This window comes from Streptomyces sp. NPDC001904 (assembly GCF_040297005.1).
In the GTDB taxonomy this organism is placed as follows: Bacteria; Actinomycetota; Actinomycetes; order Streptomycetales; family Streptomycetaceae; genus Streptomyces.
In genome coordinates this window covers 227,716-283,679 of record NZ_JBEOYI010000008.1, presented here as the reverse complement: position 1 = coordinate 283,679, position 55,964 = coordinate 227,716, and the positions used below count along the sequence as shown (strand labels likewise).

The window sequence follows — 55,964 nt, the reverse complement described above, 5'->3', positions numbered from 1 at the left end:
CCCACTTCGACTCCTGGTGGAAGCACAAGCAGAAGGAGGAGCCCGAGCTCCTCGACTTCGAGCGCTCCATGCTGATCCGCGAGTCCGCGGAGGCGGTCACCAAGGCCGACTATCCGGACAGCTGGCGGCAGGGCGCCCTCAAGTTCCGGGTGACGTACCAGTTCGAGCCCGGCGCGGACGCCGACGGTGTCACCGTCCACATCCCGCTCCAGGTGCTCAACCAGGTCACGGACGCGGGCTTCGACTGGCAGATCCCGGGCCTGCGCGAGGACGTGGTCGTGGAGCTGATCCGCTCCCTGCCCAAGCCGATCCGGCGCAACTACGTCCCGGCCCCGAATTTCGCGAAGGCGTTCCTGGACCGGGCCGTGCCGTTGCAGGAGCCGCTGCCGACCACGCTGGCGCGCGAGTTGCAGCGGATGGTCGGCGTCCCGGTGAAGGCCGACGACTTCGACCTCACCCGCGTACCCGACCACCTGAAGATCACGTTCCGGATCGTCGACGAGCGGCGCCGCAAGCTGGCCGAGGACAAGGACCTGGAGGCGCTCAAGCTCCAGCTGCGTCCGAAGGCCCGGCAGGCCATCTCCCAGGCCGCGGCCGCCACCGCCGAGCGCGCGGGCGGCCCGTCGGTCGAGCGGACGGGTCTGACGGACTGGACGATCGGCACCCTGTCGAAGGTCTTCGAGACCCGGCGGGCCGGCCAGCCGGTCAAGGCGTACCCGGCGCTGGTCGACGACGGACCGACGGCGAACACGGTGTCCGTACGGCTCTTCGACAGCGAGGCCGAGCAGGCGCGGGCCATGTGGCAGGGCACCCGCCGGCTGATCCTGCGCAGCATCCCGGTGAACCCGGCGAAGTTCGCCTCGGACAAGCTGAACAACGCGGCGAAGCTGGCCCTGTCCGCGAACCCGCACGGCTCCGTCCAGGCCCTCTTCGAGGACTGCGCGACGGCCGCGGCGGACAAGCTCGTCGCGGACTTCGGCGGCCCGGCCTGGGACGAGGAGTCGTACCGCGCGCTCTACGAGAAGGTGCGCGCGGAGATCGTCGACACGACCGTGCACACCGTCGACCAGGTACGGCAGGTGCTCGCCGCCTGGCAGGCCTGCGAGCGCCGCCTGAAGTCCATGCGGAGCCCGACGCTGCTGGCCAACCTCCAGGACGTGCGCGCCCAGCTGGACGCCCTGGTGAAGCCCGGCTTCGTCACGGCCACCGGACTGCGCCGGCTCGGCGATCTGATGCGCTATCTGGTCGCGGCCGACCGGCGGTTGCAGCAGATGCCGACGGGCGCCCAGCGGGACACCTCCCGCATGGAGAAGGTCCACGAGATGCAGGACGAGTACGCGTGGCTGCTGGAGCAGATGCCGCAGGGCCGGCCGGTGCCCCAGGCGGTCCTGGACATCCGCTGGATGATCGAGGAGCTGCGGGTCAGCTATTTCGCGCACGCCCTGGGCACCGCGTACCCGGTGTCGGACAAGCGGATCGTGAAGGCGATCGACGCCCAAGTGCCGTGACGGAGCAGGCACGCTCGGTGAGTTCGACCGGCGGGCCTGCACTGCTGTAGAGTCCTACTCGCAGCGCAGGGAAGAACGAAGCGCCGCAAATCCTGGTCCTGTGGAGCAGTTTGGAGTGCTCGCCACCCTGTCAAGGTGGAGGCCGCGGGTTCAAATCCCGTCAGGACCGCAGTAGAGGAAGCCCCGCACCGATGGTGCGGGGCTTCTTGCGTTCCCCGCACCGCCCTTGACGCCGCCGCCCGCCGACCGGTAGTCCGGAAACCACTGCCCGGCCGGGGCCAGGAGGTGGCGCATGGCAGCAGCCAGACACGAGACGCGGGCCCTGCTGCGCGCCCACCTCGCCGCCGCGTCCGGCCATCGCCACCTCACCCGCCACTGCCCGGTCTGCCACCGCCTCCTGCGGCTCGCCATGGACCCGGCCGCGGACGCGGCGACGGACCCGGCGGATCCGGCCACACGTGCCGTCGCAGAGGCCCTGGAGGGCCGCGAGAGCGCCCCGGAGGGCGACGGGGACGAAAGTCCCCCGAAGGCATGACCAAAGCCGACCCACGAACCCCTCAACTGGTGGGAGCCTGAAGAGAGTCGGAGGACCCGAGGCCGGCCCGAAACCGCCGGCATCTCCTCTAGCGCACCAGTGTCATCCGCAACAAGCTGCAGGGCGTGTGACGGGTGTCACCGAACTAGTTTTGGAAACACCGTTTCTTACACCCCTCCTACAACTCCTCAATTTAATATGTGCAATTGCACCACCTTCACAGGCGTCCGCCGGCGACCGATCAGGGTCCGACAAGAGCACGCACAGATCCCCGCCGCAGAGCGGCCCGCGCGCACAAAAAAGATCGCGCTGGACCCGGCGGAGTCCAGCGCGATCGACGACGCGCCCGTGCCGCTGTGGAGATGACGCTTCAGCGGGCTCTTCGGAAGAAGGGGGTCCGTTGGGGCGGACCCGCGTCGAGTGGAGCTATGGGGTGGGCGCGGTACGGGTTGGGGGGCCCGAAACGCCCGGTGTTACAGCGATATGCGGTGCCTCAGGCCTCGCTGCGCTGCTGGGGGATGCCCGCCAGCAGTGCGCGGACCTCGGCCTCGCGGTAGCGGCGGTGTCCGCCGAGCGTGCGGATCGACGTGAGCTTGCCAGCCTTCGCCCAGCGCGTGACCGTCTTCGGGTCGACGCGGAACATCGTGGCGACCTCAGCCGGGGTCAGCAGCGGCTCGGCATCAGGGGTGCGAGCGGTCATGAGCGGCCTCCTCGGGAGAACCGAACCTTCTCGGTTCTTTCCTTTAAATTCTGCACCTTGACCCGCGTTGCCCGATATGGCGGACACGGGTCGAGTCGGTTATAGGACGAACGGCTTGTCCTCGGCACTACAACTACACCATCCGTCCAGCCACGTCGGCCAAACCGATGGAATTGCCCTCCCAGGTGTTCATCAGCGACGGAAGCCGATGGACCATGCCATAGCGGACAGTCACGCCACAGTGACGATCAGTCACAGAGCGATCAGGAGCCATCAGACCCCCCACAGACAGTGCAATGCTGAGGTATCCGTCCATGGTTGGACTTAGATGGACGGATGGAGCCCTCCCCGGACTCCTTGTCCTATTTTGGCACGAGGAGGGGTGATGGACGCAAGGGCCCCGTAAGTGCGGTCCGTCACGCTTGAGGCATACGCCCGGATCAGGACGTAGGTCCTAAGACCGCCGCACAGGACGTCAGTTGGCGAACTGCCGGTCCCGCACCGCGCGCCAGCGCTCCACGAGCCGCAGGTACACCTCGCCCGCCCCGTCACCGTCACCGGAGCGCAGCGCCGCGATGCCCTCGGCCACGTCCGCCGCCGAGTGGTCCTCGTCGAGCAGCCCGGCCGGCAGCGCGTGCACCAGTCCGCCGTAGTCCAGTTCGACGTACGAACGCGGGTGGAACTCCTCCAGCCAGCGCCCCACATCTACCAGGCCGTCGATGAGCGGCCCCTCGTCCATTGCGTCCCGCAGCGCCCGCAGTCCGCGCGCCACCCGCCGCCGGGCCTGCACCATCGGGGTCCGGTAGCGCAGGTACGGGTCCTCCGGGCAGCCTTCGCCGCCCTCGCCGCCCTCGCCGCTCCCGCCGCCCTTCGGCGCGTACTCCCGCTCCTCGTCCGCGACGAGCACGAACCAGTTCAGCGGCACCTGCCAGATCGACGTCCGGATCCAGGGCCGGGCGTCGGGGTTGCGCTCCAGCCAGCGTTCGTAGTCGGCCGCCGCCTGCCGGCGCACCACCGGCGGCAGCACCGCGTCCAGGACCGGGTCCGGCAGCTGCTCCGCCAGCCCGCCGAGCGCCTGCCAGCCACGCAGCCGGGTCCGCCACGGGCACACGCACAGCACGCCCTCGACCTCGATCACGAACGCGTCGTCGCTCTCGTGCACCGGCACCGCGACGGGCGGCGTGGGCACCAAGTCGGCCAGGGAGCGCCGGAGTTCGTCCTGGTAGGACGGGCGGCGGTCACGGCGCGCATAGCGCTCCCAGTGGCCGCGCTCCGGCTGCGGGAAGGCCGCGAGCGGCTCGTAGACGCGCAGGTACGCCGCGTACGGGACGGTCACCGAGGACACCTTGGGCACGGCTGCTCCCTCCCCCCGCCCGAAGGCCGGAAACCCTGAAAGCACTGCATATCGTCCCACTGGGCCCCGGGTCGGGACGCGGCGGGATTCGACGGTACGTCGCGGGGCCCGCGACGCGAGAGAGTGATCCTCGGCACTGCGCCCGTGGCGGGCCCACGCAGGTTCTAGTCTCTTGCCCACGCACCACCACGGACGCCCGCCACCCGTACGGGTATCCGCTCAACCGCCGCTATGTACTTGGGAGTCACCACAGTGACCGATGTGACCGGCGCGCCCGCTGACGTCCTGCACACCCTCTTCCACTCGGATCAAGGGGGGCATGAGCAGGTCGTCCTCTGCCAGGACCGCACCAGCGGCCTCAAGGCCGTCATCGCCATCCACTCGACCGCCCTGGGCCCGGCCCTCGGCGGCACGCGCTTCTACCCCTACGCCTCCGAGGCGGAGGCCGTCGCCGACGCGCTCAACCTCGCCCGCGGCATGTCGTACAAGAACGCCATGGCCGGACTCGACCACGGCGGCGGCAAGGCCGTGATCATCGGCGACCCGGACACCGTGAAGAGCGAGGAGCTGCTGCTCGCCTACGGCCGTTTCGTGGCCTCCCTCGGCGGGCGCTACGTGACCGCGTGCGACGTCGGCACCTATGTGGCCGACATGGATGTCGTCGCACGCGAGTGCGACTGGACGACGGGGCGCTCCCCGCAGAACGGCGGGGCCGGCGACTCCTCCGTCCTCACCGCCTTCGGCGTCTTCCAGGGGATGCGGGCCAGCGCCCAGCACCTGTGGGGCGACCCGGCGCTGCGCGGGCGCACGGTCGGCATCGCGGGCGTGGGCAAGGTGGGGCACCACCTGGTCGAGCACCTCCTGGCCGACGGCGCCGAGGTCGTGATCACCGATGTGCGCCCGGAGTCGGTGCGGCGGATCACCGACCAGCACCCCGAGGTGCGGGTCGCGGCCGACACGGACGCGCTGATCCGGGAGCCCGGCCTCGACGTCTACGCGCCGTGCGCGCTCGGCGCCGCGCTGAACGACGACACCGTGCCCGTCCTGACCGCGAAGGTGGTGTGCGGCGCGGCCAACAACCAGCTCGCGCACCCGGGCGTCGAGAAGGACCTCGCCGACCGCGGGATCCTCTACGCGCCGGACTACGTGGTCAACGCGGGCGGCGTCATCCAGGTCGCCGACGAGCTGCACGGCTTCGATTTCGACCGCTGCAGGGCGAAGGCCGCGAAGATCTTCGACACCACCCTCGGGATCTTCGCTCGCGCAAAGTCTGACGGGATTCCGCCGGCCGCCGCGGCCGACCGGATCGCCGAACAGCGCATGGCGGAGGCGCGCGGGCGGGTGTGATCCGCCGGTGATCGGGCTCCGCGGGTAAGAAGAGTCACGCCGATCGGCGGGTCGCCCGCCGAGAAGAGGTTAAAATCGCAGCTGACCAGCGAGGACAGGGCTCCTTGCTGGTCCTGTGCACAGGCGCGTCCTGCGGGCGACGTACCGTATGGCCGTGGGCTCAGGTACCGTGGAAGCCCTACGGACCGGTCTCTCTGCGGAGAGCCCGTTCCAGATCATGAACGCGTGTCAAGACTCTGGGGCCGTGAAGCCCCATCACCGAGGGGGTCGAGCCATGGGGCGCGGCCGGGCAAAGGCCAAGCAGACGAAGGTCGCCCGCCAGCTGAAGTACAGCAGCGGCGGGACTGACCTGTCGCGTCTGGCCAATGAGCTGGGCGCATCGACGTCGAATCCAGTATCGAATCAGCCGCCGAACGGTGAGCCTTTCGAGGACGACGACGAGGAAGACGACCCGTACGCCCGCTATGCGGATATGTACGACGACGACGAGGAAGACGACTCCGACGAGTCGGGCCCTTCGTCGCAGCGCCGCGGCGCTTGACCTCGTAATACATCGAGCACGAGCACACTGAGTACATCGAGCACATCGGGCATTTTCAGCGCGTAACCCGCTTCTGATCATTGCTGCACTCACCCGGTCCGGGTGGTATTCACGCCGGACCGGGTTTTGTGCTGCTCCGCGCGCGCCGCGCGGCGGCGCCCCTACTTCCCGTACGTGCCGGTCAGCTCGGCGCCCGTCGCGTGGTCGCCGCGCTCGGTGATCTCGCCGGCCACCCACGAGTCGACCCCGCGGTCGGCGAGGGTCGCGAGGGCGACGTCCACCGAGTCCTGCGGGACGATCGCCATCATGCCGACGCCCATGTTCAGCGTCTTCTCCAGCTCCAGAAGCTCGACCTGGCCCGCCGTGCCGACGAGGCCGAAGATCGGGTCCGGGGTCCAGGTGGCGCGGTCGACCGTGGCGTGCAGGCCGTCCGGGATCACCCGGGCCAGGTTGGCCGCGAGGCCGCCGCCCGTGATGTGGCTGTAGGCGTGGACCTGGGTGGTGTTCGTGAGCGCCAGGCAGTCCAGGGAGTAGATCTTCGTCGGCTCCAGGAGCTCCTCGCCGAGCGTGCGGCCCAGCTCGTCCATATGCCGGTCGAGCGTCAGGCCCGCGCGGTCGAAGAGGACGTGGCGGACCAGCGAGTACCCGTTCGAGTGAAGACCGGAGGACGCCATGGCGATCACGGCGTCACCCGTGCGGATGCGGTCCGGGCCCAGCAGGTTGTCGTGCTCCACGACGCCCGTACCGGCGCCCGCGACGTCGAAGTCGTCCGGGCCGAGCAGGCCCGGGTGCTCGGCCGTCTCGCCACCGACCAGGGCGCAGCCCGCGAGGACGCAGCCCTCGGCGATGCCCTTCACGATGGCGGCGACACGCTCCGGGTGGACCTTGCCGACGCAGATGTAGTCCGTCATGAAGAGCGGCTCGGCGCCGCAGACGACGATGTCGTCCATGACCATCGCGACGAGGTCGTGCCCGATGGTGTCGAAGACGCCCATCTGGCGCGCGATGTCGACCTTCGTGCCGACACCGTCGGTGGCGGAGGCCAGGAGCGGGCGCTCGTACTTCTTCAGGGCGGAGGCGTCGAAGAGGCCGGCGAAGCCGCCGAGGCCGCCGAGGACCTCGGGGCGCTGCGTCTTCTTCACCCACTCCTTCATCAGCTCTACGGCGCGGTCGCCGGCTTCGATGTCGACGCCCGCGGACGCGTAGCTGGCACCAGTGGTCTCAGACATGGCCTGGGATCTTTCGGGTTGGAGAAAACGAAGACTCGAAGGACTACGGGCGACGGATCGCGTCGGCCGCGGCCGTGGCGGCGGGTCCCGCGGCCAGTTCCGTCTCCAGGAGCTGCTTGCCGAGCAGTTCCGGGTCGGGGAGATCCATCGGGTACTCGCCGTCGAAGCAGGCGCGGCAGAGGTTCGGCTTGTCGATGGTCGTGGCCTCGATCATGCCGTCGATGGAGATGTAGGAGAGGGAGTCCGCCCCGAGGGAGGTACCGATCTCGTCGACCGACATGCCGTTGGCGATCAGCTCGGCGCGGGTCGCGAAGTCGATGCCGAAGAAGCAGGGCCACTTCACCGGCGGCGACGAGATCCGGATGTGGACCTCCGCCGCGCCGGCCTCGCGGAGCATGCGGACCAGGGCGCGCTGGGTGTTGCCGCGCACGATCGAGTCGTCGACGACGACCAGACGCTTGCCCTTGATGACTTCCTTGAGGGGGTTCAGCTTCAGCCGGATGCCGAGCTGGCGGATCGTCTGGGAGGGCTGGATGAAGGTACGGCCCACATAGGCGTTCTTCACCAGGCCCGCGCCGAACGGGATGCCGGAGGCCTCCGCGTAGCCGATCGCGGCGGGGGTGCCGGATTCCGGAGTCGCTATGACCAGATCGGCCTCGACCGGAGCTTCCTTCGCCAGCTTGCGGCCCATCTCCACCCGGGAGAGGTAGACGTTCCGGCCCGCGATGTCGGTGTCGGGGCGGGCGAGGTACACGTACTCGAAGACACAGCCCTTGGGCTTTGCTTCGGCGAAGCGGGAGGTTCGCAGGCCGTTCTCGTCGATGGCGACGAACTCGCCCGGCTCGATCTCCCGGACGTACGCGGCACCGCAGATGTCCAGCGCCGCGGACTCGGAGGCGACCACCCAGCCGCGCTCCAGGCGGCCGAGGACCAGCGGGCGGATGCCCTGCGGGTCGCGGGCGGCGTACAGCGTGTGCTCGTCCATGAAGACGAGCGAGAAGGCGCCCTGGACCTGGGGCAGCACCTTGCCGGCCGCCTCCTCGATCGTCAGGGGCTTGCCGTCCTCGTCGACCTGTCCGGCGAGCAGCGCCGTGACCAGGTCGGTGTCGTTGGTGGCCGCCACCTGCGTGGCGCGGCCGTTCTCCTTGGGGAGCTCGGCGACCATCTCGGCGAGCTGCGCCGTGTTGACCAGGTTGCCGTTGTGACCGAGCGCGATCGAACCGTGCGCGGTGGCGCGGAACGTCGGCTGGGCGTTCTCCCACACGGAGGCTCCGGTGGTCGAGTAGCGGGCGTGACCGACCGCGATATGACCTTGGAGGGAACCGAGGGAAGTCTCGTCGAAGACCTGGGAAACGAGCCCCATGTCCTTGAAGACGAGGATCTGGGAGCCGTTGCTGACCGCGATTCCCGCGGATTCCTGACCCCGATGCTGGAGGGCGTAGAGCCCGAAGTACGTGAGCTTTGCGACCTCTTCGCCCGGAGCCCAGACACCGAAGACGCCGCAAGCGTCCTGGGGGCCCTTCTCGCCGGGGAGCAGATCATGACTGAGTCGACCGTCACCACGTGGCACGGCACCGAGTGTAGACGTGATCGACCACTGGTCCGAATTGGGGACATGGGGTTGGGGCGTTGACGGGGCGTGGGAGGCCGTCGCCGAAGCCGCCCGCGGTGGCCCCGGCCGTGCCCCTGGCCGCTGGACAAAGATCCAAGGGCACCCTTCTGACCTGCACAGACGCAGTGAGTACGGAGGTCTTCGGGGGCGCGGCGCCGAATGTGACCCATGTCGCTGCCGTGCCGGGGCGCCGGTCCGGAGTGCGGACGCCCCGTTGACACTGGCACGTCACGCTCGGCAAGGTGCTGGATCATGCAGCCCCTCAGTGACCGCACGGTCACCCTTGTGGAGCGCCGCCACGTCGACCTGGTCCGTGTCGCGAGCGCCATCTGTCGCTGCGTCTGAGCTCCGCTCGTCGCCTGATCCTTCCTCGGCCGTGATCTCCGGTTGAGGTCTTTTCGGGGCGGTTCCGTCTGCCCTGTCCTCTTTGTTTGCGGGCTGTCGGCCGTCCTCGGTTGCTCGCGCCGTTCCCCGCGCCCCTGAAGGGGCGCCACCTCACCGGAGTCCTTCCTATGACCCCGCATGCCTCCAACCTGTCCCGTCGTGCCGCTCTCGGTGGGGCCGCCGTCGCCGCGCTCGGTGTCACGGCCGCGCCCGCGGCCGCCGAAGCACCCCGCGAGACCGCGTTCCGTGCCGCCCCCGGCAGACGCTCGAAGCGGCCCAACATCCTGTTCATCCTGGGTGACGACCTGGGCTGGGCCGATCTCTCCTCGTACGGCGCGCCCCACATCAGGACGCCGAACCTGGACCGGCTGGCCCGGCAGGGCGTCCGCTTCACCGACGCGTACAGCGGCTCGGCGACCTGCTCACCGACCCGCTTCAGCCTCTACACGGGCCGCTACCCGGGGCGGACGAAGGGCGGGCTCGCGGAGCCGATAGCCGACCGGTCCGTCGGGCTCGACCCCAACCACCCCACGCTCGCCTCGCTGCTGCGCGGCGCGGGCTACTCGACCGCGCTGATCGGCAAGTGGCACTGCGGGTATCTGCCGGACTACTCGCCCACCAAGTCCGGCTGGGACGAGTTCTTCGGCAACTTCGGCGGGGCCCTGGAGTACTACTCGAAGCTGGGGCTCGGCGGCGAGTACGACCTGTTCGCGGGCGATGTGAAGGAGGGCGACGCCGAGTACAAGGACCTGCGGTACTACACGCGGATCCTCACCGAGCGGGCGAGCGAGTACGTGCGCCGGGACCACGGGGACCAGCCGTGGCTGCTCAATCTGAACTTCACCACCCCGCACTGGCCGTGGATCGCCGACGGGGACGAGAAGGAGAGCGCCGAGGTCGTCCGGAAGATCAGGGCCGGGGACGGGCGGGCGCTGTTCCACACCGACGGCGGGTCCGTGGAGAAGTACGCGGAGATGGTCGAGGACCTGGACCGGTCGGTGGGCAAGGTCCTCGCCGCCCTGAAGGAGTCGGGCCGGGAGAAGGACACCCTCGTCTTCTTCGCCTCCGACAACGGCGGTGAGCGCTTCTCGTACAACTGGCCGCTGTCCGGCAACAAGGCGTCCCTCCAGGAGGGCGGCATCCGGGTGCCGACCATCGTGCGCTGGCCGGCCAGGATCGACGGCGGGCAGGTCAGCCACGAGCCGGTCTTCACCCCGGACTGGACGGCGACCCTGCTGGAGATCGGCGGTGCCCGGCCCGACCCGGCCCACCCGCTCGACGGCACCAGCCTCGCCGGGTATCTGCTGCGCGGTGCGGAGCTGAAGGAGCGCGATCTGTTCTGGCGGGTGCGCGGGGAGCGGGCCGTGCGCCGGGGCGACTGGAAGTACTACCGGGGCAAGGGCGGCGCGGACCAGCTGTTCGACCTCTCCGCCGACCGGCGCGAGCAGGCCGACCGGGCCGCCGACGAGCCCGCGCTGCTGGCCGAGCTGAAGGCGGTGTGGGAGAAGACGGACAAGACCCTGCTGCCGTACCCCTCCTGACGGCCCGCCGGCGCCGGAGTCGGGCCGCGGAGTCGGGCCGCGGAGTCGGGCCGCGGAGTCAGGCGCCGGCGGTCAGGGTGATCGCGGTGCCGTCGGCCGCCCGCACGGTCAGGGTGTCGCCCTGGATGTCGTAACTCGTCCGCCCCTTGAGGACGGTCCGCATCGTCTGCTCCACGTCGGACGCCTCGCCGACGCACCCCATCTTGGTGGAGGTCAGCGGGCCGAAGGTGATGTGGCCGTCGCGGGCGGTGGCCTTGGCCCCGCCGCTGTTGCAGCCGAGGCGGGCGCTGACCGTGCCGTCCTTGGCGAAGACGAGGCGGGCCCGGCCCTCGGCGGCCTTCGGCAGCGACTCGGTGTTGTCGTCCGCGCCGAGACCCGTGACGGTCCACTTGGTGCCGACGAGCGGGGCGTCGCGCTGCTCGACCAGGGAGATCGTGGCGCCGTCGGGTCCGGTGAGGGTCAGCCGCGCGGGGTCGTCGCCGGAGGCCTTGACGGCGTTCTCGGCGGCGAGGGCGCGGGCGAGGTCCTTCTCGAAGGCGCGCTGCTTCTTGTCCTCGCAGTACATCTTCGTGGTGGCGGACCGGTCCAGGGCGACACCGGCGTCGGTGACGGTGGCCCGGGCGTCGAAGCGGTTGCAGCCGTAGTTGCCGCGGACCCGCCGGTCCGAGACGAACTCCAGGTAGGTGCCGCGCGGCGCCCTGGTCGTCGTCCCGTCCACGGTCATGCTCCGCACGGTCCAGTGGACGCCGGCGACCGGGGCTCCGCCGACCTTCACCGAGCCGGGGGCGTTCTCGTTTCCGCAGGCCGTGACCGTGGCGAGGGTGGCCACGGGCAGGGCCGCGAGGAGCAGGAAGCGTGGGGCGCGGGGCTTGCGTTGCGTGAACATGCCGATTCGACGGGACCGCCCCGCCGATCGGTTCCGTCCGGCAGCCGGATCAGGCCATGATCGGCAGCAGGGCCGCCAGATCCGCCCGCTCGCCACTGGCGCTGACGAGCGCGTCGTCGAGCGCCGCCTTCCACGACGTACGCCCCGTGGCCAGGCGGATCCAGGTGAGCGGGTCGGTCTCCACCACGTTCGGCGGGGTGCCGCGGGTGTGCCGGGGGCCCTCGACGCACTGGACGACCGCGAACGGCGGGATCCGGACCTCGGTGGAGCCGCCGGGCGCCCTGGCGGCGAGCGCGTCGGCGAGGAACCGGGTCGCCGCGGCCAGCAGCTGCCGCTCGACGGGCAGGGCGAGCGCGGGCAGCGCGTCGTTCAGGTCGTCGGTGTGGACGGCGAGTTCGACGGCGCGGGTGACGAGGACGTCGGTCAGGGTCATCGTGCCGACCCGGTGCGCCACGGGCCGTGCGCCGTCGACGCCCGGCGGCAGATACGCGTCGAGCCCGGCGGCGACGCGTGCGTACAGCTCGTCCGGCGGCGCGCTGTCCGCCAGCTCCCGGACGCCGGACGCGATGGCGGGGGCGGCGGGCGCGGTCAGGAACGGATAGTCGAGCAGCGCAAGATCGGCCCGGGCCGGGGCGGGCTCGGCGAGCCCGCGCGGCAGCATGCCCACGGCCATGGTGATGTGCGCGGCCAGCTCCCGCACCGTCCAGTCGCCGAGCCGGGTGGGCGCCGCGAGCTGCTCGGGCGTGAGCGCCCCGACGGCCTCGCGCACCGCGGCGAACTGGGCCAGCACGGCGGTCCTGAGCTTCTCGGAGTCGTAGGAGCGCGCGCGCTTCCTGGGGGTCTTGGGCGGGGCCATGCCCGTGACCCTACGCCCGCACCGCGAAGCCGTTGAGGCCCTTTGCGAGCAGGGCGCTCGTCAACGCGCCGACCACGCCGGACAGCCGGGCCGCGGCGGCGGAGAGCCGAAGCGTCGGCGGAAGGCCCCGCCCGGAGGAATCCGGGGCGGGGCCTTCGCACACGTACGACCGTCAGCCGAAGATGCCCGGGAGCGTCTCCTCGTGTGCCACCCGCAGCTCGGCGAGCGACAGGGCGAACTCGCCCTGCACGTCCACCGCGTCGCCGTCCACGACACCGATGCGGGTGACGGGCAGACCGCGCGCCCCGCACATGTCGTTGAAGCGGAGCTCCTCGCTGCGCGGGACCGACACGACCGCGCGGCCCGCCGACTCCGAGAAGAGGAACGTGAACGCGTCCAGACCGTCCGGGACGATCAGGCGCGCGCCCTTCCCGCCGAGCAGCGCCGACTCGACCACGGCCTGGATCAGACCGCCGTCGGACAGGTCGTGCGCGGCGTCGATCATGCCGTCGCGCGAGGCGGAGATCAGGATCTCGCCGAGCAGCCGCTCGCGCTCCAGGTCGACCTTCGGCGGCAGACCGCCGAGGTGGTCGTGGACCACCTGCGACCAGGCCGAACCGCCGAACTCCTCGCGGGTGTCGCCGAGCAGGTAGAGGAGCTGGCCCTCTTCCTGGAAGGCGACCGGGGTGCGCCGGGCCACGTCGTCGATGACGCCCAGGACCGCGACGACCGGCGTCGGGTGGATCGCCGCCTCGCCCGTCTGGTTGTAGAGCGAGACGTTGCCACCGGTCACCGGGGTGCCGAGCTGGAGGCAGCCGTCGGCGAGACCGCGGATGGCCTCGGCGAACTGCCACATGACGGCCGGGTCCTCGGGCGAACCGAAGTTCAGGCAGTCGGAGACCGCGAGCGGCTTGGCACCGGTGGTGGCGACGTTGCGGTACGCCTCCGCCAGCGCGAGCTGCGCGCCCGCGTACGGGTCGAGCTTCGCGAACCGGCCGTTGCCGTCCGTCGCGAGGGCGACACCGAGGCCGGACTCCTCGTCGATGCGGATCATGCCCGAGTCCTCGGGCTGCGCGAGGACGGTGTTGCCCTGCACGAAGTGGTCGTACTGCTGGGTGATCCACTTCTTCGACGCCTGGTTCGGCGACGCGACCAGCGCGAGCACCTGCTGCTTCAGCTCGTCCGCGGTCGTCGGCCGGGGCAGCTTGTTCGCGTCGTCGGCCTGGAGCGCGTCCTGCCACGCGGGGCGGGCGTAGGGGCGCTCGTAGACCGGGCCGTCGTGCGCGACCGTGCGCGGGTCGACGTCGACGATCTTCTCGCCGTGCCAGAAGATCTCCAGGCGGTCGCCGTCGGTCACCTCACCGATGACGGTGGCGATGACGTCCCACTTCTCGCAGATCTCCAGGAAGCGGTCGACCTTCGAAGGCTCCACGACGGCGCACATGCGCTCCTGCGACTCGCTCATGAGGATCTCCTCGGGCGAGAGCGTGGAGTCGCGCAGCGGTACGTCGTCCAGCTCGACGCGCATGCCGCCCGAGCCGTTGGACGCCAGCTCGCTGGTGGCGCAGGAGATGCCCGCGGCACCGAGGTCCTGGATGCCGACGACGAGCTTCTCGGCGAACGCCTCCAGGGTGCACTCGATGAGCAGCTTCTCCTGGAAGGGGTCACCGACCTGCACCGCCGGGCGCTTCGACGGCTTGGCGTCGTCGAAGGTCTCGGAGGCCAGGATGGAGGCGCCGCCGATGCCGTCGCCACCCGTGCGGGCGCCGTACATGATGACCTTGTTGCCCGCGCCGGACGCCTTCGCGAGGTGGATGTCCTCGTGCCGCATGACGCCGATGGCACCGGCGTTGACCAGCGGGTTGCCCTGGTAGCAGGAGTCGAAGACGACCTCGCCGCCGATGTTCGGCAGGCCCAGGCAGTTGCCGTAGCCGCCGATGCCGGCGACGACGCCGGGCAGCACGCGCTTGGTGTCGGGGTGGTCGGCCGCGCCGAAGCGCAGCGGGTCCACGACGGCGACCGGGCGGGCGCCCATGGCGATGATGTCGCGCACGATGCCGCCGACGCCGGTGGCCGCGCCCTGGTAGGGCTCGACGTACGACGGGTGGTTGTGCGACTCGACCTTGAAGGTGACGGCGTAGCCCTGGCCGACGTCCACGACACCGGCGTTCTCGCCGATGCCGACGAGCATCGCGTCGGACTGCGGGGCCTTCTCGCCGAACTGGCGCAGGTGCACCTTGGACGACTTGTACGAGCAGTGCTCGGACCACATGACCGAGTACATGGCGAGCTCGGCGCCGGTCGGGCGGCGGCCGAGGATCTCCACGACCCGCTCGTACTCGTCCTTCTTCAGGCCGAGTTCGGCCCAGGGGAGCTCGACGTCGGGGGTCTTGCTCGCGTTCTCTACGGTGTCGAGGCTCATGAGGCGGCGACCAGCTTCTTGAGGATCGAGGTGAAGAAGGGGAGGCCGTCGGTGCGGCCGGACCCGATCAGCGGTTCCACGGCGTGCTCCGGGTGCGGCATCAGGCCGACGACGTTGCCCGCCTCGTTGGTGATGCCGGCGATGTCACGGAGCGAGCCGTTGGGGTTCACGTCCAGGTACCGGAAGACGACGCGGCCCTCCGCCTCCAGCATGTCGAGGGTGCGCTCGTCGGCGACGTAGCGGCCGTCCATGTTCTTCAGCGGGATGTGGATCTCCTGGCCCGCCTCGTAGTCGGACGTCCAGGCCGTGCCCGCGTTCTCCACCCGCAGCTTCTGGTCGCGGCAGATGAAGTGCAGGTGGTCGTTGCCCAGCATCGCGCCGGGGAGCAGGTGGGCCTCGGTGAGGACCTGGAACCCGTTGCAGATGCCCAGGACGGGGAGGCCCGCCCTCGCCTGGTCGATCAGGGTCTCCATGACCGGCGAGAACCGCGAAATGGCGCCCGCGCGCAGGTAATCGCCGTAACTGAAACCGCCCGGCAGGACCACCGCGTCGACCTGCTTCAGGTCCTTGTCCTTGTGCCAGAGAGCGACCGGCTCCGCGCCCGCGAGGCGGATCGCGCGCTGGGTGTCCCTGTCGTCGAGGGATCCCGGAAAGGTGACGACGCCAATACGAGCGGTCACTTTTCGGCTCCCGCGACAAGCTCCTCGACCTTGACGGTGAAGTTCTCGATCACGGTGTTGGCGAGGAAGGTTTCCGCCAGCTCGTGGATACGGGCGAGCGCGGCGTCGTCCACCGGCCCGTCCACTTCGAGCTCGAAACGCTTTCCCTGGCGGACGTCGGAGATGCCGTCGAAACCGAGGCGCGGCAGCGCACGCTGCACCGCCTGGCCCTGGGGGTCGAGGATCTCCGGCTTGAGCATGACGTCGACTACGACGCGTGCCACTGGCACTCCCGGTGTGTGGTGCTGAGCAGGTCCGTTCAGAGTACCCGCCCAAATCTTCTACTCGCGTAGACAGTAGGAATCTACGAGAGCCGCATCACGTTACGGCAACGACATCAGATCCGCACGGAAAATTAAGGGAAAGACACCGAAAGACACCGGCATATCTACGACGACAGACACGCGGAGGTTTTTAAATGGTCTTCCCTCCGCAATGCCGGACAAGGTAAAAAGGAATGGGCAGAAACCGGAAACAGACCGGAACAGTCGACATCTCCGCACGTCAAAGCGGGGATGCCGGACGAAGGGACCGATATTCGTGGCGCAGCGTGTCGTGGTCACTCTCTTTGACGACATCGACGGCTCAGAAGCGGCGGAAACGGTCGCCTTCGGTCTCGACGGCAAGTCGTACGAGATCGACCTGAACCCAGCCAATGCCAAACAGCTCCGCAAGGCGCTGGCCCCGTACCTCCAGGCCGGCCGCAAGCGGAACGGCAAGGCCGCCAGGACGGAGAAGACGGCCAGGACGGCCAAGGTGTTCAAGCACACGGCCGTGAACCCGGACCCGGCCGCCGTGCGCGCCTGGGCCCGCTCGAACCGACTGGACGTGCCGCCGCGCGGCCGCATCCCCAAGCGGATCTACGAGGAGTTCGCGAAGGCCAACTGAGGTCGCGCACGGGGCCGGGCCGGTCCGTCCGGCCACCCCGTCAGATGCCCCTCGCGGCAACCGACTTGCGCTGCACCCCCGGCGGTCGGCTAGAGTCTGGAGCACGCCGAGGGGCAAGGCCGCAGGGCCGGACCCCACGGAGTACATGCGGGTGTAGTTCAGTAGTAGAACATCCCCCTTCCAGGGGGAAGGCGCAGTGTGCAATTCCTGTCACCCGCTCTGCATCGCGTACCGACCGCCCTTCGGGGTGCGGTAGGCTGGTGCTCGCGCCGATCAGTGAGAGCTGGTCGGAGGCAATGCGAACGTAGCTCAGTTGGTAGAGCGCAACCTTGCCAAGGTTGAGGTCGCGAGTTCGAACCTCGTCGTTCGCTCCAGTTCCGAAGGCCCGGATCCCCCAGGGATCCGGGCCTTCGGCGTATCCGGCACCCGGCCGCCCGGTGGCATCTGACATTTGTCATGGACGTCGATGACAGCGCGCACTGCCGCCCGGCCCCGGCCGGCGGAAGGCTTGAAGCATGACCAACAACGAGCGCGTGATCGACGTCACTGATCTGCGCCGCGTGTACGGGGACAAGCGGGGGTCCTTCGAGGCGGTGCGCGGAGTGAGTTTCTCCGTGGGCCGCGGCGAACTCTTCGCCCTCCTCGGCACCAACGGCGCGGGCAAGACCTCCACCGTCGAGCTCCTCGAAGGGCTCGCGGCCCCGGCCGGCGGGCAGGTACGGATCCTCGGCCACGACCCGCACACCGAACGCGACCGGGTGCGGCCGCGGATCGGCGTGATGCTCCAGGAGGGCGGCTTCCCCTCCGAGCTGAGCGTCATCGAGACGGTCCGCATGTGGGCCGGGTGCACCAGCGGGGCACGGCCCGTCGGCGAGGCCCTGGAGATGGTCGGGCTCGGCGGACGCGGCAAGGTCCGGGTCAAGCAGCTGTCGGGCGGCGAGAAGCGGCGCCTGGACCTGGCGCTCGCCCTGCTCGGCCGTCCCGAGGTGCTCTTCCTCGACGAACCCACCACCGGGCTCGACGCCGAGGGCCGCCGGGAGACCTGGAACCTGGTGCGCCGGCTGCGCGCCGAGGGCACCACCGTGCTGCTGACCACGCACTACCTCGAAGAGGCCGAGGACCTGGCCGACCGGCTGGCGATCCTGCACGAGGGGCGGATCGCCGCCGAGGGCCGCGTCGACGAGGTCGTCGCCGCCCAGCCCTCGCACATCTCCTTCGAACTGCCCGAGGGATATCTCATCGGCGACCTGCCGCCGCTCGCCCCGCTCGGGATCAGCGGACACGAGACCGAGGGCCGGCTCGTCCGGCTGCGCACCGACGAACTCCAGCGCGCCGCGACCGGGCTGCTGCTCTGGGCCCGGGACGCGGGAATCGAACTGCGGCGGCTCGACGTCCGCGGCGCCTCGCTCGAAGAGGCGTTCCTGCGGATCGCGCGGGACGCGAAGGACGGCACGGAACCGGCCCCGGAGAAGGAGATGGCGGCATGAGCACAGTGGCGACGACGACCTCCGCGGGGCGGCTCGCCTCGCTCGCGCGGGCCGAGTTCACCCTCATCGGACGCAGCAAGGGCTTGCTGTTCACTGCGGTGTTCGTGCCGCTCGTACTGCCCGTCAGCGTCTCCCGGTCGGTCGACAAGAGCGACCTGAAGGACGTCGGGCTCAACCTCGGCACCGTCATGATCTCCTCGGCGATCGCGTTCTCCCTGCTCTTCGCCGTGTACAGCTCACTGGTGAGCGTCTACGCGTCGCGGCGCGAGGAACTCGTCCTCAAGCGCCTGCGCACCGGAGAGCTGCGCGATCTGGAGATCCTCGCCGGAGCCGCGGTGCCCTCCGTGGTGATCGGGCTCGTCCAGTGCGTCACGGTGGCCGCCGTGTGCACGGCGCTGCTCGACGCGGGGACCCCCGACGCGCCCCAACTGGTGCTGCTCGGCGTCCTGCTGGGCATCCCCCTGTGCGTCGCGCTCGCCGCCCTCACCACGGTGTTCAGCCGCAGCGTGGAGAGCGCACAGGTCGCCGCGATGCCGATGCTGCTCGTCTCGATGCTCGGCTCCGGCGGCGTCGTGCCGCTGGAGGTGCTGCCGGACCGGCTGGCGGCGGTGTGCGAGTTCCTGCCGCTGACGTCGGCGCTGACGCTGGTGCGCGGCGGCTGGAGCGGCACCCTGTCCGGCGGGGAGTCCCTGAAGGCGATCGTGCTGGCGGTGGCCTGGATCGGGATCGCGGTGTTTGCTGTCCAGAAGCGGTTCCGGTGGGAACCGCGGCGCTGACGGCGGGAGGATCTTCGGTGGCGCGGGTTCGGTGGCGGGACCGCAGCAAGATCGAGCGGGTGGAGTGGCAGAGCCGCTTCACGCTGGCGGCGGTGAACTGGTTGTTCCTGCTCGCCTGGTCGGGCAGCGGCCTCGCCGGGAGTCTGCGCGGCGAGTCCACGGCGTTCGCCCTCGGGATCGCGCTTGTCGTGGTGAACATCGCGCAGTGCCTGGTCGCCGGCCGGCACACCGGCCTCGCCCTCGACCAGTACCTCGGGCGCGGGAAGGTGCCCCGGGCCCTGACGGTCACCGCCGGGGCCCTCACCGTCGTCGCGTTCGCGTTGATCGCGGCCATCGTGGCCACCGGCAGCAACCGGAGCGGGCTGATCGCGATGCCGCTGCTGTTCGCACCGATGCCCTTCGGCGGGGCGTACTCGCTGATGGTGCCGGTCCGCCGGTTCGTCCGGGAGTCGGCCGTGGTCATCGCGGTCGTCATCGCGGTCAGCGCGGCCCTCGGGCACGCCTCGACGAGCCTGTTCGCCGAGGGCGCGGTCCTCGCGCTGGGCGCCGCGCTCGCGCTCGGCTCCTACCGGTGCAGCGCCTGGAACCTCTCCGTCATGTGGGAGTCCGAGAAGGCCCGCGAGACCAAGGCACTGCTCGCCGTCGCCGAGGAGCGGCTGCGCTTCGGCCGTGATCTGCACGACGTCATGGGCCGCAATCTCGCCGTCGTCGCCCTCAAGAGCGAGCTCGCCGTCCAGCTCGCCCGGCGCGGCCGGACCGAGGCGGCCGTCGCGCAGATGGTCGAGGTGCAGCGCATCGCGCAGGAGTCGCAGAAGGAGGTGCGCGATGTCGTACGGGGATATCGCGAGGCCGATCTCACGGTCGAACTGGCCGGTGCGCAAGGAGTGCTGGACGCCGCCGGGGTCACCTGCACGGTGACCGGCTCGCCGGCCGGGCTGCCCGACGAGGTGCAGGCGGCGCTCGGCTGGGTGGTGCGGGAGGCGACGACCAATGTGCTGCGGCACGGAGACGCGAAGAGCTGCCGGGTGGAGCTGGAGACCGGGACGGAGGACGTGGTGCTGACCGTGGAGAACGACGGAGCGGGCGACGGAGCGGAGACCGGTTCCGGGTCCGGGCTCGCCGGGCTGCGGGAGCGGCTCGCCGTGCTGGACGGGGAGTTGGACGCCGGGCCGGTCCGCAAGGGGGTGTTCCTGGTGCGGGCGCGCGTACCGCTGCCCGGGGCCGGAACCGCCCCGGTGCGCCGGGAACAGGAGAGCGCCCGATGACCGTACGGGTCCTGCTCGCCGACGACGAGCACCTCATCCGCGGGGCGCTGGCCGCCCTCCTCGCCCTCGAGGACGATCTGGTGGTGGTCGCCGAGGCCGCCACCGGGCCCGAGGCGCTGGCCATGGCGCGGGCGCACCGGCCGGACGTCGCCGTGCTCGACCTGCAGATGCCGGGCGCCGACGGTGTGAGGGTGGCCACATCGATCAGGGCGGAGCTGCCCGGCTGCCGGACCATGATCGTCACCAGTCACGGGCGCCCCGGGCACCTCAAGCGGGCGCTCGCCGCCGGGGTGCGCGGCTTCGTGCCGAAGACGGTGAGCGCCCAGCGGCTCGCCGAGATCATCCGGACCGTGCACGCCGGAAACCGCTATGTGGACCCGGAGTTGGCCGCCGACGCGATCGCCTCCGGCGACTCCCCGCTGACCGCGCGGGAGGCCGAGGTGCTGGAGCTGGCGGCGGACGGGGCGCCGGTCGCGGAGATCGCCGAGCGTGCCGCCCTGTCCCCGGGGACGGTCCGCAACTACCTGTCGTCGGCCGTCTCGAAGCTGGGGGTGGAGAACCGGCACGCGGCCGTGCGTCTCGCGCGCGAGCGGGGTTGGGTATAGTTGGCGTCGCGCTTCGGCGCACGGAGCACCGCGAAAGCGGCGCTTTGCGAACGTAGCTCAGTTGGTAGAGCGCAACCTTGCCAAGGTTGAGGTCGCGAGTTCGAACCTCGTCGTTCGCTCCGGAAAAGAACCCCGGTCCTCTCGGACCGGGGTTCTTTCGTCACAGGCTCCAGGGCGTCCCGGTCAGCAGCTCGAACGCCTCGATGTACTTGGCGCGCGTCGCGGTGACGACCTCCTCGGGGAGGGCCGGCGGCGGGGTCTCGCTCTTGCGGTCCCAGCCGGACGCGTCCGACGTCAGCCAGTCCCGTACGAACTGCTTGTCGTAGCTGGGCTGGGCGCGGCCCGGCTGCCACTGGTCGGCCGGCCAGAAGCGCGACGAGTCCGGCGTGAGCACCTCGTCGGCGAGGATCAGCGTGCCGTCCTTGTCGAAGCCGAACTCGAACTTGGTGTCCGCCAGGATGATGCCGCGCTCGCGCGCGATGTCCCGGGCCCGGCTGTACACGGCGAGGGTCGCCTGGCGCAGCTGGGCGGCGGTCTCCGCGCCGACCTGGCGGGCCACTTCCTCGTAACTCACGTTCTCGTCGTGCTCGCCGACCTCGGCCTTGGTGGCGGGCGTGAAGATCGGGGCGGGCAGCTCCGAGCCGTCCTCCAGGCCGTCGGGGAGGGCGAGGCCGCAGACCGTGCGCGAGGCGTTGTACTCCACCAGGCCCGAGCCGGTGAGGTAGCCGCGGGCGACCGCCTCGACCGGGACCATGTCCAGGCTCTTGCAGACGAGGGTGCGGCCCGCCCAGTCGGCGGGGGCGCCCGCGGGCAGCTCGGTGGAGAGCACGTGGTTCGGGATCAGGTCCTTGAGCTGGTCGAACCACCACAGCGAGAGCTGGGTGAGCACCTTGCCCTTGTCGGGGATGGGGCTGGGCAGCACCCAGTCGTAGGCGGACATGCGGTCGGTGGCGACCATCACGAGGTCGCCCGCCTCGTTGCGGTACAGGTCCCGCACCTTGCCGGTGTGGAGATGCACCAGGCCCGGCACCTGAAGCGGCTCGGGCTTTTCGACGAATCCGGACACGGTTCCTCCCCGTGGTTCTGTACGAGTGGTGTTGATTCTCCCGTACGAAGAGGCGGGCCTTGGCCAGGGGTCCGGCTCGGGGGTCCGTTCTCAGTCCCGTTTGCAGATGCGGTCCAGGAGGTTGGCCGTCGCTCTCTGGATCCGCGGGTCGACGTGCCCGGGCCGGTCCAGGGCCGGGGACCAGGCGAACGTCCCGGACGCGAAGACCAGCGCCCCGGACGGCGCCCGGTACAGCGAGGTCTCCTGGTGCCTGCGGACCTTGTCGCCGTCCCGGTAGGGGGAGTGCGCCAGCAGGATCCGGTCCTCGTGGTCGGGCAGGGCGGTGCGCGGGAAGTAGCGGTCGGCCTCGCCGGCCACCAGGCCCTCGATCTCGTCGCCCTCGTGCGCGCCCGTCGCCTCCCACAGCCAGTGGTCCGCGTTCCGCACGACCAGCGGGTGCGGCTCGGGGACCCGGCCCGCGTACTGGATGCCCATGAGCTGCTGCTCGGGCCGGTCGATCTCGCGCCACAGCGTCGGCTTGCCGGGGCCGCGGCGCTTGCGGCAGGTCAGCAGGCGGTCCGGGACGCCGGAGGCGGACGGACCCAACTCGACCTGCCAGTACATGGTGTTGGCCGACAGGAAGACCAGGGACGTGCCGTGCTCGCGGGCCAGCTCGGTGGTACGCCGCATACTCGCCGACCAGTACTCGTCATGGCCGGGGAAGACCAGGCCGCGGTAGCGCGTCGGGTCGACCCGGCCCGCGTGCAGATCGCGGGCGTCCGCGTACGCCAGGTCGTAGCCGTAGCGCTCCGCCCAGCGGATGAAGTCGTAGGCGTGGCCGACGTGCAGCGGCAGGCCCGCGCCCGCGTACGGGCGGTCGAAGGAGACCGTGACCGCGGCCTCGCTCTCGCCGAGCAGCCGGCCCTCCTCGTCCCACGCGTGGTAGAGGCTGGCGCCGGTGTGGCCGTCCTCCGGGTACAGGTTGTACGCCTGCCAGGTGATGTCGGGCAGCAGCAGGAGCAGATCCGCGGGGCGGTTGTCCCGCACCGTGAAGGGGACGTGCGAGCGGTGGCCCCCGACGGTCGTCAGGACCGCCACGTACGCCCCCACGTTCCAGAACGACGGGATCTGCAGCCGCCAGGACTGCCACCAGTGGTGGCAGGAGACCGTGCGGTCCACCGAGAGGGGCGCGGGCTGGACGATGCCGGAGAGCCGGGGACTCGTGGTGATCTTGGAGGCGCCGTCGCCGCCGTAGTGGCCGATCCGGTAGATGTCCACGCTGAACTGCTGGGGCGGGTCGACCGTGATGTGGAAGTCGATCGCCTCGCCGGGCGCGGCCGCGCCGGTGGAGGTGAAGCCCTTGATCTGGCGGTGCACGTCGTCGGCGGTCCGGGGGCCGCCGGTACGGGGGCTGGGGATGGCCGCGGTGTTCGTGGAGCCGGGCTGCCCCGCGTGGCCCGGATCGACGTACCAGGGGACGACCTGGCCGGTGTCGTCGAAGTAGGTCTCGCTGCCGCGCAGCCAGGGCAGCGGGCCCTGGCCGAAGGGGTCGCTGACGGCGTGCGCCATCGCGCCGGACTCCCAGCGGCGGGTACGGGGGCGCGGGGGCGGTGCGGCGTCCCGTGCGGCCTGCTCCTCGGGGTGCTCCGCCCTGTCCGGACCCAGCGCCATATGTCTTCCCCTCCCTCGCTCCCCCGAGCCGAGCGCGGATGTCGGGTCCGCTCGGCGCGCCCGTCTGGCACGCCCACTCGTCGCGTCCTTCTCCAAGCTGTCTGGAACGTCCGCCTGTTGTGTCCGCGACCGGTCCCAGCACATCACATTACGCACGCGGTCCGTCACCGTTCGTCGTGAATTGACGGGACAGGAACGATTCCCTCCGGGGCGCGCTTCGGCACGCATGGGGTCATACCAGACGTACGGGTTTCTCCGGCCGGATGCCCAGCCGGGTCAGCCAGCCCTTCAGCGGCTCCGGGTCGCCGTCCTCCACCAGGCTCAGCACCCGCGGCGCGAGGTCGGCCGCCCGCTCGCCGCCGACGAGCAGCGAGGGGCCGTCGAGCCAGTCCAGGCCGGGGGTCGCGCCGGCGGTGTCCACGGCGGCGCAGCAGACCATCGCGGTGACGTGGTCCGCCAGCAGCTCGCGGCCGGAGCGCGGGGGCTGGAGCGGGAAGAGCGGCAGGGCGCCCTCGTCCCACAGCGCGCCGTCCGGGCCCTGTCCCGCCGCGGTGACCGGCGGGGCCGGGCGCTCCTGCTCCTCGCGGGCCAGCTCTGCGGTGAGTCCCGCCGAGAGGGTGTCCACCTCGGGGCGGGGGGCGGGGTCGAAGTCCGGGTCCAGGTCGAGACCGAGGTCCCTGGGGAGACCGAGATCCCGGTCGGGGTCCTGGTCGGGGTCCTCTTCGGGATCGGGGCCGGGGTCGGGGTCGGGGTCCTGGTCGGTGGTCAGGGCCTCGGAACGGGTGTCCGCCGGTTCCGGGCCTGCGCCCGTGGTGCCGGAAGAGGTGTCCGAGGCATCCGCGGGCGTCGCCAGGTGGTCGAGGACGCGGGCCAGGGTCGGGCCCTCGGGGGCCGCGGCGGGGGCGGTCCCGGACTCCACGCCGAGGGTGTCGAGGACCCGGTGCAGGCGGGCCGCGTCGGTGCGCCACTTGCGGTCCACGACCTCGTCCGGGTACTCCTGCCAGTCCACCGGTGCCCAGTCCGGGCCGGACTCGGCGGGGCCGCCGTGGAAGAGGCGGGCGGCGAGCAGCGAGGCCGCCTCGTCGACGGTGCCGGGCTCCTCCAGCAGGTCGCAGGCGGGGCGCTCGCCGAGCCGGGACGCGAAGGTCCCGTTCTGCGCGGCGAGGCGGTCGCGGCGGGAGAGCTCGGTGAGGGCGGCGACCACGCCCGCGTCCAGCCGGGACGGCCAGCGGCCCATCCGCCAGGCGGGCAGCGCGACCCGGGTGAGGAGGCGGTCCCAGCCCGCGTACGCGAGGCCGACCTGCTCCTGGGCGACGATCCGCAGGCCGTAGTCCACCGTCTGGGCACGCTCGGCGGCGGCCGCGGCGACCCCGCGCTCCATCTCGGCGGCGTGGATCCGGCAGCCGCTCAGCATCTGCCGGGCGACCCAGCCGACGACGCCCAGGACGCTCCGGGCGAGCGGCCCGCGGTCGGGGGCGGCGGCGACCGCCACGGCGGCGTCCAGGCCGCGCACGAAGCGCCGGGCGGCGGCTATGTCGGGGTGCGCGGAGGGGCCCGTACCGGCGACGACCGGGGCGAGGACGGCACGGAGCTCGGCCACCCGCATCCACCACAGGAACGGGGAGCCGATGACCAGCACGGGGGCGACGGGTGCGGCCCCCTGCGCCGTGTCCGCCGAGGTCTCGCGGCGGCCGCGGGGCGGGCCGTGCGCCGGGTGCGTGCGGTCCTCCAGCCAGCTGTCGCAGTCCGGGGTGAGCGCTATCGCCGACGGTGCCGGGACGTCGAGCCGGTCGGCCAGGTCGCGCACCAGCCGGTACAGATCGGGGGCGGTGTGCTCGGCGATCGGAACGGTCGGGCTGACCGCCGGACGGGCCCGCGCGACGACGAGTGCGACGCCCGCCGCGGCGAGCAGCACGACCACCGCGACCGCGGAGACCACGATCCGCGCGACGTCCCAACTCCCGCCCGTCAGATGCCCGGTGGCGCCGCCCGCGAGCAGCACCACGGAGGCGGCCGCGGGCAGCAGGGCGAGCGCCGTCGCCCTGCCGCGGATGCGCAGCACGGCGAGAGCCCGGGAGCGCGCCGCGCGCGCACCCATCTCCGCACCCATACCGGACACGACCGATGTCACCCCCTGCTGCCTCTGCCTTTTGTCCGGCCGGGGGCCGAGGCCCGCGGCAGAACACTGGTGGCGTTGCTCACTCCCCCACTGTGGCACCCGTCACTGACATCGCAATGCCGGTGGTCCGTCTGGTTCTCTCCGGGCCGCACGGGTGCCGGAACTCCGTGCGCCGCACCTTAGTTGGGCTCCGGTGCGTCGTCAGCCGGATGGGCGAGCGGTCACTCGATGGAATGGCTTTGGGCAAAGGTGGCTGACATGAAGGCGCCGGGCGGGAGAGGGTGACTCCCGCCCGGCGACATGTTCTCCGGCTGATCCGGTCAGCTCTCGGCCGCCGCCTTCGCGGCGATGTCCGTGCGGTGCTGGGAGCCGTCGAGGCCGATGCGGGACACGGCGGCGTACGCGCGCTCGCGGGCCTGCGTGAGATCGCCGCCCGTCGCTGTGACGGACAGCACACGGCCGCCCGCGCTCAGGACCGCGCCGTTCTCGCCGTCGCGCTTGGTCCCGGCGTGCAGGACGTACGCGGACGGGGCATCCTGCGCGGCCACCTCGTCGAGCCCGGTGATCGGGTCGCCGGTGCGCGGGGTGCCGGGGTAGTTGTGCGAGGCGATGACGACGGTGACGGCCGCGTCGTCGCTCCAGCGCAGCGGCTCCAGGTCGGCGAGGGTGCCGTTCGCCGCCGCGAGCAGGACGCCGGTCAGCGGGGTCGCCAGGCGGGCCAGGACGACCTGGGTCTCCGGGTCGCCGAAGCGGGCGTTGAACTCGATGACGCGGATGCCCCGGCCGGTGATGGCGAGACCGGCGTAGAGCAGACCGGAGAAGGGCGTGCCGCGCCGCTTCATCTCGTCCACGGTCGGCTGGAGGACGGTGTCGAGCACCTCCTGCACCAGCTTCGGGTCGGCCCACGGCAGCGGCGAGTAGGCGCCCATGCCGCCGGTGTTCGGACCCGCGTCGCCGTCCAGGGCGCGCTTGAAGTCCTGGGCGGGCTGGAGCGGGACGACCGTCTCGCCGTCGGTGATCGCGAAGAGCGAGACCTCGGGGCCGTCGAGGAACTCCTCGATGACGACGCGCTCGCAGGCGTTCGCGTGGGCGCGCGCCGCGTCGACGTCGTCGGTCACGACGACGCCCTTGCCCGCCGCGAGGCCGTCGTCCTTCACGACGTACGGGGCGCCGAACGCGTCCAGCGCCACGTCGACCTCGGCCGGGGTCGTGCACACGTACGAACGAGCGGTGGGCACGCCCGCGCCGGCCATGACGTCCTTGGCGAACGCCTTGGAGCCCTCCAGCTGGGCGGCCTCGCCGGACGGTCCGAAGACCGGGATGCCGGCGGCCCGCACGGCGTCGGCGACACCGGCCACCAGGGGGGCTTCGGGGCCTACGACGACGAGGTCGGCCTCCAGACTCTTGGCGAGGGCGGCGACCGCCGCACCGTCGAGGGCGTCGACCGCGTGCAACTCGGCGACCTCGGCGATGCCTGCGTTGCCGGGGGCGCAGTGCAGGGCGGAGACGTCGGGGTCGAGGGACATTGAGCGGCACAGGGCGTGTTCGCGGGCGCCGCTGCCGATGACGAGGACCTTCACGCCGTCAGCCTATCCGGCGGGGCCGGAGTGTCTTGTAGGGGCGTCCCACGGTGGGGTGGGGCAGGGTTTGTGGGTTTCTCCAGGGGACGGTGGTTCGTCGGCCGGCGGGCGGTGGGGGTTGCTCGCGCAGTCCCCGCGCCCCTGGGATGTACGTCGGCTGACGCCAGGTGGGGCTTCTCGCGCAGTTCCCCGCGCCCCCGAGAGCCGCTTGCGCGGCTCGGGGCTACTCGTTGGCGAATTCGTCCAGCACCGTCGCGCCCAGTTCGCGGACGATCAGGTCGTGGCCCGACAGGGCGTTCTCGTCGAGGTCCGGGTCGTCGTCCTCCGGGGTGTCGTCCTCCACCGAGACCGGACGGCGGGCCGGGGCCGGAGGCGGCGTCGGGGCGGGGGCCGACGGGGCCGGGGACGGGGTGGAGGACGGTGCGGCCGGCTGGGGGGCGGCGGGCTGCGGGGTCGGCGGGGCGGGCGTGTAGCCACCACCCGCGCCACCGCCGCCGTATCCGCCCCCGTAACCGCCACCGGCGGGTGCGGGAGCGCCGCCGCCCGAGGCGTCGACGACCGCGTCGATCTTCCACTGGACGTGGAACTGCTCGGCCAGGGCCGCCTTCAGGACCTCTTCGCCGCCGCTGCTCGCGAAACGGTCACGAGCGCCCGCGTTCACGAACCCGAGCTGCAGCGTGGTGCCGTCGAAGCCGGTCACCTGGGCGTTCTGGCTGATCAGCATCCAGGTGAAGCGGCGCTTGTTCTTGACCGCCTCCAGGATGTTCGGCCAGAGGGTGCGCGGGTCCGGGCCGCCGGCCGGGGCCGCCGCCATGGGCGCGGGGGCCGCGGCGGCCGGCTCCGCCGAAGGGGCGGGCGCGGACGGCTGCCCGGTGCCGGCGGGCGCCGCGGTGGGCCACCCACCGGGCCTGCGGCCTCCTCCGGCGGGCGCCGCGGTGGGCCAGGCGCCCGGAGCCTGCGCGGTCTCGGGAGCCGGGGCGGGGGGCGCCGCCGGAGCCGGTGCCGGAGCGGGTGCCGGAGCCGGAGCGGGTGCCTGCGCCTGGACGGGGGCCTGGACCGGGGCGGGTGCCGGGGCCTGGGGCTCGCCCGGAGCGCCGCCGCGCACCGCCGCCCGGGCCGCCGCCGGGCCGCCGCCGGGCGCGACCGGCGCGGCGGGAGGCACGGCGTGGGCATCGGGACCGGGAACGTACGCCATCGCCGGACCGGGCCCCTGCCCGCCCGGGGTGAAGACGCCGCCGCGCTCGATGCGGTCGAGGCGGGCCATGACGGAGCGCTCGTCGTCGTACGCGGCGGGCAGCAGCACGCGGGCGCAGATCAGCTCCAGCTGGAGCCGTGGGGCGTTGGCCCCGCGCATCTCGGTCAGGCCCTCGTTGACCAGGTCGGCGGCGCGGCTCAGCTCGGCGGCGCCGAACGTGCTCGCCTGCGCCTGCATCCGCTCCACGACGTCGGCCGGGGCGTCGATCAGCCCCTTCTCGGCGGCGTCCGGCACGGCGGCCAGGATCACCAGGTCGCGCAGCCGCTCCAGCAGGTCGGAGACGAACCGGCGCGGGTCGTTGCCCCCCTCGATGATCCGGTCCACGACCTCGAAGGCGGCCGCGCCGTCGCCGGTGGCGAAGGCCTCGACGACGGAGTCGAGCAGCGACGCCTCCGTGTAGCCGAGCAGGCCGGTCGCCATGGCGTACGTCACACCTTCTTCGCGGGCGCCGGCGAGGAGCTGGTCCATGACGGACATGGAGTCACGTACGGAACCCGCACCGGCCCGCACGACGAGCGGAAGTACACCGTCCGCGACGGGGATGTCCTCCTTGCCGCACACCTCACCGAGGTACTCCCGCAGGGTCCCCGGCGGCACCAGCCGGAACGGGTAGTGGTGGGTGCGCGACCGGATCGTCCCGATGACCTTCTCGGGCTCGGTCGTGGCGAAGATGAACTTGAGGTGCTCCGGCGGCTCCTCGACGACCTTCAGCAGAGCGTTGAACCCCGCCGAGGTGACCATGTGGGCCTCGTCGATGATGTAGATCTTGTAGCGGCTGCTCGCCGGGCCGAAGAACGCCTTCTCGCGCAGGTCACGGGCGTCGTCCACACCACCGTGCGACGCGGCGTCGATCTCGATGACGTCGATCGAGCCCGGCCCGTTCCGCGCGAGGTCCTGGCAGGACTGGCACTCCCCGCACGGCGTCGGGGTGGGGCCCTGCTCACAGTTCAGACAGCGGGCCAGGATGCGCGCGCTGGTCGTCTTGCCACAGCCACGCGGACCTGAGAACAGGTACGCGTGATTGACCCGGTTGTTCCGCAGCGCCTGCTGCAACGGGTCGGTGACATGCTCCTGCCCGATGACCTCGGCGAACGACTCCGGGCGATAGCGGCGGTACAGCGCGAGAGACGACACGCATACGAGGTTATAGGCGCCCACCGACAACCGGCTCCGCCCCACGACCCCCGGGAACGCAAACGCCCCCCACGCACCCGCCAGAGCCGACCTACCCTTGCTGCCTTCCGGCCCTGGGGGAGTTCAGTCAGATAGCGCCACGTGAGGGGCTGCGCCCAGAGTACATGCTCCGGGCCGGTGGAACGAGTTCCCTCCGGGCCAGGGGCAGGCGTTCGCGAGCACCCTCAAACGTCTTGTATTGTTTGCCGCGGAGGATTCGCCTAGTGGCCTAGGGCGCACGCTTGGAAAGCGTGTTGGGGGCAACCCCTCACGAGTTCGAATCTCGTATCCTCCGCAGGCAGAAGGCCCGGACCGTGTGAACGGTCCGGGCCTTCGTCGTTGTCCGGTCCGGGGCGCGGTCGCGGCAGTGTGGCGTGCGTCATGCGGCCGGCCGTCACCCGCGACGATCAGGCGTGGCGTGGCGGTGTCGTCCTCGTCGGCGGCCGGTGGGGTGTCGGTGTCCAGCGTGGCGGCGGCGGCGCGGGCCCGGTCCGCACGCCGGCGGTGTTCGGCGGCCTGCTGGGGGCGATCGCATCGTTCGTGCTCGTGGGCCAGGGCGTCCTCGGCCTCGGCCAGCGCCTCGACCGCCGCCGCGACCTGCTGCCGGACCCGGTCCGCCCGGGCCTCCAGGGCCGGGAGGGGCACCCGGCCCCGGGGGATCATCTGCGCGAGGGCGGCCCGGATCTCCCGGTTGATGGAGTCCTGCTCCCGCGTATCCGTCTCGTCCGCGCGACGCAGTGCCGCTTCGCTCCGTTCGAGGCGCTCCTGGCTGGCCGCCAGCAGAACCTGGGACCGGGCGATCTGTTCGTACGAGCGCTCCCGCGCGCTCATGGTCGGGTCTCCCGCCGTGCGACGCCGTATGTCCAGACGCGTCTCCCACGCGGCGAGCTGGTGCTGCCACGCGCCCGCCACGGCTTCCCGTTCGTCGGCGGCGGCTTCTCGCCGGTCGGCGACCGCCTCACGCTCGTCGGCGATGGCTTCCCGCCGGTCGGCGGCGGCCTCACGGACGTCGGCGGAGTGATCCCGCTCCTCGGCCTGCTGCTGTCGTTCGGCGGCAACTTGCCCCCGCGCGTCCTGGGTCTGTGCGTCGTCCCTCGCGGCGGACGGTCCGTCCATCGGATCAGTGCCCATATTGGCAGTATGCCCGCCTCCGAGGCCCTGGGACCGGGGCCGGACACCCGGCGATGACCACGCGTGCACCGTGGCTACGAGGCCCGTATCCGCTTCTGCACGTAGTGGCCGAAGACGCCGATGAGGACGACTTCGCAGCCCAGCAGCAGGCGTTCGACCAGGCCGATCAGCTCCCGGTCGCCCGGTCCCGCGGACAGGGCCATGACCACGGCACCGGTGAGTGCGGCCACGGACAGCAGGCGCAGCCCGCGGGCCGTTCGGCGCGCGTCGGGGGCGGCGTCGAGCCGTCGGGCCAGGAGGAGTCCGGCCAACGGCAGGGCGACGAACGCCGTGACGGAGGCGTACCGGTGCACGTACGCCGATCCGCTCAGGTGCACGGTCAGCGGATCGGTCGGCACCACAGCCGCGACCACCAGGCCCAGGCTCCAGGCCGCCAGCAGCCCGGACGGCAGGCCGCGCGCGGCCGTCAGCCGGCTCCTCGCCACGGCCAGCAGCACGAAGGACATCACACCCAGGACCGCCATGCCGGTCTCGATCGGACCGCCGCGGTCGAGCGCCGCGAAGTCGCTGACCGTCAGTGCGAACGGGCTCAGCCCGGGGTCGGTGTCCGAGGGTGCCGCCACGGCCGCCCCCGATGCCAGGGCGGCGGCGGCCCACACCGCGGGGGCGAGAAAACGACCGAGCAGGCTGTGGGTGCGGCCTCCATGACTCATCATGTCCTGATCATTCGCGGCGGGGAGACGCCACGGCATGGGGGAAGCCCCCGAGATGCCCCTGGCCCTCACCCGGAGAGCATCGGTCCTCCGGTGACGGCCGGTTCCGCAGGGCCTCCACCACCGCGCCCACCACCGGATTGTGCTCGGCCCCCGCCCGTACGGCCGCGAACACGTTGCGGGACGGTGTCGGGGTGGCCGCGTGGAGCGTCACCTCGTGCGGGGCGTAGGCGTGTTGGACCAGGCGCGGGATCAGGGCCACGCCCGCGCCCGCCGCCACCAGCGCCGCGACGGCCGACCAGTCGTCGACCTCGTGGCGGATGTCGGGGCTGAAGCCCGCCGCCGCGCACACGGCGCGGGTGACCGCGCCGCAGCAGTTCGCCGCGTCGCCGACGATCCAGCGCTCCGTGGCAAGGTCGCGCAGGTTCACCCGGGCGTGCGGGGCGAGGCGGTGGCCGGGCGGCAGGGCCAGGTCCAGGACGTCGGTCAGCAGGTCGGTGCGGGTGTAGCGGCGGTCGGTGTGCGGGGGCGTCGCCGTGAAGTCGACCGCGACGACGACGTCGATCCGGCCCGCGTCCAGAGCCGTGAAGACATCCGGGGGCTGGGCCTCCCGCACCCGGATCTCCACCTCGGGCAGCCGGTCGGCCAGGGTGCGCAGCGCGTCCGGCAGCAGTCCGACGATGGCGCTGGAGAAGGCGCCGAGGGTGACCGTGCCGCGCGCCCCGGACTCGTACGCGGCCAAGTCGCTCCGTGCGCGCTCCAGTTGGGCGGCGATGCGGTCGGCGTGGTCGAGCAGGATGCGGGCCTGGCCGGTCAGCCGGACCCCGCGTCCGGCGCGTTCGGTCAGCGGGGCGCCCGTCTCGCGGGAGAGCGCCGCGATCTGCTGGGAGACCGCGGACGGTGTGAGGTGCAGGGCCTGGGCCGTGGCGGCGAGGCTGCCGCGGCGGCGCAGTTCCCGCAGGACGGCCAGGCGGCGCAGGTCGAGGCTGAAGCCGTCGCCCGCCGCCGGTCCGCCGACAGTGAAGCTCTCGCTTACCGGTTCCATCGCGAAAGATTAACTGGATCGCGGGAGTTGGCGCTGTGAGGATCAGCGGCATGAGCGCCTTTCTCCTTCTGCACGGGTGGCAGAACCGGCGGCCCGCCGGGCACTGGCAGCGATGGCTGGCCGACGAGCTGGCCTCCGGTCGCGGGCACGACGTGTCCTACCCGCAGCTTCCCGATCCCGATGATCCCGAACTCGAATCCTGGACGCGTGAGTTGGGGTCGCTTCTGGAGAGGTTCGGCGAGCCGTCCGTCGTCGTCTGTCACAGTCTCGGCTGCCTGCTGTGGCTGCACGGCGTCGCCCGGGGGCTGGTGACCGAGGGGGCGGTGGAGCGGGTGCTGCTCGTGGCGCCGCCCTCCCCGGCGTTCGTCGCCGGGGAGCCGCGGATCGCGGACTTCGCGCCGCCCGCGCTGCGGCCCGGGCAGCTCGGGGAGGCCCGGCTCGTCGCGGGCGACGACGACCCGTACTGCCCCGAAGGCGCCCTCGCCGCGTACGGGGGCCCGCTGGGGATCGCCACCGAGGTGATCGCGGGCGGCGGGCATCTCTCGATGGACGACGGATACGGGGCCTGGCCCGCGGTGCGGGAGTGGTGTCTCGGTCCGGCCGCCGGCGTGCGCTTCGGGTAGTCGGACGGGCCGGGCGCGGGCCGTGGGGTCACGGCTGCCGGGGGAAGCCGTGGTCGCGGGAGACGGTGATCACCGCCAGAACCGGCGCCAGGAGCAGCGGCACCGCCCACGGGAGCGCGGCCGGGCCGCCCAGGTGCAGCAGGACGCCGCCCGCGACGCCGCCGCCCGCCATCGCGACGTTCCAGAGCGTGACCAGCAACGCCTGGGCGGCGTCGGCCTGTTCACCGCCCGCGCGGCCCGCCGCCGTCTGCAGCAGCGTCGGGACGCCGCCCCAGCCGAGCCCCCACAGGGCGGCTGCGACGTAGACCGGCACGGTGGAGCCGCCGGTCAGCGCGAGAAGGGTCGCGGCCACGGCCACCAGGACGGTTCCGGCGAGCGTGAGCCCGCGCAGCCTGCGGTGGACGAGCGCGCCGACGGCCCAGATGGACAGCAGCGAGGCCGCGCCGAAGACCAGCAGGATCAGGTCGGTCGAGCCGCCCAGGCCGACGTCGTCGAGGAACGTGGCGATGTACGCGTAGAGGATCGTGTGCGCCAGGACGAAGACCAGGGTGACGGTGAGGACGGCGGGTACGCCGGGGGCCCGGAGGGCGTGCCGCATCGGGGTGCGGGCCGAGCGTTCCCGGCCGGGGTGGCCCGGGACCGTCAGACGGATCCAGGCGAGGAGGACGACCGTGAGCCCCGTCATCGCCAGGAACGCGGTGCGCCAGCCGAGCGTCGTCCCGAGGAAGGTGCCGGCCGGGACGCCGAGGGAGAGCGCCACCGGGATGCCCGCCATGGCGATCGCGATGGCCTTGCCCTCCAGGTCCGGCGGGGCGAGGCGGCGCGCGTAGCCGGCCAGCAGCGCCCAGGCCAGACCGGCAGCGACACCGGCGACGAAACGGGCCGTCATCGTCAGGGCGTACGAGGAGGAGAGCGCCGTCACCGTGTTGGCGACGGCGAACCCGGCCATGGCCGTGAGCAGGAGACGGCCGCGGTTCCAGCCGGCCGTCGCGGCGGTGAGGGGGATCGCGGTGAGGAAGGTTCCGGCGGCGTAGACGGTGACGGTCTGGCCGGTGGCCGACTCCGTGGCGCCCAGTGAGCGGCTCATCGCCGGGAGGAGGCCTGCCGGGAGGGTCTCGGTGAGGCTCGTGACGAAGACGGCGGTGGCCAGGGCGAGGAGGGCGGGCAGGGGGAGTCTCGTCGCGGGTGCCGCCCCCGCTTCCGGTGGCTGCTGCGAGGTCCCTGTGGTCGTCGTGTCAGACATGGTCCGCTTCCCTGCCGGGGTTCTGGTGGGCGGGAGCGATCCTGTCCCCGTGCGGTTCGGGAGCGCTGATGAAGTACTGATGACGGCTGTCGGCGGACGCCGTGCGGGCGCGGAGCCGGGCGCTACCGTTTCCCCATGTGGTTCGGGGTGTTGGGGGGACTCGTCGTCCGCGAGGGCGCCGGCGGGGACGCGGTCGGGGTTCCCGAGCTGAAGGTGCGGGCGCTGTTGGCCGTGTTGCTGGCGCACGAGGGGCGGGTCGTCTCCGTGGACCGGCTCGTGGAGGAGCTGTGGGGCGCGCGGCCGCCGGGCAAACCCGCGAACGCGCTGCAGGCCAAGGTGTCCCAGCTGCGCCGGGCCGTCGGCCGCTCGCGGGTGGTGCGGCAGGCGCCGGGCTACCGGCTCGACCTGACGGGCGCCGAGGTGGACGCGGTGACGTTCCGGGACCTCGTGGAGCGGGCGCGGGCCGCCGCGGATCCGGCGGAGCGGGCCGGACTCCTCGACGCCGCGCTGGAGTTGTGGCGCGGACCGGCGTTCGCCGACTTCGCCGACGCCGCGTTCGTCCGGGGGCCGGTGCGGCGGCTGGAGGAGGTGCGCCTGGTCGCGCTGGAGGAGCGGGCCGCCGCCCGGATCGCGTCGGGGCGGCACGATCTGGTCGCCGGTGAGCTGGGCGGGCTCGTGGCCCGGCATCCGCTGCGGGAGCGGCTGCGGGCCCTGCACATACGGGCCCTGTATCTCGCCGGGCGGCAGGGCGAGGCCCTCACCTCGTACGAGGAGCTGCGCCGGGCCCTCGCACGGGAGCTGGGGGTCGATCCCACCCCGCAGCTGACCGCCCTGCACGCCCGGATGCTCCGGCACGAGCCGTTGCACTCTGATCCATTGCAGCCCGAGCCACTGCATCCCGAGCCGTGGCGCCCCGATCCTTTGCACCTCGACAAGTGGCACTCCGAGCCGACGCCCGGGGATCCCCCGGCGACACCCCGCGCGGCCCATCCGGCAGCACCGCCGGCGGGCCCCGCCGCCCGTCTCCCGGCCCCGCCCACTCCCCTCCTCGGCCGCGCCCCGGATCTCGCCGCCGTCTCCCGTCTCCTCGCCGCCCACCGCCTGGTGACGCTGACCGGCCCGGGCGGTGTCGGCAAGACCCGGCTGGCCGTGGCGGCCGCCCGGCAGTACTCCGCGCCCGGCGGCGTGTGGCTGGTCGAACTCGCGGGGCTGCCCGGCGGCAGTGACGTCGACGATCTCGCCCAGGCCGTCGCCGCCGCCCTGGGCCTGCGCGAGGACGCACCCCACGCGGGCCCGCTGCCCCGGCCCGACGGCGGCCCCGTGCGGCGGCTCGCCGACGCCCTGCGTGAGCGCGACGCCCTCTTGGTCCTCGACAACTGCGAGCACGTCGTCGACGCCGCCGCCGAGCTGACGTACACGCTGCTGCGCTCGACCTCCCGGCTGCGCGTCCTCGCCACCGGTCAGGAACCCCTCGGGCTGACCGGCTCCGGGGAGGCCGTGCGGCCCGTGGAGCCGCTGCGGCCGGCCGACGCCATCGGCCTGTTCACGGCGCGGGCCACCGCGTCCGCGCCGGGCTACGACCCCGCCGACGCCCCCGGGGCCGTCGCCGAGATCTGCCGCCGCCTCGACGGCATCCCGCTCGCCGTCGAACTGGCCGCCACCCGCGTACGGGCCCTGGGCGTACGCGAACTGGCGGCGCGGATCGACGACCGGTTCCGGCTGCTCGGGGCGCGGCAGCGCGGCGTCCCGGCACGGCAGCGGACCCTGCGGGCGGTGCTCGACTGGAGCTGGGAGCTGCTCGGCGCGCCGGAGCGGATCGTGCTGCGGCGCCTGGCCGTGCACCGCGACGGCTGCACCCTGGACGCGGCGGAGGCCGTGTGCGCGGGCGACGGCGTGGCCCGCGAGGAGGTCCCCGACCTCGTGACGCGGCTGGTCGAACGGTCCCTGGTGGTGGCCGTCCCCGGGCCCCGGCCGCGCTACCGGCTCCTGGAGTCGGTCTCCGCGTACGCCCTGGAGCGGCTGGCGGAGCAGGCGGAGGCCGCCGCCGTACGGGAGCGGCATCTGCGGTACTTCCTCGGGCTCGCCGAACGGGCCGCCCCCCGGCTGCGCGGCGCGGGACAGCAGGAGTGGCTGGGCCTGCTCGACGCCGAGTCCGGGAACCTGCGGGCCGCCCTCGACGAGGCGGTGCGGGCCGACCCGGCCGCGGCACGGCGGCTCGGCGCGGCGCTCGCCTGGTGGTGGCTGCTGCGCGGGCGGCTCACCGAGGGGCACCGGGCCCTGTCCGCCCTGCCGGACCTCGGCCGGACCGGTGACCTCCCCGCTCTGCACACGGCGTTCGGGCTGCTGACCGGGGCCGTGAGCCCGGCCGCCGCACCCCCCGCGGGCGAGGTCTCGGCCCCCACGTCCTGGCTCTTCGCCCACGCCCTGTTCCACGGCGGTGACCCGGACGCCTGTGGGCGCCGGCTCGACGCGTGCCCGCCGCCGGACGACACCTGGGCCACCGCCGCCACCCTCGCCCTGCGCGCCCTGCACGCCCTGATCCGCGGCGAGCTGTCCGCCCTGGAACGGGACGGGCGGCGCGCGGCCGCGCTCCTGCGTGAACTCGGCGACCGGTGGGGTGAGTTGCAGACCGTCGGGCCGCTCGCCGCGCTGGCCGAGATCCGCGGCGCGTACGAGGATGCGGAACGGCTCGGCCGGGCCGGGCTCGCCCTCGCCCAGGACCTCGGGCTCGCCGCCGAGGTCGCCGCCCGCCTGTCCGGGCTCGGCCGCGTCGCCCTGCTGCGGCACGACTTCGCCCGCGCCCGCGACCTGCACGAACAGGCGCGCGCCCGGGCCGTGGAGCAGGGCTACCGGTACGGGGAGGTGCACGCCGAGATGGGGCTGGCCCTCGGCGCCCGGCGCGCCGGTGAACTCGACGCGGCGCACGCGCACTTGACCCGGCTGCGCGACACCCACGGCGACGTCTCCTCCCCCGCGGGCGACCATCTCCGCGCGGCCGAGTTCGGGTTCCTCGCCGAGCTGGGCGGGGACGCGGCCGCCGCCCGGGCGCACCATCTGTGCGGCCTCGACGCCGCCCGGGTCCTCGCCGAGCCGCGCGCCTACGCGCTGACGCTCGAAGGGCTGGCCGGGGCGGTGTCCCTGGCGGGCGACGCGGCGGGGGCCGCGCTGCTGCTGGGGGCGGCGGACGCGGCCCGGCGGGGCGTCGGGGCGCCGCTGCCCGCGGCCGAGCGGGGCGATGTGGAGCGGATCGCGGCCAGGGCCCTCGGGGCCCTGGGCGGGGCCGCGTACGACGCCCGCTTCCGGGAGGGCGCCGCCCTGGAGCCCGAGAAGGCGCTCGGCAGCGTGCTGTGAGGACGGGCCGGGTCAGGCCGTCACGGCGGTGAGCAGCACCACCGCGTCGGTCAGCGCCAGCAGCCCGTGCCGCTCCTGAGGGATCGGCCGCAGGTCGCCGGGCCCCAGTTCCACGTCGCCCGAGACGGCGGTGAGGCGGACGCGGCCGGTGAGGACCTGGAGGGCGGCCGCGGGCGGGGCGTTGTGCTCCTCCAGGGCGCTGCCCTCCACCAGGGCGATGACGCTCTGCCGCAACTGGTCCTCGTGCAGGATCAGTTCGGCGCTGCGGCCGTGCGGGGCCGAGCGGGCGGCGGCGAGATGGTCGTCGGCGAGAGCGGCCAGATGGTGTGTGGTCGTCATGAGGTCAGGGTCGCCGGGACGGGCGGCCCGCGCGAGGCCGCGTCAGCCGTTCGGGCGCACCGCGGCGCCGGGGCAGCTGCCCTCCACCAGGTCCGCGAAGGCCCGGGCGGGCGGCGACAGCGCGGCCCAGCGGCGCACCGCCCAGCCCACCTGGAGCGGCGGCAGGCAGGGGACGGGGACCAGGACGAGCCCGGGGTGGCCGGGACCGCGCAGGCCCGGCAGGTCGGGGACGACGGCGTGGCCGAGGCCCAGCTGCGCCAGGTGCGCGGCGGTGTCCCAGTCGGCGATGCCGGTGCCGGCGGACGTCGCGTCCGCGATGCCCAGCTCGGCGAACCGGTCGTCGAGGTGGGAGCGGGACGTGGAGTGCTCGGGCGGCAGGATCAGCTGCGCCGATTCGGCCAGGTCGGCCGGTTCGACGGACAGCCTGGCGGCCAGCGGGTCGTGCTCCTGCACGGCGAGCACCCAGGGCAGCTCGACCACCGGCCGCAGCTCGATCCCGCGCTCGACGGGCCCCATGGTGATCCAGGCGAGGTCCAGGTCGTGCGCGGCCAGCGCCTCGAAGCAGCTGCGGCTGGAGCTGACCGTCTGGAACTCCAGGCTGATCTGCGGGTGCCCGCGCCGGTAGGCGACGATCGCCTCGGCCATGAAGTGCCGTACCGAGGTGGCGCCCGTGGTCACCCGCACCGAGCCGCTCGCGCCGCGCGCCAGGTCGTCCAGGCGGCGCAGCGCGTCGTCGAGGGCGCCGATCCCGTCGGCCGCCGCGGCGCGCAGGATCCGGCCCGCCGGGGTGGGCACGACCCCGCGGGCGTGCCGTTCGAGGAGCCCGATCCCGGTCTCCTTCTCCAGCCGTTTGACGTGCTGGCTCACGGCCGACTGCGTGCAGGACAGGTCGCGTGCGACGGCGCTGAGACTGCCCGCGCGGCAGACGGCGACGAAGACGCGGAGGTCGTCGAGGGTCACACCGGTCGAAGCTACAGCTTGGGTATCTGCAAGAAAACCCGAGGATTGACTTGGGTCGGGGGCGCGGCGCACGATCGTCGGCGGGACGGCCCAGGGCGGCAACCCGTCACGGAGGTCGCGAACTCCGGGCGGGTGCCGACCCGTTGACCTGCGAGGAGCGGCGAGCGGTGGACGTGGTGGAAGCGGTGGCGATCGGCGCCGCCGGGGTCGCGGCGGGCGGCATGAACGCGGTGGTCGGCTCCGGCACCCTGATCACGTTCCCGACCCTGCTCGCCTTCGGCTACCCGCCGGTGCTCGCGAACGTCTCGAACAACGTGGGGCTGGTGCCCGGGGTGCTCAGCGCCGCGTACGGTTACCGGCGCGAACTGCGGGGCCAGCGGCGGAGACTGGTGCGGTTCGGTACCGCGTCGCTGCTCGGCGGGCTGGCCGGGGCGCTGCTCCTGCTGCGGCTGCCCGACGCCGCGTTCCGCGCGATCGTGCCCGTCCTGATCATCACCGCGTGCGTCCTCGTCCTGGTCCAGCCGCGCCTGAACCGCTGGATGAAGGCCCGGCAGGATCAAAGGGGGGCCACGCGTACCGACGGCGGGCTGCCGATGTGGCTCGGCGTCCTCGGTACGGGCGTCTACGGCGGCTACTTCGGGGCGGCCCAGGGCGTGCTGCTCATGGGCATGTTCGGGGCGGTGCTCCGCGACGACCTGCAACGCCTGAACGCCGCGAAGAACGTGCTCGCGTCCCTGGTCAACGGGATCGCCGCCGTGGTCTTCATCGCGGTCGCCGACGTCGACTGGGCGGTGGCGGGGCTGATCGCGGCGGGCTCCACGGCGGGCGGCCTGCTCGGCGCCCGCCTGGGCAGGAGGCTGCCGCCGACCGCGCTGCGGGCTGTCATCGTCACGGTCGGCGTCACGGCCTCGGTCCTGCTGATCGTCCGCTCGTAGCGCGATCAGCCCTGGTAGAAGGCGAGTTGCGCGCGCTTCTCCGGCAGGTGCACCTCGGGCAGGTCCACCTCCGGCAGCACGATCTCGCCGACGACCTCGAACCCGGAGCGGGTGAACAGCGCGACCGCCTTGTCGTTACGGGCGTCCGGCTCGACCACGATCCGCTTCCTGCCGAGCCCGTCGAGCGCGTAGGCGACGAGCACGCCGACCAGCGCCGCCGTGAAGCCGCGCCGGCCGCCCGCGTCCCCGGTCGGCGGACCGACGAGCAGGTGCACGCCGACGTCCCCGTCCCGCACCTCGTAGCACTCGCTGACCCGGTCGGCCTCCGGTTCGTACGTCTGGAAGAGCGCGACCGGGACCCCGTCGAGGCGGACCAGGAACGCGTGGTGGGTGTCGAGGCCGGCCATGTGCGCGTAGATGTCGCGGACGTCGTCGCGGCCCAGGCCGGTCATCCCCCAGAAGGTGGCGCGCTCGTCGCGCACCCAGCCGTGCAGGACGTCGATGTCGGCTCCGGCCGGGTCCACGGGGGTGAGCCGGAAGGTGCCGAATCCGTCGACGGTCCGCTCGTACACGTCCAGCACGGGGGTCTCCTCGGTAGGGGTCAGCCGGTCGAAGTCGGTGACGACCGGGGCGAGTTCACCGCGCAGCCACAGCGGCAGCTGGTCGCGGTGGTGGGCGGTGCCGGGGATGCCGGAGGCGCCGTGCGGCACGATCCAGCGGCTGTTCTCGCGCCGCGCGAGGTCCCACACGTAGCGGGCGGCGGGCCCGCGCGCGGCGAGGTCGGTGATGCCGGGCACGCTCGACGTGGACAGGACGCAGTCGTGGTCGCCGTCGAGGGCGGGCCGCTCGGCGCCGGGGTCGGGCAGCGCCTGCCAGGCGGCGAGCCGGTGCAGCTCGCCCCAGGTCGTCTCCGGCACTCCCGCGACCTCCTCGACCGCTTCCCGGACGGCGGCGAGCCGGTCCCCGTACGGGAGCCGGGCGGCCGTCAGCAGGTTCTCCAGGCCGTACGCGACGCGCGGGACGAGCGCGAGCCAGGGGCGGAAGACCTCGGGGTAGGCGGGGGCCAGGCCGGTCAGGTCCGCGAGCGACGGATGGGCGGCGATCCGGCGGACGACGGCGGACCGCACCCGTGCGTACGCGGCGGCGCGCACGCTCCCGGCGGCCATCCGCCGGTCCCAGTTCAGCAGCGACTCGCGCAGCACGGCCCCGGCCGGGGTGAGTCCGTCCAGCCGCTCGACCAGTCCCAGCAGGGGCCGGGCGGAGGCGAGTTCGGTGTCGGTGTGCACGGCGGCCATGTCCGCGGCGGCCCAGGTCTCCCGCTCCGCGAGCAGCTCGGCGATGCGCCGGGCGCGGTGGGGCGGTGCGAACTCGGTGCCGAGCGGCGCGGCCAGGGACCGCTCGTTGGCCATGACGGCGACGCCGTCGACCTCGGCGCGCGGCAGGGGTGCGTGGACACCGCGCCACGCGTACCGCTCCTCCCACGCGGGCACCACCCGCACCCTGTTCTCCGGGTCGCGCAGGGGCACGGTGCCCGCGACCCGGTGCAGCGTGCCGCCCTCGGTGTCGGCGGCGAGCACGACGTTGACCGGCTCGGCCCAGCCCTCCAGGGCCCGGTCGACGTCGGCCACGGTCCGGGCGCGCAGCAGGGCGGGCAGCGTGGCGAACCCCAGGTTGCCGAAGACGCGGGCGGGCTGGCGCAGGCTGATGCCCTCGCCGTCCGCCTCGTCGGGGCCGCCGATGACGACGACTCCGCGCTCGGTCTCGACGACCTCGACACCGTCCACGCCGTCTTCCCTGTGGGCGTGGGCCGGGCGCCAGCCGTCGGGGCCCAGCGCCTCGACACCGCCGTCGCCGGTGCGCCGCAACCGCTCGCGGTACAGGTCCTGGTAGTCGGCCATGGCGTTGGTGATGGCCCAGGCGACGGAGCCCGCGTGCCCGAAGTGCCCGATGCCGGGGACGCCCGGCACGGCGAGGCCCACCACGTCGAACTCCGGGCAGGCCAGCCGGATCTGCTGGTAGACGCCCGGGTCCTCGATGTACCGGTGCGGGTCGCCGGCGATCAGCGCGCCGCCGTCCGCGGCGCGCGCCGCGCCGACGAGCCAGCCGTTGCTGCCCAGCGTGCCCGGACCGTCGGTCGCGAAGAGGTCCACCGCGTCCGCCCCGAGCCGCCGCACGACCTCGTCGCGCCACAGCTTCCCGGGGAACCCGGCGAACAGCACGTGCGTCGACAGCCACACCCCGAGCGGCGTCCACGGCTCCCAGCGCCCCGGCGCTCCGCCGGTCCGGGCGAACTCCGGCGCCCGGCCGCCCTGGTCGCGCAGGCCCCGGTTGACCCCGTCGACGTACGCGGCCACCCACGCACGGGTGTCCGGGTCGAGGGCGTCGTGGCAGCGCCGGGCGGTGTCCGCGAGCCGGGCCCGCCGCGCGAAGGCGTCCCAGCCGGCCTCGCCCGCACCGAGCAGCCCGGCGGAGGTGCCGAGCATCCGGTGCCGCTCGACCTCGATCTGCCAGCCCCGGTCGGCGGCGGTCACGTACCCCTGCGCGTACGCGAGAGCCGACGCGCCGCCCGCCCGCAGATGCGGTATCCCCCACGCGTCCCGGAAGACCTCGAAGTTCACCGTTCCCCCACTCGCCTTCCACATTTATTAGGTGAGCCTAACCTAATCCCCACATGTCGGGAGCGCGCCGGTGGGTCATCATCGACGTATGGACGTCACCCTCCACCTCGCCCAGGACCCGGCCGCCGACGAACTGCTGGGCCGCAGCCCGCTCGCCGCGCTGGTGGGCATGCTGCTCGACCAGCAGGTGCCCATGGAGTGGGCCTTCGCGGGACCCCGCACGATCGCCGACCGGCTCGGCGCCGACGACCTCGACGCCCACGAGATCGCCGCCCGGGACCCGGAGGCGTTCGCCGCGCTGCTCTCCGCCAAGCCGGCCGTGCACCGCTACCCCGGCTCGATGGCCAAGCGGATCCAGCAGCTGTGCCAGTACCTCGTCGAGCACTACGACGGCGACGCCGCGGCCGTCTGGACGGGTGTCGGCACCGGCAGGGAACTGCTGGCCCGCCTCGTCGAGCTGCCCGGCTTCGGTAAGCAGAAGGCCCAGATCTTCCTCGCCCTGCTCGGCAAGCAGCTCGGCGTGCGCCCCACGGGCTGGCGCGAGGCGGCCGGCGCCTACGGCGAGGCGAAGGCGTTCCGCTCGGTCGCCGACATCACCGGCCCCGAGTCCCTGACGAAGGTCCGCGCGCACAAGCAGGAGATGAAGGCGGCGGCGAAGGCCGCGAAGGCCGCCAAGTCGTCAGCCGGCTGACGTCCGTGTAGCCCATGAGAGGGGAAAAGGGCGCCCGGTGATTGCGTCACGGGCGCGTCCGGGGGACAAGTCGACGCATGAGTGTCGCGCCGATCCCCACCGCGCCGGGCCCCCGTGCCCGGACGTGGGCGGGCGCGCTCCTGCTGGTGCTCGCGCTGCTGCTCGCGCCGTTCGCCGCGCCGCCCGCCGAGGCGGCGGCCCCGCTCCCGGTGGCCGCGGCCTCCTGTGAGGGCGCCGAGCACCACGACACCCCCGAGGCCGCCCTCCGGCTGCCCACCGGGCATCCGACGCGGCTGCTCACGGCTCCGCCGCCGCGGCCGGTCCCCCGGGCGGTCCCGCTCGGGCCCACCCCCGCCGAGCACCCCGCACGTCTGTCCCACCGCGCCCTGCGCACCGTCGTCCTGCGCTGCTGACAGGTCCGGCACCTCCCGGACCCCTTCATCTCCCCTGTCAGCACCGAAAGGACGCCCCACCATGCCCAAGGACCCGTACGCCCTGCTGCGCGCCCTGCTCCGCGCCGAGGCCGCGCGCGACGCCCGCGCCCATCAGTCACCGGAACCCGCGCCGACCCGCAAGCGGTCCGCGCAGGGTCCGCAGAAGCGATCCGGCAGCTGAACACCCCCGGGCGGCCACCCCGGCCGCCCGGCCCTCACCACGCCTCCGGGTCGTTCGTCGTGTGCGGCCCGGTGGCCGAACGAGCCGCCTAGCGGCGCCGAGTGCCGAAGATCGAGCGGGAGATCTCGCGGCCGAGCTGCGTACCCATCGAGCGGGCCAGCGATTTGAAGATCCCGCTGCCCACGACCTGGTCCACGACGGAGTCGTCCCGCGCCGGCTTGGCCCGGGCGGCAGCCCGGGCCTCCTTCTCCGCCGCGACGGCATCGGCCTCGGCCTGCTTGCGGGCCGCCGTCTCGGCCTCCCGCGCGGTCAGCTTTTCGAACGCCGACTCCCGGTCCACGGCATCGGCGTACCGCGAGTACAGCAGCGACCCCTTCACGGCCGCGTCGAGCGCCCCCGCCTCCACGGGCCCCATCAGCGACTCCGGCGCCCGCAGCCGGGTCGCCGCGACCGGCGTCGGCGCGCCCTTCTCGCTGAGTACGGTGATCACGGCCTCGCCGGTGCCGAGCGAGGTCAGCGTCTCCTCCAGGTCGTACCCGGAGTTCGGGAACGTCTTGACGGTGGCCTTCAGCGCCTTCTGGTCCTCCGGCGTGAAGGCGCGCAGCGCGTGCTGCACCCGGTTGCCGAGCTGCCCGAGGACGTCGGCGGGCACGTCCTTCGGGGTCTGCGTCACGAAGAAGATGCCGACGCCCTTGGACCGGATCAGCCGCACGGTCTGCGTGATGGCCTCCAGGAACGCCTTGGACGCACCGTTGAAGAGCAGGTGCGCCTCGTCGAAGAAGAACACCAGCTTCGGCTGCTCCACGTCACCGACCTCGGGCAGCCGCTGGAACAGATCGGCGAGCAGCCACATCAGGAACGTGGAGAACAGCTGCGGCTTGTCCTGCACGGCGGGAAGCTCCAGTACGGAGACCAGGCCCCGCCCGTCGGAGGCGGTCCGCAACAGCTCGCTGGTGTCGAACTCCGGCTCCCCGAAGAAGTCCCCCATGCCCTGCGCCTCGAACGCGGTCAGGGCCCGCAGGATCACCCCGGCGGTGACGCTCGACAGACCGCCGATCGTCTTCAGCTCGGGCTTGCCCTCGTCCGAGGTCAGGAAGGTGACGACCGCCCGCAGATCCTTCAGGTCGTAGAGCTCCAGGCCCTTCTGGTCCGCGTAGTGGAAGATCAGGCCTAGCGACTGCTCCTGCGTCTGGTTGAGCTGGAGGACCTTCGACAGCAGGACCGGGCCGAAGCTGGTGACGGACGCGCGCAGCGGGATGCCGGTGCCGATGCCGCCGAGCGCGTAGAACTCGCACGGGAAGCCGGTGGCCCGCCACTCCTGTCCCACCTGCCCGGCCCGCTCGCGCACCTTCTCGCCGTCCTCGCCCGGCGCCGAGATGCCGGAGACGTCGCCCTTGATGTCGGCGAGGAAGACGGGGACGCCCTGCGCGGCCAGCTGCTCCGCGATGAGCTGGAGGGTCTTGGTCTTGCCGGTGCCGGTGGCGCCCGCGACGAGGCCGTGCCGGTTCAGCATCGGCAGCGGGATGCGGATCTGGGCGTCCGGGTGGCACTGCCCGTCCCAGAGCAGCGCGCCGAGGTCGAGGGCCGGCCCGGTGAACGCGTACCCGGCGGCGATCTCCAGCGCTCCGGCGGGCAGTGCCGGGCCGCCGGTGACGGTCTCGGGGTGCGCCCCTTCCGCGGCCTCCGGCTCCGCAGGCTCCGTCTCCTGCGTCAAGGAGACGCCGCGTTCTCCCCCGGACGGGTCCGCCCCCTGCGCCTGTCCGCCCGCCATCGGCTCGCTGTCACTCATTTCAGGCCCCTGTCCCGGGTTTGAGTGGTCCTGTTTCGCCCCGGTTCAGGGCGGTATTTCACAGGGTCGCACTCCGTCTCCATGGCTGCGCCCGGAGAGCCCGGCCCGGTAGGCTTTCCGTGTGATCTTCAAGCGCATCGGAAACGGCCGGCCGTACCCCGACCACGGCCGGGAAAGCACCCGGCAGTGGGCGGACGTCGCGCCGCGCCCGGTCCGCCTCGATCAGCTCGTGACGACGAAGGGTCAGCTCGACCTGGAAACGCTGCTCGCCGAGGACTCGACGTTCTACGGCGATCTCTTCGCGCACGTCGTGAAGTGGCAGGGCGATCTGTATCTGGAGGACGGGCTGCACCGCGCCGTCCGCGCCGCGCTCCAGCAGCGCCAGGTGCTGCACGCCCGCGTCCTCGAACTCGGCTGACGCACCCCGGCGGCCGAGGGTCCCTCAAGTCCGCATTGGCCCTTTCGGGTTGGACTGAGCGGCCACCACTGATCATTTAATAGGCATCGCCGCCGGGCGGCACTACGCTGCGCCCATGAGCATGCTCACTCCCCCCGGCATGGGCGGCAAGTACCGCATCACGGGGGACAAGTACCCCCGTATGCGGCGCGGCCGCTCGCGCAGCAGGATCGTGCTCGCCGTCGTCGCGTCCGTCGCGGCGATCGGCCTGATCGGCTGGGGATCGTTCCAGCTCGTCGATGTCTTCACCGGCGGTCGGAAGGCCAGCGCGGCCGGCTCCGGCGCCGCGGACTGCCCGAAGCATCCGAGCACGAGCCCGTCCCCCGCCAAGGCCGCGGCGAAGCTGCCCGCCCCCGCGAAGATCAAGGTCAACGTCCTCAACGCCACGACCCGCGGCGGCCTGGCGAAGGACACCGCCGACGAGCTGAAGAAGCGCGGCTTCGCCATCGGGGACGTAGGAAACGCGACAAAGACGTACGACAAGAAGGTCACGGGCGTCGGGATACTGCTCGGCGCCAAGTCGGCCTCCGACGCGGCGCTGCCGGTGCTCGGCACACAGCTGGCGGGCGCCGAGCTGAAGTCGGACACCCGCGCCAAGCCGACCGAGGTCGACCTGATCATCGGCAAGCAGTTCAAGGGCCTGTCGTCGAAGGCCGACGCCGACAAGGCGCTCTCGGCGCTGACCCACCCGGAACCGACCTCTTCCGCATCCCCGAGCTGCGCCCCGTAGGGGGCGCGGGGAACGGCGCGAGCAACCACAGAAAAGCCGCAGTCGCGTCTGCTCGGTACATGAGCGGACGCGACTGCGGCTTTCGTCGTGGCCGGCGGAGCTACTCCGCGGCGCCGTACATCCGGTCACCGGCGTCACCGAGGCCGGGCACGATGTACCCGCTCTCGTTCAGCCGCTCGTCGACCGACGCGGTCACCACGGTGACCGGCGTCCCGGCCAGCTCCCGCTCCATGATCTCGACGCCCTCGGGCGCGGCCAGCAGCACCACGGCGGTGACATCGTCCGCACCGCGCTTGATGAGCTCCTGGATCGCCGCGACGAGCGTGCCGCCCGTGGCGAGCATCGGGTCCAGCACGTAGACCTGGCGGCCGGAGAGGTCGTCCGGCATGCGCGTGGCGTACGTGGAGGCCTGCAGCGTCTCCTCGTTGCGCACCATGCCGAGGAAGCCCACCTCGGCGGTCGGCAGCAGCCGCACCATGCCGTCGAGCATGCCGAGACCGGCCCGCAGGATCGGCACCACCAGCGGGCGCGGGTACGACAGCTTCACGCCCGTCGTCCGGGAGACCGGGGTGTCGATGTCGACCTGCTCGGTGCGCACGTCCCGGGTCGCCTCGTAGGCGAGCAGGGTGACCAGCTCGTCGGCCAGGCGCCGGAAGGTCGGGGAGTCGGTGCGCTTGTCGCGCAGCGTGGTGAGTTTGTGCGCCACCAACGGGTGGTCGACGACGTGGATCCGCATGTCCTCAACAGTAACCGGGCCCCGGACCCACGGCTCCCCCGCACAGCCGCCCGGAACAGGCGCCCCACAGGCATCAACAGCGCGCCAGAAGGGAAATCGGAGGGTCGGGGACAATGGAGAGGACCCGTCGAGTGGGGTGGTGATGTGGCTCATGCCGGACAGCAAGCGCCGAGCGCGGTCGGCCTCCGCCGATGACACGGCCGATGGCATAGCGGCGGCGGAGCGTCCCGAGCCCGAGACGGACGCCGAACGAAGGCGCCGTCGCGCGGTGTTCCTGCGGGAACTGACCGAGGCACGCGAACTGCGCGCCCGGGTCCAGCCGCGCCGCGCCCGGGCCGCACGCATGCGCCAGCAGATGCGGATGCGCACGTTCCGCTGGTGACGCCGCGGCGCGCCCGGCGCCGGGCACCGGCTCCGGGCGGCTCAGCGGCGCCCCGCGCGTGACGCGGCTCACACCAGACACGGGTGTGCGTGGCCTGTCGGGGACGCGACGCCAACACAGCGCGCGGAAGACCTCTCCTGACGGCGTTCTTTCTGCCACGATTCCGAGTGGGCGGGGCTTGAACTGCACTCCCGTCCATCAGACTCCGCCGGGGGGACCCCCGACCGGCACTGAGACCAGTGGGAGAGTCACGGTGTACTTCGCCGCACTGCTCGCGCGCACCGAAGACGGGTGGGAAGCGAGCGACACAGAGCTCGACGACGTGGAGACCCTGTCGGACCTGTCCGACCTGGCCCGCGAAGCGGCCGCCGAGGCCGACGCGGGGGACGACACGGTCCTCGTCTTCATCGAACAGGAGGACGCGTGGTTCGGCGTCGTCCGCGTGGACGGCGAGGACGACCCTCGCATCTACGTCTCGGACGCGGCGGCCGCCGCTCGCAGCAGTTACGGCGAGATCCTGCTCACCGACGAACTGCTCGGCAAGGATCCGGACGCCGACGAGCTCGATGCCCTCGACCTGGACGGCACCGAGGACGGCGAGCCGGAGCAGGCCGCCGACGACAGCGACGACGACACGGACGACGGCGGTGGCCAGAGCTCCGAGGCGGTGCCCGCGGGGCCGCTCGGGGACCGGGACATCCTCGCCGACCTCGGCGTCTCCGAGAAGGAGCTGCTCGCGCTCGACGGGGCCGACGCCCTGAGCGAGATCGCCGACGCCCTGGGCGCCGCGGAGGTCCTCGAGACGGTCCGCTGACCCCGGGGCCCCGCCGCCGGGGTTAGATTCCTGGCCGTGACGCCCCTGCCCCCTGACAGCCCCGCCATCCCCGACACCCCCGATCCCGTACGTGATCCGTGGCGGCCCGCCATGCGACAGGCCCTGGCCGAGGCCGGGCTCGCCGCGGCGGGCGGCGACGTCCCCGTCGGCGCCGTCCTGCTCGCCCCGGACGGCACGACGGTCCTCGCCACCGCGCACAACGAACGCGAGCTGACCGGCGACCCCACCGCTCACGCCGAGGTCCTGGCGATCCGCAGGGCCGCCCGACGGCTCGGAGAGTGGCGGCTGACCGGCTGCACGCTCGTCGTCACCCTGGAGCCGTGCACCATGTGCGCGGGCACCGCCGTCCAGTCCCGCCTCGACCGCGTCGTCTACGGAGCCCGTGACGACAAGGCCGGGGCGGCCGGCTCCCTGTGGGACGTGCTCCGCGACCGGCGGCTCAACCACCGCCCCGAAGTCGTCGCCGGCGTCCTCGCCGACGAGTGCGCCGAACCCCTCACCCGCTTCTTCAGGGAAACGGATTTCAAACCACGGCCACCTATGGGCTAGAGTTCCTCTCGGTAGCGTGTCCGAGCGGCCGAAGGAGCTCGCCTCGAAAGCGAGTGTGGCGTAACCCGTCACCGTGGGTTCAAATCCCACCGCTACCGCTGACAACGCCCCTCTTCCACGGATCACCGAGGAAGAGGGGCGTTCTGCATGCCCGCGTACCGCCTCCGCGCACACAAAGATCCCCGGCGCCTGACCAGGGGCACCGGGGATCTCGTCCCGCTCGGGGCGGGGGAAGCGGTTTCGGGGGGCGAACCGCTTCCCCCGATGAGGACGGACTCCCGTCAGCCCACGCCGCTTCAGGGGGGAAGACGCGGCGTGAACCCCGCAGTCGGGGTCCTGTCCCTGCCCGTCGGATTCCTGCCAGATCCTCCGGGCTCATCACCTATCCTCCGGCACGCGCACACCGCCGGGACGCGGCAAAGGGCCTGGAACGAGGGGTCGTTGGTCCTTAAAGGTCGGGTGAGGGAACGTCACGTTAGACTCGCGCCCGGCACCAGGGCACACACTGGCACCACAGGACACCGGGGCACGGGGCAAGGGGAGGCCGGACGCGATGGATCCGAAGAAAATAGGGCTCTTCGTGGTGATCGTGTTCGTGCTGTATCTGATCATCACCGACCCCGCCAAGGCCGCGGACTACGTCCAGATAGGGTTCGAGGGCATATCGTCCGCCGCGCGGTCCATCGGGGACTTCATGACCTGGGTGGCCAACGGCGGCAAGTGAGCCCGGCAGAGGAGCGTCGCCCGTGATCCGCCATCTGGTCCTGTTCAAGCTCAACGACGGCGTCGGCCGCGACGAGCCCCGTGTGGTCGAGGGCGTCGAGGCCTTCCGCGCGCTGGGCGGGCAGATCCCCGAGCTGACGTTCTGGGAGTGCGACTGGAACATCACCGACCGGCCCATCGCGTACGACTTCGCGATCAACTCGGCGGTCGAGGACACCGACGCCCTCAAGCGGTACCTGGAACACCCGGCGCACCAGGCGGGCGTCGCGCAGTGGCGCGAGTTCGCCACGTGGGTGATCGCGGACTACGAGTTCTGACGCTCCCCGCGTCACACGATCGAGCGGCCCCTCACCTGAACGGTGAGGGGCTTTTCGCTGTCTCCGGACACCCGCCGGCCCCTAACTGGCCCGTCAACACGTAGTTATGCGGTGCTTGCACACAGTGCACATGTCTTGTGATGCTATGACCGCTTTTGATCGAAGAGTTGACGAAACAGAGGTGGGGTTGACCGTGCCGGCCAGTACTGCGCCTCAAGAAGCACCTCAAGCACAACAGGTGCCACAGACACCGGCGCCCCAGGCGTCGACCGCGAAGTCGCGCGGGGCCGACACCCGGGCGCTCACCCAGGTCCTCTTCGGCCAGCTCAAGCACCTGCTGCCGGGCAGCCCGGAGCACTCGCGGGTGCGCGGCGCCCTGATCGAGGCGAACCTGCCGCTGGTGCGGTACGCGGCGGCCCGCTTCCGCAGCCGCAACGAGCCGATGGAGGACGTGGTCCAGGTCGGCACGATCGGACTGATCAACGCCATCGACCGGTTCGACCCGGACCGCGGCGTGCAGTTCCCGACGTTCGCCATGCCGACCGTGGTCGGGGAGATCAAGCGCTACTTCCGCGACAACGTACGGACCGTGCACGTCCCGCGGCGCCTGCACGAGCTGTGGGTGCAGGTGAACGCCGCGAGCGAGGACCTGACCACCGCCTTCGGCCGCTCCCCGACCACCGCCGAGATCGCCGAGCGGCTGCGCATCGGCGAGGACGAGGTGCTCGCCTGCATCGAGGCGGGCCGCTCGTACCACGCGACCTCCCTGGAGGCCGCGCAGGAGGGCGACGGGATGCCGGGGCTGCTCGACCGGCTCGGCTACGAGGACCCGGAGCTGGACGGCGTCGAACACCGCGACCTCGTACGGCATCTGCTCGTACAGCTGCCCGAACGCGAGCAGCGGATCCTGCTCCTGCGCTACTACAACAACCTCACGCAGTCCCAGATCAGCGCCGAACTGGGTGTCTCACAGATGCATGTGTCAAGACTCCTCGCCCGCAGCTTCGCCCGACTTCGATCCGCAAACAGGATCGAGGCGTAGCTGAATCGGGTAGACCGGTTCTGCGGGGATTTCCCGGCGAAAACGCCGCCCTCTTCAGCCACACCCCCTGCTATCAGCGCTGATTCGCCCCATCCATGTCGACATGTCACTACAGCGTGTTGCCGACATGTGACATTCTGCTGGAACCGCGTTTGGCGCAGCCCCGCGTCCGGTATTCAGGTGGAGGCTGCGTTCCTACCTGACGGGAGCGTCCGCCGCGACCGTCCGCGACCTCAAGGGGGTGGCATGTCCGCAGACCAGGGCAGCTCGAAGGTGCTCACGCTCTCGCCCGACACGCCTGTTCCTGTTCCGGCCCAGGCCTCGGCCACGACCCCGGCCCCGGCTCCGGAGGCCTCCGCGGCGCCGGTCGCGCCGGAGGCTCCGATCACGCCGGTGTCGACGGGACCCATCGACACGCGCACCCTGTCCCGCTCCCTCTTCCTGCGGCTCGCCTCGCTCGACGAGAACAGCCCGGAGCGGGCCTACGTCCGCGACACCCTCATCGAGCTGAACCTCCCGCTGGTGCGGTACGCGGCGGCCCGCTTCCGCAGCCGCAACGAACCGATGGAGGACATCGTCCAGGTCGGCACCATCGGCCTGATCAAGGCGATCGACCGGTTCGACTGCGAGCGCGGCGTCGAGTTCCCGACCTTCGCGATGCCGACGGTGGTCGGCGAGATCAAGCGGTTCTTCCGGGACACGTCCTGGTCGGTGCGGGTGCCGCGCCGCCTCCAGGAGCTGCGGCTCGCCCTCACCAAGGCCAGTGACGAGCTGGCGCAGAAGCTGGACCGGTCGCCGACCGTGCCCGAACTCGCGGCGGTGCTGGGGGTCTCGGAGGACGACGTCGTCGACGGGCTCGCGGTGGGCAACGCCTACACCGCGTCCTCGCTCGACTCCCCGGCCCCCGAGGACGACGGCGGCGAGGGCTCGCTGGCGGACCGGCTCGGGTACGAGGACACCGCTCTGGAGGGCGTCGAGTACCGGGAGTCGCTCAAGCCGCTCCTCGCCAAGCTGCCGCCCCGCGAGCGCCGGATCATCATGCTCCGCTTCTTCGCGAACATGACGCAGTCGCAGATCGGCGAGGAGGTCGGGATCTCGCAGATGCACGTGTCCCGGCTGCTCACGCGGACCCTGGCGCAGCTGCGCGAGGGCCTGATCGCGGACTGACCGTCGCGGACGGATGTCACGGGGCGACGACCCGGCCGGGTCGTCGCCCCGACGTCTTTTCCGGGGCCGGAGCTCCCCGAGGGTTCCTAATTGACGGACCGTCAGACACACTGGCGCGATGCTGCGGACGTGGGTACGAGGACGTAGGGGCGTCGCCGTCGGGGTCGCGTCGGCCGCCGTGGTGGGGCTCGGCGGAGCCGCCACCGTCGCCTTCGGCGGGGACGGCGGGCCCTCCAAATACGTGGCCGTGGGAGCCGCCGGCGGCTCTGCCGCGCCGGGCGACAGCGTCGCGCCCACCGGAAAGGTGCAGCTCGTGCCGCTGGACCCGGACTCCCCCGCGTCCTCCGGGAGCGGGCGGGAGAGCGGCGGCGGCAAGGGGGGCGGTGGCGGATCGTCGTCCGCCGCGGGCCCGCCCCGCGCCGGGTCGCCGGACGCAGAGGGAGGGTCCCCGCGCTCATCAGGGGCGGCCGGCCCCTCCGGCTCCGGCTCCGCGAGCGGCGGCAAGGGCGGCGGCACGGCGGGCACCCCGTCCGGCTCGGGATCGGGATCGGGATCGGGATCCGGCTCGGGATCAGGATCGGGCTCCGGGTCCGGCTCGGGTTCCGGAACCCCCGCGGGCGGCGGCACCTCCGCACCCGCCACCCCCGCCGCCCTGAAGGTGGGCGACCCCGTACTGGAGGACGCCGACGACCGCTGGTGCCAGGACGTGACCCTGGCGCTGCACAACTCCGGTGGCACCGCGGTGCGTTCGGGCACCGTGACCTTCGAGACCCACATCATCGGGTCGCTCGGCGTCGACTGGGCGACGATCGAGTCGACAGAAAAACTCCCCGTGCCCATCGGGCCCGGGGAGAAGAAGGAGAAGACGTGGACGGTCTGCGTCGACTCCTGGCGCGTACCGCTCGGCATGCATGTCGAGACGCGGGACGTCTCCGTGAAATGGAAGTGAGGGCGCGGCGGGCCGCTACTTGAGCGCCAGCCAGGCCACCGCCGCCACCACGACGATCGCGACCACGATGCCGACGATCAGTCCCGTACCGGGACCGGACTTCACCGGTGCCGCCTCCGCGCGCGGCGTGGGCGTGCCGCCCTCGTCGACGAAAGCGCGGAACATCTGGGTGCTGCCCGCCGGGTCGATGTTGCCTTCGGGGCCCGGGCCCTGGGGGTTGTGTGCCATGGGGCAGGACCCTAGCGAATCGGCGCCACAGGCGCCACAGGTCTGCCGCAGCCCCTTTGAGCTGCGGCTTTACACCATTGGGCCCGGAGGTTTGCCTAGTTTTTAGGGTCGAACGCCCTTTTTAGTTTGCCTGCGGCAACCAACTGCTTCTATGGTTGCTCTAAGCAACAAATAAGGTTTTGGTCAGGAGGTGCTGTGGCCGCACAGCGTCATTACGACGAACTGGCCCGACAGCTCAGTGCCTTCGGCGCCGTCAAGAGGGACATGGCGCGCATCCTGCCCCACGACTGTCCGGCAGGTTCGGCAGCCGTCCTCGCTCTCCTCAAGCGCTACGGCGACATGCGGATGAGCAGGATGGCCGAGCTGATGGCCGTCGACATGTCCGTGGCCAGCCGGCACGTGGCACACACCGCGGACCGCGGCTGGATCGAGCGCCGCCCCGACCCCGCCGACAAGCGCTCCCGGATCCTCACCCTCACCGCCGAGGGGCACGAACAGATGAACAACCTCGACGCGCGGACGACCGAGTTGCTCGCCGAGCGGCTGAGCGACTGGTCCGACGACGAGGTCAACCAGCTCATCGCCCTGATGACGCGACTGCGCGACAGCTTCGGGGACTGCCGGACGACGGCGTCCCGCACAGCGCCCCCGGTCGCCGCGCAGGCTTCGACACAGACCACCCGTACACCCGCGTAAGACGTAAGAAAAGGAATCCCATGGCAACATCCACACCGTCCGGTGTGCGGGGCAGCCATGCCGCCAAGCACGGAGGCAATGCCCCCGCAGCCGGCGCCACCATGACGCACCGTCAGATCATGGAGGCGCTGTCCGGGCTGCTGCTCGGCATGTTCGTCGCCATTCTGTCGTCGACGATCGTCACCAACGCACTCCCCGAGATCGTCGGTGACCTCGGCGGCGGCCAGTCCGCCTACACCTGGGTCGTCACCGCCTCGCTGCTCGCGATGACCGCGACCACGCCCCTGTGGGGCAAGCTCGCCGACATCTTCAGCAAGAAGGCGCTCGTCCAGATAGCCCTGATCATCTACGTGGGTGGTTCGGTCGTCGCGGGTCTCTCGCAGAACCCCGGCATGCTGATCACCTGCCGTGTCGTCCAGGGCATCGGCGTCGGCGGTCTGTCCGCCCTCGCGCAGATCGTGATGGCCGCGATGATCTCCCCGCGCGAGCGGGGCCGCTACTCCGGCTACCTCGGTGCGACCTTCGCCGTCGCCACCGTCGGCGGCCCGCTGCTCGGCGGTGTCATCACCGACACCTCGTGGCTGGGCTGGCGCTGGTGCTTCTACGTCGGTGTGCCGTTCGCGATCATCGCGCTCATCGTGCTCCAGAAGACGCTGAAGCTCCCCACGGTCAAGCGTGAGAACGTCAAGGTCGACTGGGCCGGTGCCTTCTTCATCACCGCCGCGGTCTGCACCCTGCTCCTCTGGGTCACCTTCGCCGACGACAAGTACGACTGGCTGTCGTGGCAGACCGGCGCGATGGTGGGCGGCGCGGTCGTGCTCGCCCTGATCTTCATCCTCGTGGAGAGCAAGGCCGCCGAGCCGATCATCCCGCTGCGCCTCTTCCGCAACCGCACCATCACGCTCGCCTCGATCGCCTCGCTCTTCGTGGGTGTCGCGATGTTCGCGGGCACCGTGTTCTTCTCGCAGTACTTCCAGCTGGCGCGCGGCAAGTCGCCGACGATGTCCGGTGTCATGACGATCCCGATGATCGGCGGCCTGTTCATCTCGTCGACCGTCGCGGGCCAGGTCATCACCAAGACCGGCAAGTGGAAGGCGTGGCTGGTCTCCGGCGGCGTCCTCATCACGGCGGGCCTCGGCCTGCTCGGCACGATCCGCTACGACACCCCGTACTGGCACGTCGGGATCTTCATGGCCCTGATGGGTCTCGGTGTCGGCATGACGATGCAGAACCTCGTGCTCTGCACCCAGAACCAGGTCGCCCCGCAGGACATCGGCTCGGCCAGCTCCACGGTCACCTTCTTCCGCTCCCTCGGTGGTGCGATGGGTGTCTCGGCGCTCGGTTCGATCATGTCGACCCGCATCACGCACTACGTCAAGGACGGCCTCGCCGACCTCGGCCCGAAGGGCGCCGCCCTCGGCCACGGCGGTACGGGTGGCGGCGCCATCCCCGACCTGGACAAGCTGCCCGCGCCGCTGCGCACGATCATGGAGAGCTCCTACGGGCACGGCATCGCCGACGTCTTCCTGATCGCCGCGCCGATCGCGCTGCTCGCCCTGATCGCCATGCTGTTCATCAAGGAGGTTCCGCTGCGTACGTCCG

General features: G+C 72.3%; 53 protein-coding genes, 6 tRNA genes and 1 other RNA gene (2 of these 60 only partly in view). 36 read left to right on the top strand and 24 right to left on the bottom strand.

What is annotated here, in order from left to right:
- The 3 genes from hrpA to ABT127_RS16350 form a co-directional block, all read left to right on the top strand.
- Positions 1–1,508: the 3' end of an ATP-dependent RNA helicase HrpA gene (hrpA, locus tag ABT127_RS16360; RefSeq protein ID WP_351449713.1), read on the top strand. It extends 2,512 nt beyond the left edge of the window; 1,508 of the gene's 4,020 nt are visible here — the last part of the coding sequence; its start codon lies off the left edge, out of view; it ends in the stop codon at positions 1,506–1,508.
- Between the two features lie 94 nt (positions 1,509–1,602).
- Positions 1,603–1,677 (top strand) — tRNA-Asp (locus ABT127_RS16355).
- A 123-nt stretch (positions 1,678–1,800) separates the two neighbouring features.
- The gene (locus tag ABT127_RS16350; protein ID WP_351449711.1) at positions 1,801–2,043 is read left to right on the top strand and encodes a DUF6274 family protein; all 243 of its coding nucleotides are present in this window, start codon (positions 1,801–1,803) and stop codon (positions 2,041–2,043) included.
- Positions 2,044–2,536: 493 nt separating this feature from the next.
- On the opposite strand, the gene bldC is transcribed toward ABT127_RS16350, so the two are convergent.
- Both bldC and ABT127_RS16340 read right to left on the bottom strand, forming a co-directional pair.
- Complete coding sequence (gene bldC, locus ABT127_RS16345) at positions 2,537–2,743, bottom strand: developmental transcriptional regulator BldC (RefSeq protein ID WP_003949541.1); 207 nt, start codon at positions 2,741–2,743, stop codon at positions 2,537–2,539.
- 475 nt (positions 2,744–3,218) lie between these two features.
- On the bottom strand, positions 3,219–4,097 hold the full coding sequence (locus ABT127_RS16340; protein WP_351449709.1) for a DUF8083 family protein: 879 nt from the start codon (positions 4,095–4,097) through the stop codon (positions 3,219–3,221).
- A 252-nt stretch (positions 4,098–4,349) separates the two neighbouring features.
- On the opposite strand from ABT127_RS16340, the gene ABT127_RS16335 reads away from it, so the two are divergent.
- A complete protein-coding gene (locus tag ABT127_RS16335) occupies positions 4,350–5,444 on the top strand; it encodes a Leu/Phe/Val dehydrogenase (RefSeq protein WP_351449706.1) in 1,095 nt (364 codons plus the stop codon).
- Between the two features lie 274 nt (positions 5,445–5,718).
- Positions 5,719–5,985, top strand: a complete 267-nt coding sequence (locus ABT127_RS16330; protein WP_111667558.1) for a DUF3073 domain-containing protein — start codon at positions 5,719–5,721, stop codon at positions 5,983–5,985.
- A gap of 161 nt (positions 5,986–6,146) precedes the next feature.
- On the opposite strand, the gene purM is transcribed toward ABT127_RS16330, so the two are convergent.
- Positions 6,147–7,214, bottom strand: coding sequence for a phosphoribosylformylglycinamidine cyclo-ligase (gene purM, locus ABT127_RS16325; protein WP_351449704.1), 1,068 nt, complete (start codon positions 7,212–7,214; stop codon positions 6,147–6,149).
- 43 nt (positions 7,215–7,257) lie between these two features.
- A complete protein-coding gene (gene purF, locus ABT127_RS16320) occupies positions 7,258–8,784 on the bottom strand; it encodes an amidophosphoribosyltransferase (protein WP_351449701.1) in 1,527 nt (508 codons plus the stop codon).
- A gap of 294 nt (positions 8,785–9,078) precedes the next feature.
- On the opposite strand from purF, the gene ABT127_RS16315 reads away from it, so the two are divergent.
- Together ABT127_RS16315 and ABT127_RS16310 are read left to right on the top strand one after the other, a co-directional pair.
- Positions 9,079–9,171 carry a putative leader peptide gene (locus ABT127_RS16315; protein WP_343238130.1) on the top strand — a complete coding sequence of 31 codons (93 nt, stop codon included), beginning with the start codon at positions 9,079–9,081 and terminating at the stop codon, positions 9,169–9,171.
- Positions 9,172–9,338: 167 nt separating this feature from the next.
- Positions 9,339–10,751, top strand: a complete 1,413-nt coding sequence (locus ABT127_RS16310) for a sulfatase family protein (protein WP_351449697.1) — start codon at positions 9,339–9,341, stop codon at positions 10,749–10,751.
- Between the two features lie 58 nt (positions 10,752–10,809).
- Here the strand turns inward: ABT127_RS16310 and ABT127_RS16305 are convergent, their stop codons facing one another.
- From ABT127_RS16305 to purS, 5 genes are all read right to left on the bottom strand, one after another.
- A complete protein-coding gene (locus ABT127_RS16305; protein WP_351449694.1) occupies positions 10,810–11,637 on the bottom strand; it encodes an META domain-containing protein in 828 nt (275 codons plus the stop codon).
- A 49-nt stretch (positions 11,638–11,686) separates the two neighbouring features.
- Positions 11,687–12,493 (bottom strand): maleylpyruvate isomerase family mycothiol-dependent enzyme, encoded by an 807-nt coding sequence (locus ABT127_RS16300; RefSeq protein WP_351449691.1) that lies wholly within the window; start codon positions 12,491–12,493, stop codon positions 11,687–11,689.
- Positions 12,494–12,665: 172 nt separating this feature from the next.
- Positions 12,666–14,915 (bottom strand): phosphoribosylformylglycinamidine synthase subunit PurL, encoded by a 2,250-nt coding sequence (gene purL / locus ABT127_RS16295; RefSeq protein ID WP_351449689.1) that lies wholly within the window; start codon positions 14,913–14,915, stop codon positions 12,666–12,668.
- On the bottom strand, positions 14,912–15,595 hold the full coding sequence (gene purQ / locus ABT127_RS16290; protein ID WP_351449686.1) for a phosphoribosylformylglycinamidine synthase subunit PurQ: 684 nt from the start codon (positions 15,593–15,595) through the stop codon (positions 14,912–14,914). Before purQ ends, purL begins: the two co-directional genes overlap by 4 nt.
- Positions 15,592–15,858 (bottom strand): phosphoribosylformylglycinamidine synthase subunit PurS, encoded by a 267-nt coding sequence (gene purS / locus ABT127_RS16285; protein WP_018529550.1) that lies wholly within the window; start codon positions 15,856–15,858, stop codon positions 15,592–15,594. Before purS ends, purQ begins: the two co-directional genes overlap by 4 nt.
- Positions 15,859–16,174: 316 nt before the next feature.
- On the opposite strand from purS, the gene ABT127_RS16280 reads away from it, so the two are divergent.
- The 8 genes from ABT127_RS16280 to ABT127_RS16245 all read left to right on the top strand — a co-directional run bounded on the left by ABT127_RS16280 (position 16,175) and on the right by ABT127_RS16245 (position 20,774).
- Positions 16,175–16,522: a histone-like nucleoid-structuring protein Lsr2 gene (locus ABT127_RS16280; protein ID WP_351449682.1), complete on the top strand. Its 348-nt coding sequence runs from the start codon at positions 16,175–16,177 to the stop codon at positions 16,520–16,522.
- A 147-nt stretch (positions 16,523–16,669) separates the two neighbouring features.
- Positions 16,670–16,741 (top strand) — tRNA-Gly (locus ABT127_RS16275).
- A 79-nt stretch (positions 16,742–16,820) separates the two neighbouring features.
- Positions 16,821–16,896, top strand: a tRNA-Gly gene (locus ABT127_RS16270).
- Positions 16,897–17,037: 141 nt separating this feature from the next.
- The gene (locus ABT127_RS16265) at positions 17,038–18,009 is read left to right on the top strand and encodes an ATP-binding cassette domain-containing protein (RefSeq protein WP_351449679.1); all 972 of its coding nucleotides are present in this window, start codon (positions 17,038–17,040) and stop codon (positions 18,007–18,009) included.
- A complete protein-coding gene (locus ABT127_RS16260) occupies positions 18,006–18,785 on the top strand; it encodes an ABC transporter permease (protein ID WP_351449676.1) in 780 nt (259 codons plus the stop codon). The genes ABT127_RS16265 and ABT127_RS16260 overlap by 4 nt, the downstream gene beginning before the upstream one ends.
- Positions 18,786–18,802: 17 nt before the next feature.
- Positions 18,803–20,050: a sensor histidine kinase gene (locus ABT127_RS16255; protein WP_351449673.1), complete on the top strand. Its 1,248-nt coding sequence runs from the start codon at positions 18,803–18,805 to the stop codon at positions 20,048–20,050.
- The gene (locus tag ABT127_RS16250; RefSeq protein ID WP_351449671.1) at positions 20,047–20,655 is read left to right on the top strand and encodes a response regulator; all 609 of its coding nucleotides are present in this window, start codon (positions 20,047–20,049) and stop codon (positions 20,653–20,655) included. The genes ABT127_RS16255 and ABT127_RS16250 overlap by 4 nt, the downstream gene beginning before the upstream one ends.
- Positions 20,656–20,701: 46 nt before the next feature.
- Positions 20,702–20,774 (top strand) — tRNA-Gly (locus ABT127_RS16245).
- 41 nt (positions 20,775–20,815) lie between these two features.
- Here ABT127_RS16245 and ABT127_RS16240 read toward each other — a convergent pair.
- The 6 genes from ABT127_RS16240 to ffs form a co-directional block, all read right to left on the bottom strand.
- Complete coding sequence (locus ABT127_RS16240; protein ID WP_351449668.1) at positions 20,816–21,721, bottom strand: phosphoribosylaminoimidazolesuccinocarboxamide synthase; 906 nt, start codon at positions 21,719–21,721, stop codon at positions 20,816–20,818.
- A gap of 90 nt (positions 21,722–21,811) precedes the next feature.
- A complete protein-coding gene (locus ABT127_RS16235) occupies positions 21,812–23,269 on the bottom strand; it encodes a N,N-dimethylformamidase beta subunit family domain-containing protein (protein WP_351449895.1) in 1,458 nt (485 codons plus the stop codon).
- A gap of 334 nt (positions 23,270–23,603) precedes the next feature.
- A complete protein-coding gene (locus ABT127_RS16230) occupies positions 23,604–25,481 on the bottom strand; it encodes a M48 family metalloprotease (protein WP_351449892.1) in 1,878 nt (625 codons plus the stop codon).
- Between the two features lie 329 nt (positions 25,482–25,810).
- On the bottom strand, positions 25,811–27,070 hold the full coding sequence (gene purD / locus ABT127_RS16225) for a phosphoribosylamine--glycine ligase (protein ID WP_351449665.1): 1,260 nt from the start codon (positions 27,068–27,070) through the stop codon (positions 25,811–25,813).
- Between the two features lie 223 nt (positions 27,071–27,293).
- Complete coding sequence (locus ABT127_RS16220) at positions 27,294–29,459, bottom strand: DNA polymerase III subunit gamma and tau (RefSeq protein WP_351449663.1); 2,166 nt, start codon at positions 29,457–29,459, stop codon at positions 27,294–27,296.
- Positions 29,460–29,514: 55 nt separating this feature from the next.
- Positions 29,515–29,613: signal recognition particle sRNA small type (ffs, locus tag ABT127_RS16215), an RNA gene on the bottom strand.
- 95 nt (positions 29,614–29,708) lie between these two features.
- Between ffs and ABT127_RS16210 the strand changes: the two genes are divergently transcribed.
- A tRNA-Ser gene (locus ABT127_RS16210) sits at positions 29,709–29,793 on the top strand.
- 86 nt (positions 29,794–29,879) lie between these two features.
- Positions 29,880–30,686, top strand: coding sequence for a hypothetical protein (locus ABT127_RS16205; RefSeq protein ID WP_351449660.1), 807 nt, complete (start codon positions 29,880–29,882; stop codon positions 30,684–30,686).
- A gap of 17 nt (positions 30,687–30,703) precedes the next feature.
- On the opposite strand, the gene ABT127_RS16200 is transcribed toward ABT127_RS16205, so the two are convergent.
- The gene (locus ABT127_RS16200; RefSeq protein WP_351449658.1) at positions 30,704–31,345 is read right to left on the bottom strand and encodes a DUF998 domain-containing protein; all 642 of its coding nucleotides are present in this window, start codon (positions 31,343–31,345) and stop codon (positions 30,704–30,706) included.
- 7 nt (positions 31,346–31,352) lie between these two features.
- A complete protein-coding gene (locus ABT127_RS16195) occupies positions 31,353–32,387 on the bottom strand; it encodes a LysR family transcriptional regulator (RefSeq protein WP_351449656.1) in 1,035 nt (344 codons plus the stop codon).
- A gap of 50 nt (positions 32,388–32,437) precedes the next feature.
- Here ABT127_RS16195 and ABT127_RS16190 point away from each other — a divergent pair, with 50 nt between their 5' ends.
- On the top strand, positions 32,438–33,010 hold the full coding sequence (locus ABT127_RS16190; RefSeq protein WP_351449653.1) for an RBBP9/YdeN family alpha/beta hydrolase: 573 nt from the start codon (positions 32,438–32,440) through the stop codon (positions 33,008–33,010).
- A gap of 28 nt (positions 33,011–33,038) precedes the next feature.
- Here ABT127_RS16190 and ABT127_RS16185 read toward each other — a convergent pair whose 3' ends face one another.
- The gene (locus tag ABT127_RS16185; RefSeq protein WP_351449650.1) at positions 33,039–34,253 is read right to left on the bottom strand and encodes an MFS transporter; all 1,215 of its coding nucleotides are present in this window, start codon (positions 34,251–34,253) and stop codon (positions 33,039–33,041) included.
- A gap of 135 nt (positions 34,254–34,388) precedes the next feature.
- Between ABT127_RS16185 and ABT127_RS16180 the strand changes: the two genes are divergently transcribed.
- Positions 34,389–37,604 carry an AfsR/SARP family transcriptional regulator gene (locus tag ABT127_RS16180; protein ID WP_351449647.1) on the top strand — a complete coding sequence of 1,072 codons (3,216 nt, stop codon included), beginning with the start codon at positions 34,389–34,391 and terminating at the stop codon, positions 37,602–37,604.
- 12 nt (positions 37,605–37,616) lie between these two features.
- Here ABT127_RS16180 and ABT127_RS16175 read toward each other — a convergent pair whose 3' ends face one another.
- Positions 37,617–37,943: a cupin domain-containing protein gene (locus ABT127_RS16175; protein ID WP_351449644.1), complete on the bottom strand. Its 327-nt coding sequence runs from the start codon at positions 37,941–37,943 to the stop codon at positions 37,617–37,619.
- Between the two features lie 42 nt (positions 37,944–37,985).
- On the bottom strand, positions 37,986–38,903 hold the full coding sequence (locus ABT127_RS16170; RefSeq protein ID WP_351449641.1) for a LysR family transcriptional regulator: 918 nt from the start codon (positions 38,901–38,903) through the stop codon (positions 37,986–37,988).
- A 167-nt stretch (positions 38,904–39,070) separates the two neighbouring features.
- Here ABT127_RS16170 and ABT127_RS16165 point away from each other — a divergent pair, with 167 nt between their 5' ends.
- Positions 39,071–39,838 carry a sulfite exporter TauE/SafE family protein gene (locus ABT127_RS16165; protein ID WP_351449638.1) on the top strand — a complete coding sequence of 256 codons (768 nt, stop codon included), beginning with the start codon at positions 39,071–39,073 and terminating at the stop codon, positions 39,836–39,838.
- 5 nt (positions 39,839–39,843) lie between these two features.
- Here the strand turns inward: ABT127_RS16165 and ABT127_RS16160 are convergent, their stop codons facing one another.
- Complete coding sequence (locus ABT127_RS16160) at positions 39,844–42,480, bottom strand: GNAT family N-acetyltransferase (RefSeq protein WP_502971710.1); 2,637 nt, start codon at positions 42,478–42,480, stop codon at positions 39,844–39,846.
- A 64-nt stretch (positions 42,481–42,544) separates the two neighbouring features.
- Between ABT127_RS16160 and ABT127_RS16155 the strand changes: the two genes are divergently transcribed.
- From ABT127_RS16155 to ABT127_RS16145, 3 genes are all read left to right on the top strand, one after another.
- A complete protein-coding gene (locus ABT127_RS16155; protein WP_351449632.1) occupies positions 42,545–43,147 on the top strand; it encodes an HhH-GPD-type base excision DNA repair protein in 603 nt (200 codons plus the stop codon).
- A 77-nt stretch (positions 43,148–43,224) separates the two neighbouring features.
- Positions 43,225–43,560, top strand: coding sequence for a hypothetical protein (locus ABT127_RS16150; protein WP_351449630.1), 336 nt, complete (start codon positions 43,225–43,227; stop codon positions 43,558–43,560).
- A 61-nt stretch (positions 43,561–43,621) separates the two neighbouring features.
- The gene (locus tag ABT127_RS16145; protein WP_351449627.1) at positions 43,622–43,762 is read left to right on the top strand and encodes a hypothetical protein; all 141 of its coding nucleotides are present in this window, start codon (positions 43,622–43,624) and stop codon (positions 43,760–43,762) included.
- 88 nt (positions 43,763–43,850) lie between these two features.
- Here the strand turns inward: ABT127_RS16145 and ABT127_RS16140 are convergent, their stop codons facing one another.
- Positions 43,851–45,551, bottom strand: a complete 1,701-nt coding sequence (locus ABT127_RS16140) for a helicase HerA-like domain-containing protein (RefSeq protein WP_351449624.1) — start codon at positions 45,549–45,551, stop codon at positions 43,851–43,853.
- A gap of 121 nt (positions 45,552–45,672) precedes the next feature.
- Here ABT127_RS16140 and ABT127_RS16135 point away from each other — a divergent pair, with 121 nt between their 5' ends.
- Positions 45,673–45,969 (top strand): type II toxin-antitoxin system VapB family antitoxin, encoded by a 297-nt coding sequence (locus ABT127_RS16135; protein ID WP_003955420.1) that lies wholly within the window; start codon positions 45,673–45,675, stop codon positions 45,967–45,969.
- A gap of 115 nt (positions 45,970–46,084) precedes the next feature.
- Entirely contained in the window at positions 46,085–46,738 is a 654-nt protein-coding gene (locus ABT127_RS16130; protein WP_351449622.1) for a LytR C-terminal domain-containing protein, read from the top strand.
- Between the two features lie 100 nt (positions 46,739–46,838).
- On the opposite strand, the gene upp is transcribed toward ABT127_RS16130, so the two are convergent.
- Positions 46,839–47,474, bottom strand: coding sequence for a uracil phosphoribosyltransferase (upp, locus tag ABT127_RS16125; protein WP_111667532.1), 636 nt, complete (start codon positions 47,472–47,474; stop codon positions 46,839–46,841).
- A gap of 151 nt (positions 47,475–47,625) precedes the next feature.
- On the opposite strand from upp, the gene ABT127_RS16120 reads away from it, so the two are divergent.
- From ABT127_RS16120 to ABT127_RS16080, 9 genes are all read left to right on the top strand, one after another.
- Entirely contained in the window at positions 47,626–47,856 is a 231-nt protein-coding gene (locus ABT127_RS16120; RefSeq protein WP_351449619.1) for a hypothetical protein, read from the top strand.
- A gap of 253 nt (positions 47,857–48,109) precedes the next feature.
- Positions 48,110–48,670: a tRNA adenosine deaminase-associated protein gene (locus ABT127_RS16115; protein ID WP_351449616.1), complete on the top strand. Its 561-nt coding sequence runs from the start codon at positions 48,110–48,112 to the stop codon at positions 48,668–48,670.
- A 111-nt stretch (positions 48,671–48,781) separates the two neighbouring features.
- Complete coding sequence (gene tadA / locus ABT127_RS16110; protein ID WP_351449890.1) at positions 48,782–49,240, top strand: tRNA adenosine(34) deaminase TadA; 459 nt, start codon at positions 48,782–48,784, stop codon at positions 49,238–49,240.
- A gap of 10 nt (positions 49,241–49,250) precedes the next feature.
- Positions 49,251–49,338 (top strand) — tRNA-Ser (locus ABT127_RS16105).
- 455 nt (positions 49,339–49,793) lie between these two features.
- Entirely contained in the window at positions 49,794–49,964 is a 171-nt protein-coding gene (locus tag ABT127_RS16100) for a hypothetical protein (RefSeq protein WP_351449614.1), read from the top strand.
- 22 nt (positions 49,965–49,986) lie between these two features.
- On the top strand, positions 49,987–50,280 hold the full coding sequence (locus ABT127_RS16095; protein WP_351449612.1) for a Dabb family protein: 294 nt from the start codon (positions 49,987–49,989) through the stop codon (positions 50,278–50,280).
- A gap of 145 nt (positions 50,281–50,425) precedes the next feature.
- Complete coding sequence (locus ABT127_RS16090) at positions 50,426–51,322, top strand: RNA polymerase sigma factor SigF (protein ID WP_351449609.1); 897 nt, start codon at positions 50,426–50,428, stop codon at positions 51,320–51,322.
- Between the two features lie 246 nt (positions 51,323–51,568).
- The gene (locus ABT127_RS16085; protein WP_351449607.1) at positions 51,569–52,489 is read left to right on the top strand and encodes an RNA polymerase sigma factor SigF; all 921 of its coding nucleotides are present in this window, start codon (positions 51,569–51,571) and stop codon (positions 52,487–52,489) included.
- A 118-nt stretch (positions 52,490–52,607) separates the two neighbouring features.
- On the top strand, positions 52,608–53,438 hold the full coding sequence (locus tag ABT127_RS16080) for a hypothetical protein (protein WP_351449605.1): 831 nt from the start codon (positions 52,608–52,610) through the stop codon (positions 53,436–53,438).
- Between the two features lie 15 nt (positions 53,439–53,453).
- Here the strand turns inward: ABT127_RS16080 and ABT127_RS16075 are convergent, their stop codons facing one another.
- Positions 53,454–53,666: a hypothetical protein gene (locus ABT127_RS16075; protein ID WP_351449602.1), complete on the bottom strand. Its 213-nt coding sequence runs from the start codon at positions 53,664–53,666 to the stop codon at positions 53,454–53,456.
- A gap of 195 nt (positions 53,667–53,861) precedes the next feature.
- Between ABT127_RS16075 and ABT127_RS16070 the strand changes: the two genes are divergently transcribed.
- Together ABT127_RS16070 and ABT127_RS16065 are read left to right on the top strand one after the other, a co-directional pair.
- Entirely contained in the window at positions 53,862–54,362 is a 501-nt protein-coding gene (locus tag ABT127_RS16070) for a MarR family winged helix-turn-helix transcriptional regulator (protein ID WP_351449600.1), read from the top strand.
- A 101-nt stretch (positions 54,363–54,463) separates the two neighbouring features.
- Positions 54,464–55,964, top strand: partial view of an MFS transporter gene (locus ABT127_RS16065; protein WP_502971717.1) — the 5' portion only. 974 nt of this gene lie beyond the right edge of the window; 1,501 of the gene's 2,475 nt are visible here — the first part of the coding sequence; the start codon lies at positions 54,464–54,466; its stop codon lies beyond the right edge, outside the window.

Coding starts and splice junctions, on each gene's coding strand:
- ABT127_RS16235 (WP_351449895.1), bottom strand. CDS start 23,269: ATGGCGCACGCCGTCAGCGACCCCTTCGGCCAGGGCCCGCTGCCCTGG.
- ABT127_RS16310 (WP_351449697.1), top strand. CDS start 9,339: ATGACCCCGCATGCCTCCAACCTGTCCCGTCGTGCCGCTCTCGGTGGG.
- ABT127_RS16330 (WP_111667558.1), top strand. CDS start 5,719: ATGGGGCGCGGCCGGGCAAAGGCCAAGCAGACGAAGGTCGCCCGCCAG.
- ABT127_RS16260 (WP_351449676.1), top strand. CDS start 18,006: ATGAGCACAGTGGCGACGACGACCTCCGCGGGGCGGCTCGCCTCGCTC.
- ABT127_RS16190 (WP_351449653.1), top strand. CDS start 32,438: ATGAGCGCCTTTCTCCTTCTGCACGGGTGGCAGAACCGGCGGCCCGCC.
- ABT127_RS16265 (WP_351449679.1), top strand. CDS start 17,038: ATGACCAACAACGAGCGCGTGATCGACGTCACTGATCTGCGCCGCGTG.
- ABT127_RS16090 (WP_351449609.1), top strand. CDS start 50,426: ATGACCGCTTTTGATCGAAGAGTTGACGAAACAGAGGTGGGGTTGACC.
- ABT127_RS16155 (WP_351449632.1), top strand. CDS start 42,545: ATGGACGTCACCCTCCACCTCGCCCAGGACCCGGCCGCCGACGAACTG.
- ABT127_RS16350 (WP_351449711.1), top strand. CDS start 1,801: ATGGCAGCAGCCAGACACGAGACGCGGGCCCTGCTGCGCGCCCACCTC.
- ABT127_RS16130 (WP_351449622.1), top strand. CDS start 46,085: ATGAGCATGCTCACTCCCCCCGGCATGGGCGGCAAGTACCGCATCACG.
- ABT127_RS16315 (WP_343238130.1), top strand. CDS start 9,079: ATGCAGCCCCTCAGTGACCGCACGGTCACCCTTGTGGAGCGCCGCCAC.
- ABT127_RS16145 (WP_351449627.1), top strand. CDS start 43,622: ATGCCCAAGGACCCGTACGCCCTGCTGCGCGCCCTGCTCCGCGCCGAG.
- ABT127_RS16175 (WP_351449644.1), bottom strand. CDS start 37,943: ATGACGACCACACACCATCTGGCCGCTCTCGCCGACGACCATCTCGCC.
- ABT127_RS16230 (WP_351449892.1), bottom strand. CDS start 25,481: ATGGGTGCGGAGATGGGTGCGCGCGCGGCGCGCTCCCGGGCTCTCGCC.
- ABT127_RS16160 (WP_502971710.1), bottom strand. CDS start 42,480: ATGTGGAAGGCGAGTGGGGGAACGGTGAACTTCGAGGTCTTCCGGGAC.
- ABT127_RS16180 (WP_351449647.1), top strand. CDS start 34,389: ATGTGGTTCGGGGTGTTGGGGGGACTCGTCGTCCGCGAGGGCGCCGGC.
- ABT127_RS16200 (WP_351449658.1), bottom strand. CDS start 31,345: ATGATGAGTCATGGAGGCCGCACCCACAGCCTGCTCGGTCGTTTTCTC.
- ABT127_RS16250 (WP_351449671.1), top strand. CDS start 20,047: ATGACCGTACGGGTCCTGCTCGCCGACGACGAGCACCTCATCCGCGGG.
- ABT127_RS16100 (WP_351449614.1), top strand. CDS start 49,794: ATGGATCCGAAGAAAATAGGGCTCTTCGTGGTGATCGTGTTCGTGCTG.
- tadA (WP_351449890.1), top strand. CDS start 48,782: ATGCGACAGGCCCTGGCCGAGGCCGGGCTCGCCGCGGCGGGCGGCGAC.
- ABT127_RS16205 (WP_351449660.1), top strand. CDS start 29,880: ATGCGGCCGGCCGTCACCCGCGACGATCAGGCGTGGCGTGGCGGTGTC.
- ABT127_RS16080 (WP_351449605.1), top strand. CDS start 52,608: ATGCTGCGGACGTGGGTACGAGGACGTAGGGGCGTCGCCGTCGGGGTC.
- upp (WP_111667532.1), bottom strand. CDS start 47,474: ATGCGGATCCACGTCGTCGACCACCCGTTGGTGGCGCACAAACTCACC.
- ABT127_RS16300 (WP_351449691.1), bottom strand. CDS start 12,493: ATGGCCCCGCCCAAGACCCCCAGGAAGCGCGCGCGCTCCTACGACTCC.
- ABT127_RS16075 (WP_351449602.1), bottom strand. CDS start 53,666: ATGGCACACAACCCCCAGGGCCCGGGCCCCGAAGGCAACATCGACCCG.
- ABT127_RS16195 (WP_351449656.1), bottom strand. CDS start 32,387: ATGGAACCGGTAAGCGAGAGCTTCACTGTCGGCGGACCGGCGGCGGGC.
- ABT127_RS16150 (WP_351449630.1), top strand. CDS start 43,225: ATGAGTGTCGCGCCGATCCCCACCGCGCCGGGCCCCCGTGCCCGGACG.
- purL (WP_351449689.1), bottom strand. CDS start 14,915: ATGAGCCTCGACACCGTAGAGAACGCGAGCAAGACCCCCGACGTCGAG.
- purM (WP_351449704.1), bottom strand. CDS start 7,214: ATGTCTGAGACCACTGGTGCCAGCTACGCGTCCGCGGGCGTCGACATC.
- ABT127_RS16140 (WP_351449624.1), bottom strand. CDS start 45,551: ATGAGTGACAGCGAGCCGATGGCGGGCGGACAGGCGCAGGGGGCGGAC.
- ABT127_RS16305 (WP_351449694.1), bottom strand. CDS start 11,637: ATGTTCACGCAACGCAAGCCCCGCGCCCCACGCTTCCTGCTCCTCGCG.
- ABT127_RS16120 (WP_351449619.1), top strand. CDS start 47,626: ATGCCGGACAGCAAGCGCCGAGCGCGGTCGGCCTCCGCCGATGACACG.
- ABT127_RS16085 (WP_351449607.1), top strand. CDS start 51,569: ATGTCCGCAGACCAGGGCAGCTCGAAGGTGCTCACGCTCTCGCCCGAC.
- ABT127_RS16185 (WP_351449650.1), bottom strand. CDS start 34,253: ATGTCTGACACGACGACCACAGGGACCTCGCAGCAGCCACCGGAAGCG.
- bldC (WP_003949541.1), bottom strand. CDS start 2,743: ATGACCGCTCGCACCCCTGATGCCGAGCCGCTGCTGACCCCGGCTGAG.